The organism is Pseudomonas sp. CC11G, from assembly GCF_056174845.1.
Genome location: NZ_JBWBZC010000003.1, coordinates 228277 through 283169, shown reverse-complemented (window position 1 = coordinate 283169; position 54893 = coordinate 228277). Strand labels below are relative to the sequence as shown.

The 54893-nt window shown below is 61.6% G+C and carries 51 protein-coding genes, 1 other RNA gene and 3 pseudogenes (2 of these 55 only partly in view); 29 read left to right on the top strand and 26 right to left on the bottom strand.

The genetic code is table 11. The annotated features are described in order from the left end of the window. On the top strand, window positions 1–201 hold the 3' end of the coding sequence (locus tag AC0V2S_RS05915; protein WP_475508918.1) for a lipase family protein. It extends 600 nt beyond the left edge of the window; only the last 201 of its 801 coding nucleotides appear in the window; its start codon lies beyond the left edge, outside the window; it ends in the stop codon at window positions 199–201. A 3-nt stretch (window positions 202–204) separates the two neighbouring features. On the opposite strand, the gene AC0V2S_RS05910 is transcribed toward AC0V2S_RS05915, so the two are convergent. From AC0V2S_RS05910 to AC0V2S_RS05895, 4 genes are all read right to left on the bottom strand, one after another. Beyond that, a complete protein-coding gene (locus AC0V2S_RS05910; RefSeq protein WP_475508917.1) occupies window positions 205–3057 on the bottom strand; it encodes a class I adenylate cyclase in 2853 nt (950 codons plus the stop codon). Between the two features lie 155 nt (window positions 3058–3212). After that, window positions 3213–3458, bottom strand: a complete 246-nt coding sequence (locus tag AC0V2S_RS05905; protein WP_122449656.1) for a TIGR02647 family protein — start codon at window positions 3456–3458, stop codon at window positions 3213–3215. A gap of 103 nt (window positions 3459–3561) precedes the next feature. Then, the gene (locus tag AC0V2S_RS05900) at window positions 3562–4182 is read right to left on the bottom strand and encodes a substrate-binding periplasmic protein (RefSeq protein ID WP_475508916.1); all 621 of its coding nucleotides are present in this window, start codon (window positions 4180–4182) and stop codon (window positions 3562–3564) included. Window positions 4183–4445: 263 nt separating this feature from the next. Continuing rightward, window positions 4446–4730 (bottom strand): hypothetical protein, encoded by a 285-nt coding sequence (locus AC0V2S_RS05895; RefSeq protein WP_475508915.1) that lies wholly within the window; start codon window positions 4728–4730, stop codon window positions 4446–4448. A gap of 144 nt (window positions 4731–4874) precedes the next feature. Here AC0V2S_RS05895 and AC0V2S_RS05890 point away from each other — a divergent pair, with 144 nt between their 5' ends. Further along, window positions 4875–5537: a glutathione S-transferase family protein gene (locus tag AC0V2S_RS05890; RefSeq protein ID WP_475508914.1), complete on the top strand. Its 663-nt coding sequence runs from the start codon at window positions 4875–4877 to the stop codon at window positions 5535–5537. A 53-nt stretch (window positions 5538–5590) separates the two neighbouring features. Here AC0V2S_RS05890 and argH read toward each other — a convergent pair whose 3' ends face one another. Then, on the bottom strand, window positions 5591–6985 hold the full coding sequence (argH, locus tag AC0V2S_RS05885; RefSeq protein ID WP_475508913.1) for an argininosuccinate lyase: 1395 nt from the start codon (window positions 6983–6985) through the stop codon (window positions 5591–5593). 261 nt (window positions 6986–7246) lie between these two features. On the opposite strand from argH, the gene AC0V2S_RS05880 reads away from it, so the two are divergent. From AC0V2S_RS05880 to rsd, 8 genes are all read left to right on the top strand, one after another. Then, a complete protein-coding gene (locus tag AC0V2S_RS05880) occupies window positions 7247–8323 on the top strand; it encodes a sensor histidine kinase (RefSeq protein ID WP_475508912.1) in 1077 nt (358 codons plus the stop codon). Next, window positions 8320–9066, top strand: coding sequence for a LytR/AlgR family response regulator transcription factor (locus tag AC0V2S_RS05875; RefSeq protein WP_108097982.1), 747 nt, complete (start codon window positions 8320–8322; stop codon window positions 9064–9066). The genes AC0V2S_RS05880 and AC0V2S_RS05875 overlap by 4 nt, the downstream gene beginning before the upstream one ends. A gap of 115 nt (window positions 9067–9181) precedes the next feature. Beyond that, on the top strand, window positions 9182–10123 hold the full coding sequence (hemC, locus tag AC0V2S_RS05870; RefSeq protein ID WP_475508911.1) for a hydroxymethylbilane synthase: 942 nt from the start codon (window positions 9182–9184) through the stop codon (window positions 10121–10123). Further along, the gene (locus AC0V2S_RS05865) at window positions 10120–10893 is read left to right on the top strand and encodes a uroporphyrinogen-III synthase (protein ID WP_475508910.1); all 774 of its coding nucleotides are present in this window, start codon (window positions 10120–10122) and stop codon (window positions 10891–10893) included. Before hemC ends, AC0V2S_RS05865 begins: the two co-directional genes overlap by 4 nt. 16 nt (window positions 10894–10909) lie before the next feature. Then, complete coding sequence (locus AC0V2S_RS05860; protein WP_475508909.1) at window positions 10910–12064, top strand: uroporphyrinogen-III C-methyltransferase; 1155 nt, start codon at window positions 10910–10912, stop codon at window positions 12062–12064. Then, window positions 12061–13302 (top strand): heme biosynthesis HemY N-terminal domain-containing protein, encoded by a 1242-nt coding sequence (locus AC0V2S_RS05855; RefSeq protein ID WP_475508908.1) that lies wholly within the window; start codon window positions 12061–12063, stop codon window positions 13300–13302. The genes AC0V2S_RS05860 and AC0V2S_RS05855 overlap by 4 nt, the downstream gene beginning before the upstream one ends. 187 nt (window positions 13303–13489) lie before the next feature. Further along, on the top strand, window positions 13490–13984 hold the full coding sequence (locus tag AC0V2S_RS05850) for a disulfide bond formation protein B (RefSeq protein WP_475508907.1): 495 nt from the start codon (window positions 13490–13492) through the stop codon (window positions 13982–13984). Window positions 13985–14236: 252 nt separating this feature from the next. Then, window positions 14237–14710: a sigma D regulator gene (gene rsd, locus AC0V2S_RS05845; protein ID WP_475508905.1), complete on the top strand. Its 474-nt coding sequence runs from the start codon at window positions 14237–14239 to the stop codon at window positions 14708–14710. Between the two features lie 33 nt (window positions 14711–14743). Here rsd and AC0V2S_RS05840 read toward each other — a convergent pair. Then, window positions 14744–15386, bottom strand: a pseudogene (locus tag AC0V2S_RS05840) (FKBP-type peptidyl-prolyl cis-trans isomerase). A gap of 114 nt (window positions 15387–15500) precedes the next feature. Here AC0V2S_RS05840 and AC0V2S_RS05835 point away from each other — a divergent pair. After that, window positions 15501–16673 (top strand): AlgP family protein, encoded by a 1173-nt coding sequence (locus AC0V2S_RS05835; RefSeq protein WP_475508904.1) that lies wholly within the window; start codon window positions 15501–15503, stop codon window positions 16671–16673. On the opposite strand, the gene AC0V2S_RS05830 is transcribed toward AC0V2S_RS05835, so the two are convergent. Next, the gene (locus tag AC0V2S_RS05830; RefSeq protein WP_475508903.1) at window positions 16670–17119 is read right to left on the bottom strand and encodes a TIGR02444 family protein; all 450 of its coding nucleotides are present in this window, start codon (window positions 17117–17119) and stop codon (window positions 16670–16672) included. The genes AC0V2S_RS05835 and AC0V2S_RS05830 overlap by 4 nt on opposite strands. Before the next feature lie 50 nt (window positions 17120–17169). Between AC0V2S_RS05830 and AC0V2S_RS05825 the strand changes: the two are divergent. From AC0V2S_RS05825 to AC0V2S_RS05805, 5 genes and pseudogenes are all read left to right on the top strand, one after another. After that, window positions 17170–19079, top strand: a pseudogene (locus AC0V2S_RS05825) (ATP-binding cassette domain-containing protein). Window positions 19080–19125: 46 nt separating this feature from the next. Further along, a complete protein-coding gene (locus AC0V2S_RS05820; protein ID WP_475508902.1) occupies window positions 19126–19893 on the top strand; it encodes a TerC family protein in 768 nt (255 codons plus the stop codon). A 99-nt stretch (window positions 19894–19992) separates the two neighbouring features. Further along, window positions 19993–20625: a homoserine/homoserine lactone efflux protein gene (gene rhtB, locus AC0V2S_RS05815; RefSeq protein WP_475508901.1), complete on the top strand. Its 633-nt coding sequence runs from the start codon at window positions 19993–19995 to the stop codon at window positions 20623–20625. A gap of 184 nt (window positions 20626–20809) precedes the next feature. Further along, window positions 20810–22734 (top strand): annotated as a pseudogene (locus AC0V2S_RS05810) (FTR1 family protein). A 78-nt stretch (window positions 22735–22812) separates the two neighbouring features. Then, entirely contained in the window at window positions 22813–23274 is a 462-nt protein-coding gene (locus AC0V2S_RS05805; RefSeq protein ID WP_475508900.1) for a YaiI/YqxD family protein, read from the top strand. Here AC0V2S_RS05805 and AC0V2S_RS05800 read toward each other — a convergent pair. From AC0V2S_RS05800 to elbB, 9 genes are all read right to left on the bottom strand, one after another. Then, entirely contained in the window at window positions 23259–25403 is a 2145-nt protein-coding gene (locus AC0V2S_RS05800) for a putative bifunctional diguanylate cyclase/phosphodiesterase (RefSeq protein WP_475508899.1), read from the bottom strand. The two genes, AC0V2S_RS05805 and AC0V2S_RS05800, sit on opposite strands and share 16 nt — an antisense overlap. A gap of 144 nt (window positions 25404–25547) precedes the next feature. Continuing rightward, window positions 25548–26018, bottom strand: a complete 471-nt coding sequence (locus AC0V2S_RS05795) for a thioesterase family protein (RefSeq protein ID WP_475508898.1) — start codon at window positions 26016–26018, stop codon at window positions 25548–25550. 84 nt (window positions 26019–26102) lie between these two features. Continuing rightward, complete coding sequence (locus AC0V2S_RS05790; protein ID WP_475508897.1) at window positions 26103–26540, bottom strand: type IV pilin protein; 438 nt, start codon at window positions 26538–26540, stop codon at window positions 26103–26105. Beyond that, on the bottom strand, window positions 26527–28539 hold the full coding sequence (locus AC0V2S_RS05785) for a pilus assembly protein (protein WP_475508896.1): 2013 nt from the start codon (window positions 28537–28539) through the stop codon (window positions 26527–26529). The genes AC0V2S_RS05790 and AC0V2S_RS05785 overlap by 14 nt, the downstream gene beginning before the upstream one ends. Then, window positions 28536–29078, bottom strand: a complete 543-nt coding sequence (locus AC0V2S_RS05780) for a pilus assembly PilX family protein (RefSeq protein ID WP_475508895.1) — start codon at window positions 29076–29078, stop codon at window positions 28536–28538. Before AC0V2S_RS05780 ends, AC0V2S_RS05785 begins: the two co-directional genes overlap by 4 nt. Further along, window positions 29075–29854, bottom strand: a complete 780-nt coding sequence (locus AC0V2S_RS05775; protein ID WP_475508894.1) for a PilW family protein — start codon at window positions 29852–29854, stop codon at window positions 29075–29077. Before AC0V2S_RS05775 ends, AC0V2S_RS05780 begins: the two co-directional genes overlap by 4 nt. A gap of 12 nt (window positions 29855–29866) precedes the next feature. Continuing rightward, entirely contained in the window at window positions 29867–30424 is a 558-nt protein-coding gene (pilV, locus tag AC0V2S_RS05770; protein WP_475508893.1) for a type IV pilus modification protein PilV, read from the bottom strand. Between the two features lie 147 nt (window positions 30425–30571). Beyond that, window positions 30572–31090 (bottom strand): GspH/FimT family pseudopilin, encoded by a 519-nt coding sequence (locus AC0V2S_RS05765; protein ID WP_475508892.1) that lies wholly within the window; start codon window positions 31088–31090, stop codon window positions 30572–30574. Between the two features lie 66 nt (window positions 31091–31156). Beyond that, entirely contained in the window at window positions 31157–31822 is a 666-nt protein-coding gene (gene elbB, locus AC0V2S_RS05760) for an isoprenoid biosynthesis glyoxalase ElbB (RefSeq protein WP_475508891.1), read from the bottom strand. Between the two features lie 307 nt (window positions 31823–32129). On the opposite strand from elbB, the gene AC0V2S_RS05755 reads away from it, so the two are divergent. Further along, entirely contained in the window at window positions 32130–33368 is a 1239-nt protein-coding gene (locus AC0V2S_RS05755; protein ID WP_475508890.1) for a sterol desaturase family protein, read from the top strand. Here AC0V2S_RS05755 and AC0V2S_RS05750 read toward each other — a convergent pair whose 3' ends face one another. Beyond that, window positions 33369–33923, bottom strand: a complete 555-nt coding sequence (locus tag AC0V2S_RS05750) for a DedA family protein (RefSeq protein WP_475508889.1) — start codon at window positions 33921–33923, stop codon at window positions 33369–33371. Between the two features lie 210 nt (window positions 33924–34133). Here AC0V2S_RS05750 and hemB point away from each other — a divergent pair, with 210 nt between their 5' ends. Both hemB and ppk1 read left to right on the top strand, forming a co-directional pair. Then, complete coding sequence (hemB, locus tag AC0V2S_RS05745; protein WP_475508888.1) at window positions 34134–35147, top strand: porphobilinogen synthase; 1014 nt, start codon at window positions 34134–34136, stop codon at window positions 35145–35147. A 19-nt stretch (window positions 35148–35166) separates the two neighbouring features. Beyond that, window positions 35167–37509 (top strand): polyphosphate kinase 1, encoded by a 2343-nt coding sequence (gene ppk1, locus AC0V2S_RS05740; RefSeq protein ID WP_475508887.1) that lies wholly within the window; start codon window positions 35167–35169, stop codon window positions 37507–37509. A 115-nt stretch (window positions 37510–37624) separates the two neighbouring features. Here the strand turns inward: ppk1 and AC0V2S_RS05735 are convergent. Then, window positions 37625–38847, bottom strand: a protein-coding gene (locus AC0V2S_RS05735; protein WP_475508031.1) for an IS3 family transposase whose coding sequence is annotated in 2 segments (ribosomal slippage) — window positions 37625–38496 and window positions 38496–38847 — 1224 coding nt in all. Because the reading frame shifts where the segments join, the coding sequence is not laid out codon by codon here. 101 nt (window positions 38848–38948) lie between these two features. Beyond that, entirely contained in the window at window positions 38949–40445 is a 1497-nt protein-coding gene (ppx, locus tag AC0V2S_RS05730) for an exopolyphosphatase (protein WP_475508886.1), read from the bottom strand. A 347-nt stretch (window positions 40446–40792) separates the two neighbouring features. Between ppx and trxA the strand changes: the two genes are divergently transcribed. The 4 genes from trxA (at window position 40793) to AC0V2S_RS05710 (ending at window position 45196) form a co-directional block, all read left to right on the top strand. Beyond that, complete coding sequence (trxA, locus tag AC0V2S_RS05725) at window positions 40793–41119, top strand: thioredoxin TrxA (protein WP_457440514.1); 327 nt, start codon at window positions 40793–40795, stop codon at window positions 41117–41119. A gap of 262 nt (window positions 41120–41381) precedes the next feature. Further along, window positions 41382–42641, top strand: a complete 1260-nt coding sequence (rho, locus tag AC0V2S_RS05720; protein WP_475508885.1) for a transcription termination factor Rho — start codon at window positions 41382–41384, stop codon at window positions 42639–42641. 123 nt (window positions 42642–42764) lie between these two features. Further along, window positions 42765–44231 (top strand): 4-hydroxy-3-polyprenylbenzoate decarboxylase, encoded by a 1467-nt coding sequence (gene ubiD / locus AC0V2S_RS05715; RefSeq protein WP_475508884.1) that lies wholly within the window; start codon window positions 42765–42767, stop codon window positions 44229–44231. Next, the gene (locus AC0V2S_RS05710) at window positions 44231–45196 is read left to right on the top strand and encodes a CDP-6-deoxy-delta-3,4-glucoseen reductase (protein ID WP_475508883.1); all 966 of its coding nucleotides are present in this window, start codon (window positions 44231–44233) and stop codon (window positions 45194–45196) included. Before ubiD ends, AC0V2S_RS05710 begins: the two co-directional genes overlap by 1 nt. A gap of 95 nt (window positions 45197–45291) precedes the next feature. Here AC0V2S_RS05710 and AC0V2S_RS05705 read toward each other — a convergent pair whose 3' ends face one another. Further along, window positions 45292–46269, bottom strand: coding sequence for an NADPH:quinone oxidoreductase family protein (locus tag AC0V2S_RS05705; RefSeq protein ID WP_475508882.1), 978 nt, complete (start codon window positions 46267–46269; stop codon window positions 45292–45294). A 133-nt stretch (window positions 46270–46402) separates the two neighbouring features. On the opposite strand from AC0V2S_RS05705, the gene AC0V2S_RS05700 reads away from it, so the two are divergent. Further along, a complete protein-coding gene (locus AC0V2S_RS05700; protein ID WP_475508881.1) occupies window positions 46403–46831 on the top strand; it encodes a flagellar basal body-associated protein FliL in 429 nt (142 codons plus the stop codon). A gap of 12 nt (window positions 46832–46843) precedes the next feature. Here the strand turns inward: AC0V2S_RS05700 and AC0V2S_RS05695 are convergent, their stop codons facing one another. Both AC0V2S_RS05695 and AC0V2S_RS05690 read right to left on the bottom strand, forming a co-directional pair. Next, complete coding sequence (locus AC0V2S_RS05695; RefSeq protein ID WP_475508880.1) at window positions 46844–48718, bottom strand: sensor domain-containing diguanylate cyclase; 1875 nt, start codon at window positions 48716–48718, stop codon at window positions 46844–46846. Window positions 48719–48754: 36 nt separating this feature from the next. Then, window positions 48755–49201 carry an EVE domain-containing protein gene (locus AC0V2S_RS05690; RefSeq protein ID WP_475508879.1) on the bottom strand — a complete coding sequence of 149 codons (447 nt, stop codon included), beginning with the start codon at window positions 49199–49201 and terminating at the stop codon, window positions 48755–48757. A 200-nt stretch (window positions 49202–49401) separates the two neighbouring features. Here AC0V2S_RS05690 and AC0V2S_RS05685 point away from each other — a divergent pair, with 200 nt between their 5' ends. Beyond that, on the top strand, window positions 49402–49536 hold the full coding sequence (locus AC0V2S_RS05685) for a hypothetical protein (RefSeq protein ID WP_108097943.1): 135 nt from the start codon (window positions 49402–49404) through the stop codon (window positions 49534–49536). Here AC0V2S_RS05685 and AC0V2S_RS05680 read toward each other — a convergent pair. From AC0V2S_RS05680 to AC0V2S_RS05665, 4 genes are all read right to left on the bottom strand, one after another. After that, on the bottom strand, window positions 49533–50183 hold the full coding sequence (locus AC0V2S_RS05680; protein WP_475508878.1) for a 5-formyltetrahydrofolate cyclo-ligase: 651 nt from the start codon (window positions 50181–50183) through the stop codon (window positions 49533–49535). The two genes, AC0V2S_RS05685 and AC0V2S_RS05680, sit on opposite strands and share 4 nt — an antisense overlap. 76 nt (window positions 50184–50259) lie before the next feature. Beyond that, window positions 50260–50438, bottom strand: a non-coding RNA gene (gene ssrS / locus AC0V2S_RS05675) — 6S RNA. 33 nt (window positions 50439–50471) lie between these two features. Next, window positions 50472–50783 (bottom strand): cell division protein ZapA, encoded by a 312-nt coding sequence (locus AC0V2S_RS05670; RefSeq protein ID WP_108097941.1) that lies wholly within the window; start codon window positions 50781–50783, stop codon window positions 50472–50474. Next, window positions 50783–50989, bottom strand: coding sequence for a TIGR02449 family protein (locus tag AC0V2S_RS05665; protein ID WP_475508877.1), 207 nt, complete (start codon window positions 50987–50989; stop codon window positions 50783–50785). Before AC0V2S_RS05665 ends, AC0V2S_RS05670 begins: the two co-directional genes overlap by 1 nt. Window positions 50990–51146: 157 nt before the next feature. Here AC0V2S_RS05665 and AC0V2S_RS05660 point away from each other — a divergent pair, with 157 nt between their 5' ends. The 4 genes in view from AC0V2S_RS05660 to AC0V2S_RS05645 are tightly spaced (at most 52 nt apart) and all read left to right on the top strand, a layout consistent with a single transcriptional unit that may run on beyond the window. Next, window positions 51147–51704, top strand: a complete 558-nt coding sequence (locus AC0V2S_RS05660) for a YecA/YgfB family protein (protein WP_475508876.1) — start codon at window positions 51147–51149, stop codon at window positions 51702–51704. 23 nt (window positions 51705–51727) lie between these two features. Further along, on the top strand, window positions 51728–53062 hold the full coding sequence (gene pepP, locus AC0V2S_RS05655; RefSeq protein ID WP_475508995.1) for a Xaa-Pro aminopeptidase: 1335 nt from the start codon (window positions 51728–51730) through the stop codon (window positions 53060–53062). 8 nt (window positions 53063–53070) lie between these two features. Then, complete coding sequence (ubiH, locus tag AC0V2S_RS05650; RefSeq protein WP_475508994.1) at window positions 53071–54264, top strand: 2-octaprenyl-6-methoxyphenyl hydroxylase; 1194 nt, start codon at window positions 53071–53073, stop codon at window positions 54262–54264. A 52-nt stretch (window positions 54265–54316) separates the two neighbouring features. Further along, window positions 54317–54893 carry the beginning of a 2-octaprenyl-3-methyl-6-methoxy-1,4-benzoquinol hydroxylase gene (locus tag AC0V2S_RS05645; protein ID WP_475508993.1) on the top strand. 644 nt of this gene lie beyond the right edge of the window, so 577 of the gene's 1221 nt are visible here — the first part of the coding sequence; the start codon lies at window positions 54317–54319; its stop codon lies off the right edge, out of view.

The window sequence follows — 54893 nt, the reverse complement described above, 5'->3', positions numbered from 1 at the left end:
AATGTGCCGACCTTCCGGGTCGTCAACGACAGCGACGTGGTGCCGGATATACCGCCTGGCGTCGTAGATACCTGGCTCTATCAGCATCTAGGGCAGGCCGTCACCTTTACCGCCAGCTATGCCAGCCTGGCCGGGGTGCACAGCCTGGCGGACTGCTACCTGTATGCCTTGAACCACCCGCAGGCGCCTATGAACGCTTAGCCGTCAGGCGCGCTGCAAGGCGTTATTGAGCGCCGCTTCCAGGCGGGTTTTGTAGCGCAGGTAATGGATGGTTTGCGTCTGGCTTTCGCCTAGCACGCGGGAGAGATCGAGGTCGGTGATGTAGCAGGGGTAACGTTCGTGCCCGCTACGTTGCGAAAGAATATGGCGGGCCACGGCGCTGAACAGTTCGTTGCCATATTCCAGCTCGGAAAACTCCCGGTGGTTACAAAACAGGCTGACATGCACGCGGCCCTGTTCCGCCGGCTCGACAATCGCCTGCACGTCATAGAACGGATGGCTCACCGCCGACTGCGGCGGCGCCCGGCGCTCGAGGAACTGCGCGCGCGATGGCGCTGGTGGCAGCACTTCGTAGTAGAGAATTTCCAGTGCCTCGGTCTGCGTCAGGTCGGCATCCAGTGGCAGCTGCGCATTGCGCCGGTAAAACACTGACTGCAGAAAACGCTGCAGCGGCGTCAGCAAACTTTGTTCATCGCGGTACGGCAGGCGCTGGCGCCACAGGGCGTTGCGCTCATCCAGCAGCGTGAGCTCGGCCACCTCCTCATGCACGCGGTAGAACACCTGAATGCAGTTGGGCCGGCCAAGCGGCAGAATCAGCGCCAGGTCTTCGCCTTCCAACGCATGGCGGTCCAGGTGCAATGGGCTGTAGCTGCTTAGCTCACTACCCAACTGTTCCAGCAAGGCCGGCAGGTTGTTCAACGCCACATGGTCGACGTGCCCGGGAGTGAGTTGCAGCACGTGGTACTGCTGCTGAATTTGCACCAGGTAGCGTTGGCCGCGCTCGCCGACAAAGTGGGAAAGAATGTCGCGGAACAGCTCCTCCACCCGTTCGGCAATCGCCTGTGCGCGGTTGCGGCAGAAGCAGCGCACTTTCAGGGTCGGCAATTTACCGCCGGCCGGCAGGCTGTTGAGAAAATCGCGCAGGCAGTCGAGCAGGGCGTGGGGACCGTCGTAGCGGCTGACCGACAGCTCGTTCCAACTGTTCAAACTCACCTGGTCGAGGGTCAGCACCAGGTTCTCGCGCACGCCGGAATAGCCCAGCGAGTCGGTGCGGCCGGTGGTCATGTGCACATTGAGTTGGCTGTGCTGCTTGAGCGGGTCAATGCCGACGTTGACCAGCAACAACACCTCGCTCGGCGCGCTGCTGTGCAGCAGGGCATCTTCACTCACCGACGGCAGTGGCAGCGGCACGGCCTGCTGCAGGCTGCTGAGCAGGTTGGCCAGTTCGAAGTCGGTGAGGTCACTTTCGCCAGGGTGCAGGGCGATGCGCGTGCTGCTGTCTATCACGCCGTTGCGGTGACACCAGGCCAGCAACTCAATCAGCTCGCGTGCCCGTTTCAGTGGGGCGAAGTCGCGCCATTCCTGGCCTCCGATGCTGCCGTTGTACAGCGCCCACTGGCTGTCGTCTTTGCCATCGGTATTGGCGTTGAACACCAGGGTCAGGTTGTCTTCGGCCAGGTCCGGGGCAATGCCCGGGTTGATAAATTCGATCTTGCCGGCCTTGCGCTCGAACGCCGCGTACAGGCGGCGGCCCAGCACACCGAGGTCGCGGCTATTAAGTGAGCTGGCGGCTTGCTGGGTGCGGGCGAACTGCGAGAGAAAGCGGTAGCTGTACGTCAGCTCGTTCACCAGCACCCGACGCTCGGCGCTCACCTGGCGCACTTTCCACTGGCTGCGGCTGTCGAGCATGGCCAGCTGCCGTTGCTGCCAGCCCCAGCCGGCGGTGAGTTTTTCCAGCAGCAGGCGCTGCCAACTCTTGCGTCGGTTGCGCGGCGGGTTGCTGATTTTCTTGTTCACCTTGAGGTACAGGCAGCGGCGAATCAGCTCCAGCCGCTCGGTTTCGCCGCGGCCGCTCAAGTACTCCTCCAGACGGCGATACACCACCACGTAAGGGTCCAGCTCATCGAGGTCCAGCTGGTTGCTGAACACCGCCTGCTTGAAGCGCAAGCTCAGGCATTCGACGTTAGGGTGCTCGCTGGCATACACCTCGGTGAGCAGCAGTTTGAGCGCCGACTTGTACGGCGACTCGATGCCCTTGAACAGCTGCCACATGCCGGCGCCGATAAATTCGCCGGGCGGAATGGTGGCCAGGTGGCCGAGGTCGAGCACTTCTTCGGCGCGAATAAAGCGTTTACTGAGCAACTGATGGGTGTACTCGGCGTAGCGTTTTTCTTCATATACCGGCACCAGCCACCACAGCGGCGTGCGCCCGGCCAGCCAGATGGCGGTGCGGTAGAACTCGTCCAGCAGCAGGTAGTGCTGGGTAGTGCCGCAATCATCGGAAGTCAGCTGGGCTTCGCGATCGCCGACGGTAAAGCGTGCCGGGTCGATCAGAAAGAAGTGTGCCTCGGCGCCCTGGGTCGCGGCCCAGGCCTCCAACAGCGCGCATTTGCGCGTCAGCTCCTGGACGTCCTGCGCGCTGAGGTCGGGTGCATGGCACACCCACATGTCCATATCGCTCTGCTCGGCCTGCGCCACCGTGCCCAGGCTGCCCATCAGAAACAGGCCATGGATCGGCATGGGCGGGTTCCCGCGCCGCGGTTTATAGACGAACGAGCGGGTCAGCCGCTGGGCTTCGCTGAGCAGTTCGTCGTCGGGCTCGTAGCCGGAGAGGCCCGCCGGGGTCTGCCCCGACACATAGCCCGGCAACAGCGGGTGGTTAACGTGAAACAGCAAGGGCAGCAGCTTGAGCACCAGCTGCTGGCGCGTGGAAAGACCCTGCATGGCCCGGTCCAGACGCCCGGCATTGACCGTGAGAAAGCGCGCGCGCAGCTGCGTCAGAACCTTGCGGTCGATCCCCTCGTCGATATCGGGACGAATTTCCTGGGTGCGCGTCATAGCTAACTCTTGCCGGTTGGTGGGGCTAGATTAGCAGCCGCGAAACGCCGGTGGCAGAGCCAGATTGGCAAAGGTGTGGAGGCCAGGCAAAAACAGCCGGGGTAGACCTGCAAAGTCCGACCGGGGCCGCTTTCGCCTGCGGGATCAGCGTGAAATTACGCCGCTTCTTCGACGGTGAGAATGGTCAGCAAATCTTGGGCGTGTTGCGCGGCGTCGAGGCCCAGGCTAGTCAGGTAACCGCCGTCCGGCAGCGTCACCAAGCCTTTTTCATGCAGGCGCTGGGTGGCGGCGATGGCCGTGGGCGAGGCGATATGGTGAACCTTGAGGCCTTCCTTGGTGTTGGAAAGGTTGTACAGGGCAAGAATTTCCAGCTCAGCAATCAGTTCAGGGGTAAATGACATGTTGGCTCCAGATTCTTGTAAATGTGCCCCGCCGCATACCGCGCGCCGGTGACACCGTTGTGACCCCAGAAAGCGGGCAGGGGGTATCGGTGAGGGTGGCCAATCAATGGGTGGCGTTCTGTTTATTCCTCCAGGTGTCGATGATCTGTTGATAGCGGCCGTCGCTTTCGATCAGGCGCATGCCTTGGTCGAATCGCTCCAGCAGCTCAGCAGCTTTGGCATGTTGACGGGAAAAGGATAGATAAAGATCGGGCCGGTGCACGGTCATTACCGGGATAAATTGCCCGCGCAACTCCGGGTGCTCCTCGAACAGCTGCAGGGCCGTGCCGCGAAACGCCAGCATGTAATCGACCCGCGAGCGTTGCAGCATCAGAAAGCCATTGAGGTCTTTGCGCACCATGACGCGGCTGAGGCGCGTGTCATTGTCAAAATCGGCGCCGTATTCGTAGCCATTGGTGACGGCCACGGTCTTGCCCACCAATTGGTCGAGGCTATTGAGTGGCTTGGCGTTGTCGTTGCGTGCCCACAACAAGATGGCGTCGGTAAACAGCGGGTGCTTGGGCAGCAGGTATTCTTCGGCAATTTTGGTGTTGGGCGAGGTGTTGAAGCAGGCGATGATCTGCCCGCGCAGCGCCAGCTGCATGCAGCGCGAGTAAGGAAAGGATTCCAGCTGGATGTCGGTGCCGGTGGCCGCAAAGGCGGCTTTGACGATGTCCACCGACATGCCCTGGATTTCCCGTCACGCAGTGCCGTGTAGGGGTACCAATCGTCCTCGGCGCCTATCTGAAAGGTTTCGGCGTGGGCGCGAGCTAAACCCAGCGCGGCAAACAGCAGGGCCGCGCACAGGATTGTCCAACTGCTGAAATAGACACGATGGGTCATCAGTACGGGCTCAGAGGCCACCCTCGTCCTGGGCAGGTCACAGCAGACTGCTACACCTGCGAGGCTAATCCGCTGAGTTGCGTCAAGGCAAGTGCTGCTTAAGTGCTATTCGGACGCTTCGGTGTCATCCGGCAAATCTGGCAGAGCGCGCAAGGCTTGTTCATACCATTGCGTGTCGAACGGGCGGTCTTCATCGAGCATGGCGTCGATTTCATGGGCCAGCACCAACGCCATCAACTGCAGAATCTCTTCACGCGGGTAACCCACCAGCGTCAGCTTGTTGAACGCGGCCTTGGCGGCAGGCGGATTCTCGGTTTCGATCTGGTTTTCGATGGCCTGGGTCAGGGTCGCTTCGGCGAAGGCTTCTTCGCTCTCGTCAAATTCGCTCATGGCGAGCTCCTTGGGAAACAAGGCCGCAGTGTGCCACGGTCTGTGCGCTAAGGCGTACGCATTCATGGGGTCTATACGGCTGGGCGAGAAGCGTGGCGGGGTTTATAAGGTGCAACGCCCACTCCACCTGGAGCGGAGATAGTCATGCTCAAACTGCACGGTTTTTCGGTCAGCAATTACTACAACATGGTCAAACTGGCACTGCTGGAAAAGGGCATCGCCTTTGAGGCTGTGGATGTTCATGGCGGCCAGCGCGAAGACTTTCTGCGCATCAGCCCGCGCGGCAAGGTGCCGGTGCTGCAAACCGAGCAAGGTTTTATCAACGAAACCAGCGTGATCCTCGAATACCTCGAAGAAACCCAGAGCGGCAAAGCGCTGCTGCCGAGCGATCCGCAGGCGCGTTCTTACGTGCGTTCGCTGATGCGTGAAATCGAGCTGTACATCGAATTGCCGGCGCGCGCCTGCTACATGGAAGCGTTTTTTGGCGGCAAGGTGGACCCGGCCATCAAGGCCAAGAGCAAGGAAGACCTGGACTTGGGCATCGCCAGCCTGAAACGCCACGGCAAGTTCGCCCCCTACCTGGCGGGTGAAGAGTTGAGTTTGGCGGACCTGTACTTTCTCTACAGCCTGGACTTGGCGTGCGTGGTGATGGGCAAGCTGTTCGCTACGGACGTGCTGGCCGATTTCCCGCAGGCCAAATCGTTGTTCCAGCTGCTGGGGCAGAACCCCAATGTGCAGAAAGTGGCGGCCGACAAGGACGCCGAGATGGAGAAGTTTCTGGAGATGGCGCGCGGCGCGAAAAAATAAACGGACCGTAGGATGGGTAGAGGCATAGCCGAAACCCATCCTACGGTTGTGACTTAGCGGCTAGCCAGGAGTGCCTTACCGCGCACCACCGCAGCCCGCACCTGATTCGGCGCTGTGCCGCCGATATGGTCGCGGGCATTCACCGAGCCTTCCAGGGTCAGCACGGCGAACACGTCCTGATCGATCTGGTCGCTGAATTTACGCAGCTCTTCCAGGCTCATTTCCGCCAGGTCTTTGCCGGTTTCCACGCCGTACTTCACCGCATGCCCAACGATTTCGTGGCAGTCACGGAAAGGCAGGCCTTTGCGCACCAGGTAGTCGGCCAGGTCGGTCGCGGTGGAGAAACCACGCAGGGCGGCTTCGCGCATGATCGCGGTTTTTGGCTTGATCGCCGGCACCATGTCGGCAAAGGCGCGCAGGCTGTCACGCAGCGTGTCGGCGGCGTCGAACAGCGGCTCTTTGTCTTCCTGGTTGTCTTTGTTGTAGGCCAGCGGTTGGCCCTTCATCAACGTCAGCAAGCCCATCAGCGCGCCAAACACCCGGCCGGACTTGCCACGCACCAGTTCGGGTACGTCGGGGTTTTTCTTTTGCGGCATGATCGAGCTGCCGGTGCAGAAGCGGTCTGGCAGGTCGATGAATTGGAACTGCGCGCTGGTCCACAGCACCAGCTCTTCGGAGAAGCGCGACAGGTGCATCATCGCCAGCGAGGCAGCGGCGCAGAATTCGATGGCGAAGTCGCGGTCCGACACGCCGTCCAGCGAGTTGCCGCCCACGGCGTCAAAACCCAGCAACTGGGCGGTGACTTCACGCTGAATCGGGTAGGTGGTGCCGGCCAGCGCGGCCGAGCCTAGCGGCATGCGGTTGGTGCGCTTGCGGCAGTCAACCAGGCGCTCGTAGTCACGCGAGAGCATTTCGAACCAAGCCAGCAAGTGGTGGCCGAAGGTGACCGGCTGAGCGGTTTGCAGGTGGGTGAAGCCCGGCATGATGGTGCCGGCTTCGCGCTCGGCCTGCTCCAGCAAGCCCTGTTGCAGACGGGTGATTTCGCTGAGGATCAGGTCGATTTCGTCGCGCAGCCACAGGCGGATATCGGTGGCCACCTGATCGTTACGCGAGCGGCCGGTGTGCAGCTTTTTGCCGGTCACGCCGATGCGGTCGGTCAGACGCGCTTCGATGTTCATGTGCACGTCTTCCAGGTCCACACGCCAGTCGAAGGTGCCGGCTTCGATTTCGCCCTGAATCTGCTTCAGGCCGGTTTCGATTGCATCGCGCTCTTCATTGGTCAGTACGCCGACTTTGGCCAGCATGGTGGCGTGGGCGATGGAGCCCATGATGTCGTGGCGGTACAGGCGCTGGTCGAAGTTGACCGAGGCCGTGAAGCGGGCAACAAAGGCGTCGACAGGTTCGCTGAAGCGGCCGCCCCAGGATTGGTTGGTCTTTTCGGTGCTCATGGCAATGACTCGGCTGGTGCGCAAAACGGGCCGGCCACGGTGGGCGGCTGGCGTGGAAAATTGTGCCGATAATAGCAGGGTAAACAGCAAAATCGCCGTGACGCTTTGTCGAGCCGTTGCCCGCAATGCAGTCAGGACCGCGCCCGCGGCAATGTAGGACTGGTCACAGTTTTCGCTACGAGATGGCCATTTGCTGCTTTATTTAGTCCGTGCAGCGCCCGCCCGCTTGCTGCCGCGCATGCCGCCCCGGAAACTGTGCCGATGCGAATCGACTGGCTAAAACCGAAAAAAACCGCACCCGGCGAATTCTTTCTGCCTGAGCTGTGCCTGCCCGAAGCCTTGCTGGTGCTGGTGTTGCTCGCCGAGCTGCTGGTGCTGGTGCTGGTATTGGCCGAGCCCATGCAACCGGGTTTCAACTGGATCCGTCTGGCCCTCACCTCGCTGTTCGTGCAGTGGATCGTGCTGCTCTCGGCCGCCCTCATGTGCCGCTTTCGTCCCATGCTCGCGCGTTTGCCTGCGGCGCTGGCCGGGCTACTCTGTTGCCTGCTGGTGGTGGGGCTGACCCTGGGTTGCACGGCGATTGCCGACTACTACGATCTGGGCGGGCCCTTGCCGCGTATGGGTGAGGTGAATCTTTACCTGCGCCATGCACTGATAAGCCTGATCATGTCGGCGCTGCTGCTACGCTACTTCTATCTGCAGAGCCAATGGCGTCGGCAGCAGCAGGCGGAGTTGTCGGCCCGGATCGAATCGTTGCAGGCGCGGATCCGCCCGCACTTTCTGTTCAATAGCCTGAACAGCATTGCCAGCCTGGTGGTGATCGACCCGTACAAAGCCGAGCAGGCCGTACTGGATTTGTCCGACCTGTTTCGCGCCAGTCTGGCCAAGCCCGGCAGCCTGGTGCCGTGGAGCGAAGAGCTGGAGTTGAGCAAGCGCTATCTTTCGATCGAACAATATCGCCTTGGCGAGCGTCTACAGTTGGAGTGGCAGATCGATAACGTTCCGGCGGATCTGCCGATTCCGCAGCTGACATTGCAGCCATTGTTGGAGAACGCCTTGATCTACGGTATTCAGCCGCGCATCGAAGGGGGCGTGGTACGCATAGAAGCAGAGTATGAAAACGGGGTGTTCCAGCTGTGTGTCAGCAACCCCTATGAGGAGGGCAGTGAGCACAAACCCTCTCGTGGTACACATCAAGCGTTGGTGAATATAGATGCGCGTCTTGCGGCACTTTTTGGCCCAAGAGCGAGTCTCAGCGTGGATCGCCGTGACGGGCGCCACTTCACCTGTCTACGCTATCCTTGTGCGAGACTCACGCAGGAAGCCCGAGCAATATGAATGTCCTGATCGTCGACGATGAACCCCTAGCCCGCGAGCGCCTCAGCCGTATGGTCGGTGAGCTCGATGGTTACCGAGTGTTGGAGCCCAGTGCCAGCAATGGCGAAGAGGCGTTGACCCTGATCGATAGTCTTAAACCCGATGTGGTGTTGCTCGACATTCGCATGCCGGGTCTGGACGGCTTGCAGGTCGCCGCCAAACTCTGCGAGCGTGAAGCACCGCCAGCGGTGATTTTCTGCACCGCGCACGATGAATTTGCCATCGATGCGTTTCAGGTGAGCGCCGTGGGGTATCTGGTCAAACCGGTGCGCCCGGAAAGCCTGATCGAAGCCCTGAAAAAAGCCGAGCGGCCCAACCGCGTGCAGCTTGTCGCGTTGACGCGCCCGGCCGCCGAAAGCGGCAACGGCCCACGCACCCATATCAGCGCCCGTACCCGTAAAGGCATTGAACTGATTCCGCTGGATCAGGTGATCTATTTCATTGCCGACCACAAGTACGTGACCCTGCGCCACGAAGGCGGCGAAGTGTTGCTGGATGAACCGCTCAAGGCGCTGGAAGACGAATTCGGCGATCGCTTTGTGCGTATTCACCGCAACGCCCTGGTAGCCCGCGAGCGTATCGAGCGTTTGCAACGCACGCCGCTTGGGCATTTCCAGCTGTACCTCAAAGGCTTGAATGGCGATGCCCTGATCGTCAGCCGCCGCCATGTGGCCGGCGTGCGCAAGCTGATGAACAACCTCTGACGCCACCCGCCTAGCCGGTTGCCGCCTTGCTGCGGCAGCCGGTCACCCTGACGGCGGGTGCACCACCCGCGCGGCTGCCTTACTATGCGCGGGTTAATTCCGTTCGAGAGCCGTCATGTCGTCCCGCGAAATCCGCATCGCCACCCGCAAAAGTGCCCTGGCCCTCTGGCAGGCTGAATACGTCAAAGCCAGCTTGGAAGCGGCTCACCCTGGGCTGATCGTCAGTCTGGTGCCCATGGTCAGTCGCGGCGACAAACTGCTCGACTCGCCATTGTCGAAAATCGGCGGCAAAGGTCTGTTTGTTAAAGAACTGGAAACCGCGCTGCTGGAAAACGAAGCCGATATCGCCGTGCATTCGATGAAAGACGTGCCCATGGACTTCCCCGAAGGCCTGGGCCTGTTCTGCATCTGCGAGCGCGAAGACCCGCGCGACGCCTTCGTTTCCAACACCTACGAAAGCCTTGAAGCGCTGCCGCAAGGCGCGGTGGTCGGCACCTCCAGCCTGCGTCGCCAGACCCAGTTGCTGGCGCTGCGCCCCGACCTGCAAATCAACTTTCTGCGTGGCAACGTCAACACCCGCCTGGCCAAGCTGGATGCCGGCGAATACGACGCCATCATCCTCGCTGCCGCCGGTTTGATCCGCCTGGGTTTTGCCGAGCGCATTCGCTCGAGCATCAGTGTCATCGACAGCCTGCCGGCCGGTGGCCAGGGCGCGGTGGGCATTGAGTGCCGCAGCGCCGACCGTGAAATTCATGCGTTGCTTGAACCGCTGCATCACCACGAAACCGCCCTGCGGGTGATCGCCGAGCGCGCGTTGAACAAGCACCTCAACGGCGGCTGCCAAGTGCCCATCGCCTGCTACGCCGAGCTGCAAGGCGACCAACTCTGGCTGCGCGGCCTGGTAGGCCAGCCCGATGGCGGCCTGCTGCTGCGTGCCGAAGCCACCGGCTCGGTGAAAGATCCGCAAGCCCTTGGCGTGGGCGTTGCCGAAGACCTGTTGCGTCAAGGCGCGGCGGCCATTCTGCAAGCCGTTTACGGTGAGGCGAAGCCCGAGTGACGGGCTGGCGGTTGCTGCTGACGCGCCCGGCTGAAGAGTGTGCGGCGCTGGCCGCCACACTCGCCGAACAAGGCGTGTTCAGCAGCAGCCTGCCGCTGCTGGACATCCAGCCTCTTGGGGACTCCCCCGAACAGCACGACACCTTTCAGCACCTGAATCGTTACTGTGCGGTCATCGTGGTCAGCAAGCCAGCGGCCCGCCTCGGCGTGGCCTTGCTGCAACGCTACTGGCCGCAACTGCCGGCCAATCAACCTTGGTTCAGCGTGGGCGCGGCCACTGGGCAAATCCTGGCTGAACATGGCCTGCCGGTTAGTTACCCCGCTCAGGGCGACGACAGCGAAGCCTTACTCGCCTTGCCCGAGTTGCAGCAGGTTTTGCGCGCGAGCAACTCTCCCCGTGTTTTGATCCTGCGCGGCGAGGGTGGCCGCGAAGCCCTGGCGGACTGCTTGCGCGGCCAAGGTGCGGCGGTCGATTATCTGCCACTGTATCGCCGCCTGTTGCCGCAGTATGCGGTGGCGGCCTTGCCCGAGCGTGTTTACGCTGAACGCTTGAATGGTCTGGTGGTCAGCAGTGGGCAGGGTTTGCAACACCTGCTGGCGCTGGCCGGCAGCGAATGGCCGACATTGGCGCGGCTACCCTTGTTTGTACCGAGCCCGCGGGTTGCCCAATTGGCAGCTGCCGCCGGAGCTCTTGCGGTTGTGGACTGTCGTGGTGCGAGTGCCGCGGCGTTGCTGGCAGCGTTGCGGGACCATGCCCCCGCTGCCCTCTGATGCACAGGACGGATACGTGAGCGAAGCAACCTCCCCGAAAGATGACACGCAACCTGCGCTGACGGCGCCCCTTTCTCCCGAACCCAAACCGGTGCCTGCCAAGCGTGGTAACGGTCTGGCGGCGCTGGCGCTGCTGATCGGTGCTGCGGGTGTGGCCGTCGGTGGCTGGAGTGTGTGGCAGGTGCGCCTGTTGCAAGGTCAGGATCAACAACAACTGTCGGCACTTGAGCAAGCGCGCAGCCAAACCCAGTTACTGACCCAGCGCGAGCAGGGCCTGACGGATCGCGTGGCCGCGTTGCCCGACCCGCAGGAACTGGAAAGCCGCCGCCGCTTGCTGGCGCAGTTGCAGGGTGATCAACAACACCTCAGCGAGCGCGTGGAAAGCGTGCTGGGCGCCAGCCGCCAGGATTGGCGTCTGGCCGAAGCCGAGCACTTGTTGCGCCTGGCCGCGCTGCGTCTTTCCGCACTGCAGGATGTAGCCAGTGCTGCGGTGCTGGTGCAGGGCGCCGATGAAATTCTGCGCGACCAGGACGACTCTGCGTCCTATGCCGCCCGTGAACAACTAGCCAAAACCCTGGTGGCCCTGCGCAGCATTACCGCGCTGGATCGCACCGGCCTGTTTCTGCAATTGGGCGCCATGCGCGAACAAGCCGCCCAGCTCAGCACGCTGGTGCCGGCGTTCGGCAGCAAAGGCGAGCAATTCAATTTTGCCGCCGAGGGTGACGGGCAAGGTTGGTGGGCCGAGTGGCTGGAAAAACTCTCGCGTTATATCCGCATCGATTTCCATGCCGACCAGAACGTGAAGCCGCTGCTGGCTGGCCAAAGTCTGACGCAAGTTCGCCTCGCGCTGACCCTGGCCCTTGAGCAAGCGCAGTGGGCCGCGCTTAACGGCAAGCCCGAGGTGTACCGCCAGGCGATGAGCCAGGCGCGCAATGTGCTGGAAAGCTACTTCAACCCGGAGAACCCGGACAGCCGCGCCTTGCTCGCGCGTATCGACGAGTTGATTGGCCAGCCGGTGGCGGTCGCCATGCCGGATCTGACTCCGGCGACCGACGCTGTGCGCGCCTATGTACAGCGCCGGCAGAACGCTAGCCAGAAGCTGCAAGACGAAAAGAAAGCGCAGAGCGACCAGCCCGCGGCTGACGATGAGCTGGAGGAAGTCAGCCCATGAGACGTGTGCTGCTGGTTCTCCTGCTTCTAATTGCGCTCGCGGTGCTGATCGGCCTGGCAGTGGTCGAAGACCCTGGCTATGTGCTGATCGCCTATAAAAACTTCCGCTATGAATCGAGCCTGTGGGCGGCCCTGACGGTCATCGCAGTCGTGGCCTTGGCGGTGTATCTGGTGCGCTTGCTGCTGAGCCTGGTGTTCGTGTCCGGCGGGGTGGTCAACCCGTGGTCGCGTCGCAACCGCCAGCGCCGTGTGCAACTGTCCAGCGAGCAGGGTTTGCTCGATCTCGCCGAAGGACGCTGGGCGCGCGCCGTGCGCCATCTGCAGCGTGCCGCCGATGGTGACAAACAACCGCTGATTTATTACCTCGGTGCTGCTCGCGCCGCCAACGAACTGGGCGACTACGAGCAGAGCGACGGCTTTCTGGAAAAAGCCCTGGAGCGTCAGCCCCACGCCGAGCTGGCGATTGCCTTGGCCCATGCCGAATTGCAGCAAGCGCGCGGGCAAACCGAGGCCGCCCTGGAAACCTTGCAGGTGATGCGCGACCGCCATCCGCACCATCGCCAGGTGCTCAAGCATTTGCAGCAGGTGCATCAACAACGCGGTGATTGGCCAGCCGTGATCGCACTATTGCCGGACCTGCGCAAAGACAAAGTGCTAGGCGATGCGGAGCTCAGTACGCTCGAACAGCAAGCCTGGAGTGCACGCCTGGCAAGCGCCGCCAGCGATGGCCTGAACAACGGCGAGATCGCCTTGCAGCCACTGACGCAGGCCTGGCAACACCTGTCCAAAAGTCAGCGCAGCGAGCCGCAGTTGGTGGCCGTTTATGCCGAGCAATTGCGTGTGCTGGGTGCGCCGGAAGAAGCCGAAGAGGTGCTGCGTGCGGCCATTGCGCGGCAGTACGACAGCCGTCTGGTGGAGCTGTATGGCGTGGTGCGCGGGCGTGATGCGGCCAAGCAATTGCAAACCGCCGAAGGCTGGTTGAAGGCCAACCCGACAGACCCTGTGCTCCTGCTCTGCCTGGGCCGTCTGTGCTTGCAGAATCATCTGTGGGGCAAAGCGCGTGAGTACTTCGAAAGCAGCCTGAGCTTTGCCCGTCATCCGCAAGCGTGCGCTGAACTGGCGCGCTTGCTGGCGCAACAGGGCGAGGTGAAGCGCAGCAATGAGTTGTTCCAGGAAGGCTTGAGTTTGCTGGATCAGCGCTTGCCCGAGTTGCCATTGCCTGAAAACGCCGGCGCCTGAGCGCGCGGCGTTTTGTCCCGTTTGTAACCTGCCCGATCTCCTCCAGCTGCCGTGCGTTCTGCGTTGCGGCGGGTGGGGAGCGGATACGCGGTAGCAAAAGGCCGATGGCCACTGCCTGGCGCTGGCTTGTAAGCGGCAGGAGCTTTGCTCTAACGTACCGCCTTTCTTTGCCTCCTCCGGAGTTGTCATGTCGCTGGCCAGCCCGCGTTCATTGTTCTTCCTAGCCTTCCTTGCCTGCGTCGCCATGATGGGCGGCGCGTTGTACCTCGAGCACGTGGTCGGCCTGGAGCCTTGCCCGCTGTGCATCGTGCAGCGCTTGTGTGTAATTGCCTTTGGTGTGTTCTCGCTGCTGGCGGCACTGCACAACCCCGCGCGCGGTGGTCGTAGGGTGTACTCGGCGCTTACCTTCCTGTCGGCTGCTGCCGGCGGTGCCGCGGCGGTGCGGCAGATCTGGTTGCAGAACACCCCGCCTGATCCGATGGCCTCCTGCATGCCGACCAATTTCGATTACATGCTGCAAGCGCTGCCCTTCGAAAAGTTCGTGGCGTGGGTGCTCCACGGCACCGCCGATTGCGCCGAAGTTACCTGGACACTGTTCGGCATGAGCCTGGCCGAATGGTGCCTGCTGGCCTTTATCGGCATGGTCATTTTCTCGATCTACCAGTTCCTGCGTCGCGCCTGAGCCTTCCTCTGCGGCGGCTCAAGGCCGCCGTATTCCCCGGCCCGGGCAATTGCTCAGGCCAAGCCGCATGCGGCATTCAGATCAAACGCTCGTATGAAACTTTCTCTCGGGGCGCCTTGTGGGCGTCGACGGGCGGGCATAATCTGGCCATCACAAAGCGTCGGTAAAATGCCGTTGTGAAGCACCGGATGACAAAAAACCGTCTCGGAGCAGACGTATAACAGCATTACGATCAAGGGGAGTGAAGTCATCATGCTCGAGAGCTGTCAGAACGCCCAAGAACGCTGGGGTGGGGTGCATCTGTTAATCGACCGTTGGCTGAAAGAACGCCACGAACTGGTGCTCAGTTTCGATGTACTGCATGACCAGGACGCTGCGCTGGCCGCCAATGAGCAGGCCCTGCAACGCTTCTGCGAAGTGCTGGTGGATTACGTATCCGCTGGCCACTTCGAGGTCTACGAACAACTCACCAATGAAGCCAAAGCGTTCGGTGACGAGCGTGGGCTGGAGTTGGCCAAGCAGATCTACCCACGCATTGAAGCCATCACCGAAGTGGCGCTGGCATTCAATGATCGTTGCGACAAAGGTGATTGCAGTGACGCCGCCGCCGTGGCTGCCGAATTGAAACGTCTGGGGCAGATGCTCCATGAACGTTTCGAGTTGGAAGACTGCCTGATCGAAGTGCTGCACAACGCCCATCAGCAGCAGACCGCGCCCGCCGTCTGAGTCGTACTGCTAACACCACGAATTGGCCGCTGCTCAGTCGGCGGCCTCAAGCAATTCCAATTCAAATACCAAGGGTGAGTAGGGCGGAATCAAGTCGCCGGCGCCCTCGCTGCCATACGCCTGAGCCGATGGAATCACCAGTCGCCATTTGCTGCCCACCGGCATTTCCTGCAACGCAATTCGCCAACCGGCAATCACGCTATCGAGCTTGAACCACACCGGTTGAGTGCTCTCGTCGAACACGCCGCCATCGGCAAAACGCCCCACGTATTCACTCGTACCCGGCCCTTGGCAGTCGGCTTTTGCCTTGGCCATGCACCAGTTCGCTGTACAGCACGCCACCGGGTAGTTGGTGAACGCCGGCCTTGGCTTTTTCGTTGACCATAAAACGCGTCTCGGCTTGCACGGCTTGTTGGTCCTCAACAGGGGCGGCGGCGAGCTTGGCTTCGTGGTCTGCCAGCAGTTGTTCCATGCGCTTGGCATCAAGCTGCAAGGGCTCGCCGCGATAGGCTTGGCGTAGACCATCGAGCAGTGCTTGCAGTTGCAGATCGGGCACTTCTTCACGCAGGCGCTGGCCCAGTTTTACCCCAAGGCTGTAGGCCAGGTCGTGCTGATTTTCTTCCGCGTGGACGGGAGCAATAAGCAGGAAAAAAACCAAAAAAAGACAGCGCGACATGGACGTTCTCCGAACGATAAGTGCGGCGATTATGCCAGCCTTGATTGCAGAACTGGCGAGCGGCGAAACACCCGGCTAGTATGGGCCGCACCAACGTTCGCCAGGAGGCGCGTCATGTCGGCCAATAAGAAATCGGTAACTACTCCTTTGCATCTGCTGCAGCAGCTTTCCCAAAGCCTGCTGGATCATCTTGAAAGTGCTTGTTCCCAGGCTTTGGTCGACGCTGAAAAGCTGCTCGCCAAACTGGAAAAACAACGCGGTAAAGCCCAGGAAAAACTGCACGACGCACGCAGCTTGCTGCAGGCGGCCGCCACTGCTGGCAAGAACAAGGCACAAGCCAAAGCCAAGAAGGCTGTAGGCGAATTGGAAACCTTGCTCGACACCCTCAAAGCCAGCCAGGCCGAGACCCGCAACTACATCGTGCAACTCAAGCGCGACGCCCAGGAAAGCCTGAAATTGGCCCAGGGTGTTGGCAAGGTAAAAGAGTCGGTCGTGAAGACGCTGGCCGCTCGCACCGCTGCACCGAAACCGGTTGCCGCCAAACCAGCTGCCAAAGCGCCGGCGAAAGCTGCTGCTAAGCCAGCGGCTAAACCAGCTGCCAAGGCACCGGCAAAAGCCGCTGCAAAACCAGCCGCCAAACCCGCTGCAAAACCAGCCGCCAAACCCGCTGCAAAAGCACCCGCCAAAGCGGCAGCCAAGCCAGCCGCTAAGCCGGCAGTCAAACCAGCTGCTGCCAAAGCACCGGCAAAAGTTGTCGCCAAGCCAGCGGCTAAAACCGCTGCCAAAGCACCAGTAAAAGCCGCCGCCAAACCCGTTGCTAAAGCACCGGCGAAAGTCGCTGCAAAACCAGCGGCCAAGGCCCCTGCAAAACCGGCCGCCAAGCCTGCAGCAAAACCCGCTGCAAAAGCTGCCGCCAAGCCAGCCGCTAAACCAGCAGCCAAACCTGCTGCTGCCAAAGCGCCAGCAAAAGTCGCGGCCAAGCCCGCGGCTAAACCTGTTGCCAAGCCAGCGGCAAAACCAGCGGTGAAAGCAGCTGCCAAGCCTGCCGCTAAACCCGCAGTGAAAGCACCGGCCAAACCGGCTGCAGCGAAACCTGCTGGCGCTGCGAAACCCGCGGCTAAACCTGTCGCCAAGCCGGCCGCCAAACCTGCTGCTAAACCAGCAGTCGCTGCCAAGCCTGCTGTGCCAGCAAAACCGGCCGCCGCCCCGGCTCCGGTAGCTGCGCCTGCAGCACCGGCCGCAGCAGCACCTGTCACCAATGGCAGCGGCGTACCTAGCGCTTCCTAAGTGTGAGTGATCGCGGCGCGCAGCACTTGCAGCGCGTCGGGGTCATGCTGGCCCGCCACGGCGGTCAACCAGTCCCCTTCTGCTTCACCCTTCAGCCAATTGGCCGCCTCCCTCTGCATGCGCGCCAGCAGCTGTTGCTCCGCTTGTAACTCCAACGCCTTGATCTCTTCGCGCAATCTGCGCAGCGCTTCGTCGTGGCCGGCTGCTTCACGCCAGCTCTGACGCAATTGGCGCAGCGGCGTTATCACCTCGCGCTGCCAAGGCTCGGCCAGCTCGCCAAGCGCCGCGACCCGTGCCGGCGTACACGCCACCCCGCGCTGTTGCAGCCAGACGCCGGCCAATAACAGGCATACATCCGCGCCTTGCTGCTGCAAATGCAGGCAGGCGGCCTCGATGCCGGGTTGGGCATACAAGGTCTTGGCGAAACTCCACAGGTCAGAGGGCATGGTGCTTTCCAGGCGATGTGCGAACGAAGCTGGTAGACTCCGCCGCCATTATGATTCGACTACAAAACCTCACTCTACAGCGTGGCCCGCAGCGTTTGTTGGAAGACGCCGAGCTCACCCTGCACGCCGGTCACAAAGCCGGCCTTATCGGTGCCAACGGCGCCGGCAAATCCAGCCTGTTCGCCTTGCTGCGCGGTGAGCTGACGCCCGACTCCGGCGACTGCTTCCTGCCTGCCGATTGGCGAATCGCCCATATGCGCCAGGAGGTCGACGAGGTCGACCGAATCGCCGTGGACTACGTGCTCGATGGTGATGTGCGCCTGCGCCAGGTGCAACACGACCTGGCCGCTGCCGAAGCGGCCCATGACGGCGCCGCCCAAGCGCGCCTGCATGCCGAACTGGATTCCGCCGACGGTTACACCGCCGATGCCCGTGCACGCAAATTGCTCGCCGGTCTGGGCTTTAGCAACGAACAGATGGACCGTTCGGTCGGCAGCTTTTCCGGTGGCTGGCGCATGCGTTTGAACCTCGCGCAGGCGCTGATGTGCCCGTCCGATTTGCTGCTGCTCGACGAACCCACCAACCACCTGGATCTCGATGCGATCCTGTGGCTTGAAGAGTGGCTGAAAAACTACCCCGGCACCATGCTACTGATTTCCCACGACCGCGATTTTCTCGATGCCGTGGTCGACCACGTGGCCCACGTCGATCAGCGCAAGCTGGTGCTGTATCGCGGCGGCTACACCGCGTTCGAGCGCGCCCGTGCCGAGCGCCTGGCGCAGCAGCAACAGGCCTACGAGAAGCAGCAAGCGCAGCGCGCGCACATGGAAAAATACATCGCCCGCTTTAAAGCGCAGGCGACCAAGGCGCGTCAGGCGCAAAGCCGAATCAAGGCCCTGGAGCGGATGGAAGAGTTGTCCGCCGCTCACGTCGATTCGCCCTTCGACTTCACCTTCCGCGAAGCCGACAAGATTTCCAGCCCGCTGCTAAACCTTTCCGATGGCCGTCTCGGCTATGGCGAAAAAGTGATTCTGGAAAAGGCCAAGCTCGGCCTGGTGCCGGGTGCGCGTATCGGTTTACTCGGCCCCAACGGCGCGGGTAAGTCCACCTTGATCAAAACCCTGGTGGGCGAATTGCCGGTGATTGGTGGCCGGCTGGTGCGCGGCGAAAACCTGGTGGTGGGCTACTTCGCTCAGCATCAGCTCGACTCGCTGGATAACAAAGCCAGCCCGTTGCTGCACTTTCAACGTATTGCGCCGGGCGAGCGCGAACAAACCCTGCGGGATTTTCTCGGCGGTTTCGACTTCCGTGGCCCGCGCTGCGACGAGCCGGTGCTGAATTTTTCCGGCGGCGAAAAAGCGCGTCTGGCCCTGGCGCTGATCGCCTGGGAAAAACCTAACCTGCTGCTGCTCGACGAACCGACCAACCACCTCGACCTGGAAATGCGCCTGGCGCTGACCATGGCGTTGCAGGAATTCGAAGGCGCCGTGGTGGTGGTTTCCCACGATCGCCACTTGCTCAAAAGCACGACCGACGAATTTCTGTTGGTGGCTGAAGGGCGCATTCAGGAATTCGACGGCGATCTGGACGACTATGCTCGTTGGTTAGTCGACTACCGCGCACGCCAAGCTCCAGTTAGCAGCAGTGCGCCGGCCGCCGACAAAACCGACAAGCGTGCCCAGCGCCAGGCCGCCGCGGCTTTGCGCCAACAGTTGGCACCGCATAAGCGCGAAGCGGAAAAGCTGGAAAAGGAATTGGGTCAGCTGCACGAAAAGCTGGCGAAGGTGCAAGAGCGACTCGGCGATGCGGCGATTTATGAAACATCACGTAAAGACGAATTACGCGATCTTCTTGCCGAACAAGCCAAATGAAGGCCCGCGAAGGCGAGCTGGAAGAGGCCTGGATGCTGGCGCTGGAACACCTGGAAAGCCTCGAGCAACAACTGGCCCAGGTCGACTAAGGCAAAGAACCTCGCGGGTTCTACTTATCCCTTTTGAGGCAACACTATGGAATGGCTAATGAGTCCAGAGATCTGGATCGCATTTGCGACCCTGACCGCTTTGGAAATCGTCCTTGGCATCGACAACATCATCTTCATCTCGATTCTGGTCAGCCGTCTGCCCATCGAGCAGCAACCCAAAGCGCGTTTCTTCGGCCTGGCCCTGGCCATGGGCACGCGGATTCTGCTGTTGCTGTCGATCACCTGGGTGATGCGCCTGACGGCGGATCTGTTCACCGTGTTCGACCAAGGCATCTCCGGGCGTGACCTGATCCTGTTTTTCGGTGGCCTGTTCCTGCTGTTCAAGAGCACCGCCGAGATCTACCACGGCCTGGAAGGCGCGGAAGAGGAAGCCAAGGCCGGCGGCAAGGTGTATGGCTTTATGGGGATCATCACGCAGATCGCCATTATCGACATCATCTTCTCCCTCGACTCGGTGATTACCGCCGTGGGCCTGGTGCAACACGTGCCGGTGATGATCGCGGCCATCGTGATTTCGGTCGGCGTAATGATGCTGGCGGCCAGCACCATCAGCGAATACATCGACAAGCACCCGTCGCTGAAGATGCTCGCCCTGTCGTTCCTGATCGTGGTCGGTACCGTGCTGATCGCCGAAGCCTTCGAAGTGCATGTGCCTAAGGGCTATGTCTACTTCGCCATGGCGTTCTCGCTGGCGGTGGAAGCCATCAACATCAAGATGCGCACCTCCCGAGCTCGGGCGGCGAACAAGGATCTCGATCCGGTGCATTTGCGCAAAAACAGCCCGGACGCCTAAGCGGCTTCTGTGCTCCTTAACTGTGTGGTGACTGTGCTAGTCAGTCGCCACACAGCGCGTTAACGTAAGCGCCTTCCCACATTTCTGAGGTTCGCAGCCATGCTGCTGGAAACTTGGCTGGCGTTTTTCGTTGCCTGTTGGCTTATCAGTCTTTCTCCCGGTGCAGGCGCCATCGCCTCGATGTCGGCTGGGCTGCAATACGGGTTCTGGCGCGGTTACTGGAATGCCCTGGGCTTGCAACTCGGGCTGGCATTGCAGATCGCCATTGTCGCCGCCGGCGTCGGCGCGATTCTCTCGGCTTCCGAATTGGCCTTCAGCCTGATCAAGTGGTTCGGTGTGTTCTACCTGGTGTTTCTGGGCATCAAGCAATGGCGCGCGTTGCCTAGTGACTTGGCCGATGACGCCGCTGTGCGTCCGATCGGTCGGCCGCTAAGCCTGGTGTTTCGCGGCTTTCTGGTGAACGTCAGCAACCCCAAGGCCGTGGTCTTTATGCTCGCGGTGCTGCCGCAGTTTATTGACCCGAAAGCGCCGCAGTTGATGCAGTACCTGACCATGGGCGTCACCATGATCACCGTCGATTTGATCGTGATGGCGGGCTATACCGGGCTGGCATCCAAGGTGCTGCGACTGCTGCGTACCCCGCGTCAGCAGCGGATCATGAACCGCACCTTCGGCGGTCTATTTATCGGCGCGGCTGGTTTGCTGGCCAGCGTCCGCCGGGCGGTTAGCTGATTCAATTAGTCGCACTTCGTGATTTATAACGGCGTGATCGGCTCTGATCGCGCCGTTTTCTTTTCCGTTTCTCGCCATTTTTTCACTCTTCCCGGGCTTGGCTTTGGGAAAAGCTTTGTTACAAGGCTTGAGTGAGAACGTTAGGAAGGTAACAATGTCTTCCATTCTTATTTGGGATGGAATCATGTTTGCCTCTCCCCGCCTGTTGTTGTGCCTCCTTTCGCTGTTGTCCGTTTTAAGCCTCAACGCATTCGCTGACCCGGTGGAAGGAACCGCCCAAGCCATTCATTTGCTCGACTACATCGGCGCCGATTACGCCGATTCGGTAAATGCAGGCCAGGTGATTGATGGCGACCGCTATCAGAAACAACTCGATGCCCTGACCACCCTGCAAGGCCTGATTGTGGCGCTGCCGGCCCGTGCCCAGCGCGGCGATATCGAGCAGGGCGTAAGTGGGCTGCACGATGCCATCGCTCAACGCCAGGACGCTGCCGTCGTTGCCCGCCAGGCGCGGCAGGTCAGCGCGCAAGTGGCCGCTGCCTATGAAGTCAGCCAAGCCCCGGTGATTACCCCGGACCCTACCCGCGGCGCCCCGATTTACGCGCAGCAATGTGCGGTCTGCCACGGTGATGCCGGCCTCGGCGATGGCCCTGCGGGTATCGGCCTGGAGCCCGCGCCGTCTAACCTGACGGACGCCAAACGCCTCGGCCGCCTGAGCCTGTACGACCTGTACAGCACCACCACCCTGGGCGTGGAAGGCACCGATATGCCGGCCTTCGCCGACCAGCTGGACGAGCGTCAGCGTTGGGACCTGGCCGTGTATATCGCCGGCCTCAGCGCTCCAGCGGCTGCCGCCGCACCGGCGCCGGCCGATGGCGCCAAGCCCAAGGTGTTCGACCTCGCCGAACTGGCGCGCCAGACCCCGACGAAATCGCCGTCAGCCAAGGGGAGCCGGCCGCTACGCTGTTCCGCAGCCAGCGCGCCCAGCCGCCGGTAGTGCAGCGCGGTCCGCAACAGCTGCTCGACTACACCAGCGTCACCCTGGACAAGAGCCTCGCGGCTTACGGCAGTGGCGACCACGACCAGGCCTACGACCTGTCGGTAGCCGCTTACCTCGAAGGCTTCGAGCTGGTGGAAAGCTCGCTGGACAACGTCGACGCGCAAGTGCGTAAAGACACCGAAAAAGCCCTGATGGCCTACCGCCAATCGCTGCAGGACGGTCTGCCGCTTGCGCAAGCCAAGGAGAAGCTGGACTTCGCCAAAGGCAAATTGGCCGAGTCCGCCAAGCTGCTGGGTAGTGACGGCCTGAGCCAGTCGCTGAGCTTTATTTCGGCGCTGTTGATTCTGCTGCGTGAAGGTCTGGAAGCGATTCTGGTACTGGCCGCGATTCTGGCGTTCCTGCGCAATACCGGCCAACAGTCGGCCGAGCGCAGCGTGCACATCGGCTGGGGCCTGGCCATGCTCGCCGGCGGTTTCACGTGGGCCGCGGCGGCGTATCTTTTCGACGTCAGCGGTGCTCAGCGCGAATTGCTCGAAGGCTGCACCGCCCTGTTCGCTGCCGTGATGGTGCTGTGGCTTGGGGTGTGGATGCACGACCGCCGCCACGCAGCTGCCTGGCAGGACTACATCAAAAGCAGTCTGGTGGGCGGCGGTGGCCGTTTCGGTTTCGCGATGCTGGCGTTCTTCTCGGTATACCGCGAACTGTTCGAAGTCATCCTGTTCTACGAAACCCTCTGGCTGCAGGCTGGCCCGGCGGGTCACAGCGCAGTACTGGCTGGTGGCGCCACCGCCTGCGTACTGTTGGTGGGCCTGGCCTGGGTAATTCTGCGCGGTTCTGCCAAGTTGCCGCTGGGCATCTTCTTCGGCATCAACGCCGCGCTGCTCTGCGCCCTGTCGGTGGTATTCGCCGGTCACGGCGTCAAGGCGCTGCAAGAGGCGGGCGTGTTCGGTACTCACCCGGTGCCGTTCATTGAGTTCGAGTGGCTGGGCGTGCATGCCGACCTCTACTCGTTGTCAGCACAGGCCGTGGCGCTTATCGCTATCGCGATTCTGTATGGCCGCAGTGCCGTGACGGCACGCGCGCGTCAGCAGGCACCAAGCGCCCAGTAACAGCCGGCGCTAGGCAAACGGGCGAGCAGTGTCACACTGCTCGCCCGTTTTTGTTTTCACGTATGGAGGAGTGCGCCGATGCGCGTATGGATTGATGCCGACGCCTGCCCCAAAGCGGCCAAGGATCAGGTGGTGAAGTTCGCCTTGAAGCGTCAGTTCGAGGTGCTGCTGGTGGCCGGGCAAAGCCAGACCAAGCCGGCCTTCGCCTGCGTGCGCCTGATCGTGGTGCCCAGTGGCCCGGATGCTGCCGATGATTACCTGGTGGAACACGCCGTGCCCGGCGAACTGGTTATTTGCAGCGACGTGCCGCTAGCCGATCGCCTGGTGAAAAAAGGCGTGGCGGCGCTGGACCCACGCGGCCGTGAGTTCGATGCGGGCAACATGGGCGAGCGTCTGGCGGTGCGTAATCTGTTTACCGACTTGCGTGAGCAAGGCCAGGTCGGCGGCGGCCAGGGGCCTTATGGCGAGCGGGACAAGCAGGCGTTTGCCAATGCGCTGGACCGCATTCTCACCCGCCTGGCCCGTCAGGCGGTGAGCTGAGGCGAGGCTTCCACCGGCGACGCCAGCCAGGCCAGCAAGGCGTCCAGCGCCAGCGGGCGGCTGAACAAGTAGCCCTGAATCAGATCGCAGTCGTTGGCGCGCAAAAACTCCAGCTGCTCGACGGACTCAACCCCTTCGGCCATCACCATCAGTTGCAGCTTGTGCGCCATGGCGATGATCGCCGAGGTGATCGCCATGTCGTTGGGTTCGGCGGGAATGTCGCGGATAAACGAGCGGTCAACCTTCAGGCTGTTGACCGGCAACTTGCGCAGGTAGGCCAGCGACGAATAACCGCTGCCGAAGTCGTCGATGGAAATCCGCACGCCCAGGCGGCGAATCTCTTCGAGAATTTCCACCGCCGTATTGAGGTTGTTCATCAGCGCGTTCTCGGTGACTTCCATCACCAGCCCCGCCGAATCCATGCCAGTGCGCAGCAGAATCTGTTCGATGGCCGCAGGCAACGCACGGTTGGAGAGGTTCAGCGCCGAGCAGTTGAACGCCACGCGCAGCTCCGGGTAGCCGGCCTTGCGCAGGGTCATCAGGTCGCGGCAGGCGCGCTCGGCCACCCACAAATCCAGCTCAACGATAAACCCATGTTGCTCGGCCAGCGGTGCAAACACTTCCGGGCTCACGGCGCCGCGTTGCGGGTGGTTCCAGCGCGCCAGTGCCTCCAGGCTGATGATCTGGCCCGTCTGGCAGGACACGATGGGCTGGTAATGCACATGCAGCCCTTCCTCGTTGAGCGCGCGGCGCAGGTCCTGCTCCAGCGTCAGGTCCATATGGGCGCGGTGTTCCAGGTCCGGGCTGAAGCGCAGGCTGCGGTTGCGGCCATTTTGCTTGCAGTAACCCACCGCCAGACCGGCGTGTTTGAAGAGGGCGTCGTAGTCGCTGCTGTCTTGCGGGAAGACGGCGAGGCCGATGCTGGCGGTTTGCGTGATCTGGCCACAGGACAAATTGAACGGCGTTTGCAGCTGATCGACGATGCGGCTGGCCAGTTGTTCGGCCTGGTAGCTGTGTTCGACCTTGGCCAGCACACAAAACTCGTCGCCAGAGAAACGCGCCAATACGTCCTCGCCACCGAGTGCTGAGCGTATGCGCTGGGCCACCAGTTGCAGCAGGTGGTCACCGCTGGCGTGGCCGAGGCTGTCGTTGATGCGCTTGAAGTTGTCCAGGTCGATAAACAGCAAGGCCCAGCGCTGCTGCGGGTCGACGGCGCTCAGCGCTCGTGTGGCCAGTTGGGTGAAGGCGCGGCCGTTGAAGAGGTTGGTCAGCGGGTCGTACTGGGTCATCACGTTCAGTTGTTGCGCAACCCGGCGCAACTTGGCGTGCTGCTCGCGCAGGCGCTGGTCGGCCCAGCTGGCGCCAATGCCGGCGACGATGATGATCAGCGCGATCAGGCCAATCGAGATGGCCAGCACGCCTTGTTCGCTGCTTTCTGCGACTGGCTGCAGCACTTGCGCGTAAAGGTCGGTCGGCACGGCCAGGGTCATGGCGGCCATGCCAGTGAAGTGCATGGAGGCAATCGCCCCGCCCATCACCAGGCTGGCCAGCACGCGCAGCCAGTGCGCGCGCTCGCCGGTTTTGCCGCGGAAGTAGAACGCCAGCACCACGGCGGCCAATGAGGCGCCGATGGCGATCAGTACCGAAACGGTGAAAAGCGTGGGGTCGTAATATTGCGTGGCGGCCGACTCGATGGCGGCCATGCCGCTGTAATGCATGGTGGCGATGCCGACTCCGGCCGTCACGGCGGCGGCCAGGTACTGCCAGGCCACCAGGCGCTTGCGACTGATCACCCACATCACGGCATACGACACGCTGATGGCGATCAGCAGGGAAAGCAGGGTGATCTTGAAGTTGTAGCCAATAGGCAGCGGCGCGCTGAACGACAGCATCGCAATAAAATGCATCGACCAGATGCCACCACCCAGGGCAAAGGCGCCAATCCATCGCCACAGCTCACGGCCGCCGACGGTGTGGCTGCTGCTGACGCGGTTGGCCATGGCCAGCGCGGTAAAACCGGCGGCACTGGCGACCAGGTAGGCGAGAAACACCAGACTGGGATCATGCCGGCAATCGAGGATTACCGTCTGGTTGGCCGGCATGTCAGCCATGAAGTGCAGCAGTGACATCACGAACTCCAACCCCAAAAACGACGCTTAACAGTCAACAATGATGGCTCTTTGCCATTTCCGGCATCTTAAAGGGCGCCGCTGGCCAAGGCTATGCTTTTGGTCGCCTTACGCCAAACCCGTTCTTGAGCGTTGGCTTAACCTTTAACCGCACAGGTAGGTGCCTGTGCCGACGGCCACCAGTGTGCCGTCATCGGCATGCAGCTCCGAGCGTACCACTGCCACTTTATTGCCAGAGCGTAGCAAAACCGCCTTGGCGACGAAGTGCTGGCCGCGCCCTGGGCGCAGATAGTCCACGCGCAGGTCGATGGTGCCGAGCTTCGAAAGCCGCGCCATGCGCTCGCCGCTGCTCAGGTTCTGGTGCCGTTCAAATGCGCCGATCAGAGCCATGGCGCCGCCGGTGACGTCCAGTAACGCCGAAATCACCCCGCCATGCAGGATGCCGTGCACGAAATTACCCACCAGCCCCGGTTGCATCGGCAGCGACATCAGCACTTGCTCGGTGGATAACTCGTCGATGCGGATCCCCAGCATCTGATTGAACGGGATGCGCTCAAAGAAACCCTGTACCGCCTGTTTCAGCTCGGGGGTGAGTTCGAAGGTGGGCTCGGACATGGGTGAAGTCGCTCCAAAGGAAGGACTCTAGCCTGCCGCAAGGTGGACACCGGCGCCATACCTGCGCGGCATGGGCATAAGTGACTATTTCCAGCATTCCAGCGCACTGACGGTGCCGGTGGTGCCCGTTCTGCCAACGCCATCCAGCCACAGCGTGGCGCACGCCGTATCCGAGCGCTGCGGCCCCAGCGGTTCGGCGCGCAACCGGTAGCCACCGTCGCCCGGTTCGCTGGTGAGGCGGTACAGGCCGTTGTTACTGCGTACCTCACCGTTTTCTCCAGAGGGCAGTTGCAGCTCGCCCAGTGCGCTGGTGGCGGTGATGTGGTGCTGATGCTGCGCGTAGTGGCGTGCCTGGCGCGCGGCGGCATCCACCAGCAGGGCCTGTCCTTCGGTACGACTGCTGCGCAGCACGTGCTGGCGGTACTGCGGCATCACCATGGCATACAGCACACCGATGATCGCTAGCACGGCCAGCAGCTCCAGCAGGCTGAAGCCGCCGGCATGGGGTTTACGGTGTGCCATCGCTGATGACCCTCCAACTTTGCCGGCCATTGGCCCTCGGGCCCAACGACAGGGGAGCGCATCCGGCTTCGCCCAGCACACAGGGCTTGCCGCTGGCCGGGTCTTGCGTGATGTGCGTGTCTGGCGCCGCGGCAATGCCCGCCGGGGCCAGCCCTTCGTTGCCATCCTGGCTGTCGACCTGACCGTCACCGTTGAGATCAAACACTGGAAACGGTGCGCTGCCACCCAGAGCAGGGTCGATCACATACAGGCGCGTTTGAATATCGAGCTCGCAAGGCGCAAGACTGGGAATGCGGGTGCTGAACGACAGCAGTTCGCCGAGGCGTTTCGCGGTGTCCACCAGGCGCTCGCTGGCGGCATTCCCGGTGGACGGCTGCCAGTCGATGTACCAGCCCAGCTTGCCCTGTGCGTCGTGCTCGCGCTGACGCCAGTCAACTGGGTGGCGGCTCAGGTTGAACGCCAGGCCGTTGCTGCCGGGCACCGGGTGCAGGTGCTGTTGCTGCAGATCGGCGACGCTCACGGTGGCGCGGTCCTGGGTATCTTCCCCGCGGGTATGGCGGTCCCAGATGCCGTACAGGCTTTGCCCTTCGCGGTCGGCCTGCAGGTGGTTCTGCCCGGTGCCGACAATGATCAGGTAACCGGTCTCCGAAGGATGGCTCACGATGGCCGGGGCCAGGCTGATCGGCTGCGCCAGCGGGTTGCTTGGCTTGGTCGGCGCGCGGAATAGCGGTTGGCCGTTGAAGGACAGGCGAAACGCGCTCGCGTTGACCGGCCGCTCAGGCGGTGGTTTTTGCAAGTTGCCCTGGCTGGAGTCATACAGGTCGAAGCGCCACAGGTTGCCGAGGTCGTCGCCGGCATAGGCGTAATCGGCGTAACCATCGGCATTGGTGTCCGTCACCAGAGGCATCGCCAGGCCGGCGGTCGGCAGCGGGGTATCCAGGCGGCGGATAAGGGCGCCGCTTTGTATATCCAGCAACAGCAGGCTGGCGCGGTTGCCGGGTGCATCCATGCCATTGCCCAGCAAGGCGGCCCATTGGCCAGTGTGCAAGCGGGCGATGGTGGGCGCGGTCAGCAGGTGGCCGAGGGTGGCATCGTGGCGAGCGTCGAACTCCCACAGCAGCGTAATTCGGTCGGGGTCGGTTACATCCAGGGCGAACAGACCTCGCCCGCCGGCACCCAGGCTGACAAGCAGCACGGTGTGCCAGGCGTTGGCGAAAAACACGTCCTGGGCCACCAGCGGGCCATCGACGTAGTAGCGGTGCGCAGCGCCATTGGCGTAGCCGGGAGACGTAAGCGCCGAGAGTTTGGCCGTGACTGCCGCCGGAATGATCGCCAAACGTTCCGCTCCAGTGGTCCCGTCAAAAGCATGCAACATCCCGTCGTTGGCGCCGACATACACCTGGGTGCGTCGCGGCGTGCTCTTGAAGGCGGCGTAGGCTCCTGGCGGCCCGTCGTAGCGTTCCATGGTGGCCGTGTCGCGATCGGGCGGGCCGACGGCTAGCGGCCGGGCAGTGACGCTATCGCCTAGGCGGGGCAACTGCTGGCGCAGGGTCTCGCAGCCTTCCAGCCCGGCGCAGGGTTCGCCGCGCAACAGCTGCACGCGGGCCGCCCCGTAACCGTCGAGCACGCCTTGCGGGCTGCTGTTGAGCAGGGTCTGCTGCGCGGCATCCAGGCTGGCCCAGGTGAAGTCGACCAGGCCTGCGTGGTCGCTACCGGCGGTGATCTTGATCTGTCGCTGGAACGGAAACTGCTCGCTGGCCCGCCACAGCTCAACCGCTTTTCCCATTGTCGTCAGCCGCTCTTTGCTGAGTTCACCGGACCAGTGGCGCGGGTCAAAGCGGGTGCGCAGGCGGGTATTGGGCTGCTCGGCGGCTACCGAGCGGGCGGGGGCTGCCGGGCGATGGCAGAGCAGCGCAGGAAAGTACTCGTCGCCGCTGGGCGTCGCGGCCCAGAGCTGCGCGCAAACCATCAGCAGCACCGGGATAAAAAGCCATTTCATGGCTGGTCCTCCAAGTACGTACGGGCCACCACCGCGCGCAGGCAAACCACCGCCACCGCACAGTTGACGTTGAGGTTGGACGGCGCCAGATGGGGGAAAAACGCCTGGCTGCTGACTTCGTAGTAAAGGGTGCCTTCGGTTCTGGCTGCTTCGCCGTAGGCGGCCTCTACCGGTTGTTGCGCCGCAGGGGGGATCTGACGCACATACCAACGCACGCTGGCGCCGGTCGGCGCGGGCCCGAAGGTGCCGGGATAGACGGTGGCGAGGGCAAAATCCACCGCGTGGTTAGTGGCCAGGCCCAGCAGGCACGGCGGCGCGCCGCAGGAGGGCAACGGGGACGCAGCCTGGGCGATTTGCCGTTCGGCGTCGCGCAAGCCCGCCTCGGCGGCGTTGAACAAACGCTGCTGTTCCAGATGCCGGGCCATTACCTGGGTTTCCAAGGCACTGTCGCGCGCGCTGGACACCGCCAGCGCGGTCACGATCAGCAACAGAATCAGGGTCACAATCAGCACGCTGCCGCGTTGTGGGTTGAGTGTCATGGCAAGAGGTTCCTGAGTGCAGTGGTGCCTTTGATCACTTGATAGAGCCGGTCCGGCGCGGAGTTCGGGGTGGCCGTGCCGTGCCAGTAGCGCCAGGCGGCGGCGTGTCTGCTCGTCGCGCGGGCAGGCGCAGCGGTGCTTAGCAGCGCTGCGTAGCGAACACTGCGCACCGGATCGTTGCTGGCCGGAGTGGCCGTGTAGGTGGTGGCATCGGCGATGCCGTAAAGGCCCACGCCATAATCAAAACGCACATCGGCGATGCCTTCGATCAGGGTGGCGGAGCCGTCTTTGCTGGTGCAGACCAGTTGCTGGCTTGTGTTGACCGCCAGTTTCTCGATATAGGCCTCGGCAGGTTCGGCATAGGGCTGCGCCAGGCTGCTGGCATTGGCGGGGCGGCCGTTGCCCAGGCAGTCGACTTCGAGGCGGTCGCTGGGTTGATAGCGAATGCACAGGGCTTTCTGGCTCACTGGTTTGATCACCTGCCCGGCAGCGAAGGCGCAGCCCGCCACGCCAGACTGAGCTTCGCTGAGGGCGGGGAAGGCCGCTTGCAGGGATTGGTCCGGCCTGCGCTTGAAACCGGTGCGGGCCAGCTGCCGGTCCAGCCATAGCAGGGTAAAGCGCGCGTTGCTCTGGTTATCGGCCTGTGCGCGCTGAAACAGCACGCTGTTGGTGTTGTCGACCACCAGTTGCGCCGCTGCCAGCGCCAGGAAGGAGGCGATCGAGAGTGCCACCAGCAGTTCGATGAGCGACAGGCCATGTTGGGTGAATTTGATCATGACGACTGCCCCCTAGATTTCGCTGCGCAGGCGCACGTGGCAGTACGCATTGGCCGTCGGGCAGGCGCCTTGGCTGCCCGTCCAGGCCACCTGGATTTCGATGGCCTCGCCTTGCGCGGAGCACACACCGGCAGCGGGCGAACGGCATACATAGGTGGTGCCGGCCGGCAGGTCGCTTGAGCCGGGAAGTAACCTGGCGACCTCGGCTCGCCAGCAGGCCAATTGAGCGGCGGGTGTCGCCGGGGTAGCGGCGCAGGAGGTGGCGTTGGAGTTGGCCGAGGCGCCGTTTTGCAAATACAGCGCCCAACTGGAGGGTGTCGCGCGGATCAATTCCAACAGGTCACCGGCCAACATCGCTGCCGTGATTCGTTGCGTTGCCTCGGTGGTGTAGGCGATGACCCGGCCTTGCAGGGTGATCATGCCGAGCAGGCCGACCCCAATAAGCAAGGCGGTGACCAATACCTCCACCAGGCTGAAGCCGGCGGCCTTGAAGTGCGCAGGTATACGCGAGGGAAAACGTGGGGTGGGTGATGCAAAAGCAGGTGATGAAGGTGTCCGTGTGCTGTTCATGCTGGCGCTCCCTGTGCCATAGCCAATCGAGTGGTACTCCTTGCCCCGTAAGGCACCTCGATTGTTCTGCTAAAGCACGGTGGGATGAAGCAGGCGCGTTGCCGTTGCCCGTAGGAAAGCTCACAGCGCTACTTCAGCGATGAGGAATCAGCGGCACAGTTCGCCGTCGCTCTGCCCTGTTTCCAGCCCGACAGTCTGGCGCACGCGCCCCTGGCGGTTGATGACCAGTTGCCAGAGCACGCGGCCTTCGGCGGTGCAGAGAATAAAGCGGCCGTTGCTCGAGGCCATGTTGCCGTTGGCCTGAAACACGATGGTCTGATTGGCCTGGCCGGCGCCGGTCCACCGCAGACGGTCTCGCCCGGTTTGCGCGGAAAAACGCAGAGCGGTTTGGGTGAGCGGGTCGCGCATCAGCCAGCCGTCGTTCCAGCGATGGTCGCACTGCACGCCGTCACTGGAGCCGCAGAGCTCGACGCGCTGGTTGCCGGAGACGGCATCGCTGCGGGTGGCCTTGAGATGGCTGAGCAGGCTGTGCCGCAAGTTTTCCTGACGGTTTTTGTGCAGCTGCTGATTCAGCGAGGGCATGCCGATGCTGACGACAATCGCCAGCAGGCACAGGGTTATCAGCAGTTCGGGCAGCGTAAGCCCGTGGGAGAGGCGTGGTTGCATGGCGAAACATCCTTGTTGTCGTGGGCCATCCTGGCCGGTGGTAGCGGTGGTAGAGGTGTTGCGGCGTCAGTTGGGGGAAGTGGCCAGCTCAAGCACCCGGTCCACCAGCTTGTTGATGCCGGCGGCGGCCTCGCTGATGGAGGTGGCGAGCATATAGGCCGGCGTGGTGACCAGCTTGTGCGTTGGGTCTTCGACGATATCGTCCACCGTGCACGCCTGGTGTTCGGCACCCATCTGGGTGAGGGCGGCGGCCGTGTCGGCGTCGTTGCCAATGGTGCAGACGACGCCGGGGCCGAAAATTTTCGCGGCCATGGACGGGGCAATGCAGATCAGGCCGACGGGTTTTTTCGCTGCCGCGAACGCCTTGGCCAAAGCCAGCACTTCGGGTTGCACGGTCAGGTCTGCGCCATTCACGGCGAAGTCTGAGAGGTTTTTCGCCGCGCCAAAACCGCCGGGCACAATCAGCGCATCGAAGTCGTCGGCATTGGCTTCGCGGATGTCCTTGATGGCGCCGCGGGCGATACGCGCCGCTTCCACCAGCACATTGCGCGTTTCCGGCATTTCTTCACTGGTCAGATGGTTGACCACATGGTGCTGGGCAATATTGGGGGCGAAACACTGTACGTCGACGCCGCGTTGGTCCAGGCGCAGCAGCGTGATAACGCTTTCGTAGATTTCTGCGCCGTCATAAACGCCGCAGCCGGAGAGAATTACAGCGACTTTCTTATGCATGGCGATTCTCCGTTTCTCGTGGGTTGGCCGACTACTCGGCCTATTCACTCTGCTTGGCGCTTTCCAGGCCGCCCAGCGCCCTCGACCAACTGTGTGCTGTCAGGTTGATATGAGTTTGGACCGCAGTTTGCCGCAAACGGTGTCATGAAAATGTCGTTTGTCGGCGTAACGGCCTGTTTCAGAGGCGTCTGTCGCTAAATGCCGCTTTGGTTGTCACCTGATGTCGCGGTGTACCACGCCAGAGGGAGATAGCATCACGGCCTATAGTCCAAGCGAGTGGCCGGACAATAACAATGATGGGTGAGCCATGAATTACGTCCTCTACGCCGTACCTTTTTTCTTCCTGCTGATTGCTCTGGAACTGGTCGCCGACCGCTGGCGCGGCATGCGCACCTATCGCCTGGCGGACGCCGTCAACAGCCTGAGTGCCGGCGTGTTGTCGACCACCGTGGGGTTGCTGACCAAAGTGGTAGGCCTGCTCACTTACACCTTCGCCTGGCAGCACTGGGGCCTGCTGGACTTGTCGGCGCAGAACCTGTGGGTCTGGGTGTTCGCGTTTGTGTTCTATGACTTCTGCTACTACTGGAACCACCGCCTGGGCCATGAGCGCAATGTGCTATGGGCGGCGCATTCGGTGCATCACCAGAGCGAGGAATACAACCTGTCCACGGCGCTGCGCCAGACCAGCACCGGTTGGATTTTCGGTTGGATCTTCTACCTGCCCATGGCCCTGCTGGGCATTCCGCCGCTGGTGTTTCTGACGGTGGCGGCGCTGAACCTGCTGTACCAATTCTGGGTACACACCCGCCATATTCCGAAGCTCGGCTGGTTTGAATGGGTGTTTATCTCGCCCTCCAACCACCGCGTGCACCATGCGCAGAACGCGGTGTATATGGACCGCAACTACGGCGGCGTTTTCATCATTTGGGATCGGCTGTTCGGCACCTTCCAGGAGGAGTTGGACGAAGAACCGGTGGTGTTCGGCGTAACCACGCCGCTGGCCAGTTGGAACCCGCTGTGGGCCAACCTGCAGTTTTATGCAGTGCTCTGGCAGGACGCGGCGCGCGCCGGCTCTGTCTGGGACAAGCTGCGTATCTGGTTTATGCGCACCGGCTGGCGTCCGGCCGATGTGGCAGCCCAGTACCCGCAGGCGAAGGCTGATCTCGCCCAGTTCGAGAAATTCCACGTGCCGCTGCGGCCGGTTCAGCAGTTGTATGCCGCGGTGCAATTCGTGCTGTACGTGGCGGCCGGCAGTTACCTGCTGGCCAATGGCGCGACGCAAAGTGTGGCTGTGCTGCTGGGTAGCTGTGCGTGGATGGCGTTTGGTTTGTATGTGTTGGGCGCGTGGCTGGAGAACCGCCCGCATGCGCTTGGGCTGGAGGCACTGCGTTTGCTGTTGAACGCGCCGGCGTTGTGGCTGGCCGAGCAGGTCGGGCTGTTGCCGATCAGTGGCCTGGGCTGGAGTTTGCTGGTGGGCTACAGCCTGATCAGTGGCGCGGCGTTGCTGGTGATGACGCGTCGAGGCGCCAGCGCCGTGCCGGCCTGATCAGTCCTTTTGCGATTTGAGGTAGCGGCGTAGCCACAAGGCTGCGCCGATCAGTACCAGAGCGCCCAGTACCCACAGCTCGTACTTCTTGATGTTGCCCAGAATGCTTTCCATCACCGAGCCGAAGTGGAACGAGGCATAGCCCAGCACGGAGGCCCAGACGATGGCACCGATCCCGTTGAGGATCAGGTAACGCAGCGGCGGATAACCCGACAAGCCGATGGCCACCGGCATCACGGTGCGCATGCCGTACACGAAGCGGAAGCTCAGCACCCACAAGTCGGGGTGGCGCTGTATATAGCCCAAGGCTTTGTCGCCCATCTTCTGCAGGCGCGGTTTGCGCGCCAGCAGGCGGCGGCCATGTTTGCGGCCCATGTAGTACCAGAGCTGGTCGCCGGCATAACTGCCGAAGAAGGCCGTGACCACCACCAGATTGATGTCCATGTAGCCACGGAACGCGAGGAAACCGGCCAATACCAGAATGGTCTCGCCTTCGAAAAAGGTGCCGAGAAACAAGGCGAGGTAACCGAAGTCCTGCAGAAATTGTTGGAGCATCGTCAGCGTGCACAGCGAAATGAACGCGCAGCCTAACCTGCCAGCGCGTCAGGGGAAAGCGTGACGCATCAGCCCTTAGTCTATTCAAAGGAAGAACGGCCGTTGGCTGCGGCGCGCCGTCGCATAGGTGCCAGCTTTTGTCATTCTTTGGTCATAATGGCCGCCTATAACTGTCACACTCGCCCGTTTGTGCGGGCCCAGGAGTCTGCCGTGAGCTTTACCCCCGCCAATCGTCTGTTTCCCGCTACCCGCCTGCGCCGTAACCGCCGCGATGATTTTTCCCGTCGCCTGGTGCGCGAGAACGTGCTGACGGTCGACGACCTGATCCTGCCGGTGTTTGTGCTCGACGGTGAAAACGCCCGCGAAGAAGTGGCCTCGATGCCCGGCGTGGCGCGTCTGTCGATCGACCTGCTGCTTAAAGAAGCCGAAACCTGGGTGGCCCTGGGTATTCCGGCCCTGGCCCTGTTCCCGGTGACCCCGGCCGAGAAGAAAACCCTCGACGGTCGCGAAGCCTGGAACCCGGACGGCATCGCCCAGCGTGCTATCCGCGCGCTGCGCGAGAAATTTCCTGAGCTGGGCGTGATCAGCGACGTCGCGCTCGACCCCTTCACCACCCACGGCCAAGACGGCATTCTCGACGAGCACGGCTACGTGCAGAACGACATCACCGTCGATGCCCTGGTACGCCAAGCGCTGTCGCATGCCGACGCCGGTGCCCAAGTGGTCGCGCCGTCCGACATGATGGACGGCCGCATTCAAGCCATCCGTGAAGCGCTGGAATTAGCCGATCACACCAATGTGCGAATCATGGCCTATTCCGCCAAGTACGCGAGCGCCTACTATGGTCCGTTCCGCGACGCGGTCGGCTCGTCGCTGAACCTGGGCAAGGCTAACAAGGCTTCCTACCAGATGGACCCGGCCAACAGCGACGAAGCCTTGCACGAAGTGGCGGCGGACCTCGCCGAAGGCGCGGACATGGTGATGGTCAAACCCGGCATGCCGTACCTGGATATTCTTTACCGGGTGAAAGAGGAATTCCGTGTACCGACCTTTGTCTATCAAGTCAGTGGCGAGTACGCGATGCACATGGCGGCTATCCAGAATGGCTGGCTCAGTGAGGCGGTGATCCTCGAATCGCTCACCGCCTTCAAGCGCGCGGGTGCCGATGGCATCCTCACTTATTTCGCCGTGCGTGCGGCACAACTATTAAAGCAAGGGCAGTAAGCCCGTTCGGGAATACGTAATGAACAGCGAAGGACTCAGCAAAACGGATGAGCTGAACGACTCAGCCGTCGTGGAAAAAGCAGTGGTGGAAAAGGCAGTGACCGGCAAGGCGGCAGCGGAAAAAGCGACCGTCGAAAAACCGGCTGCTGAAAAAGCCGCCGCTGAAAAGGCTCCGGTCGACAAGGCCGCTGCGGAGAAAACCGCAGCTGAGCCCGCGCCGGAACCGGCCGTTGAAGAGCCGGTCGCCGCTGCACCTGAGCCCGTCGCTGTACCGGCACCCATTCCTGGTCTGGACGACAGCAGCCTGTATATCCACCGTGAGCTGTCGCAACTGCAATTCAACATTCGCGTGTTGGAGCAGGCGCTGGATGAGTCCTACCCGCTGCTTGAACGCCTGAAGTTTCTGCTGATCTTTTCCAGCAACCTGGATGAGTTCTTCGAAATTCGTGTGGCCGGGCTGAAGAAGCAAATCACTTTCGCCCGCGAACAAGCCGGCGCTGACGGCTTGCAACCGCATCAGGTGCTCGCGCAGATCAGCACCTTGGTGCACGAGCAGGTGCACCGCCAGTACGCCATCCTCAATGACGTGCTGTTCCCATTGCTGGCCAAGCACAACATCACGTTTATTCGTCGCCGTTACTGGACCACCAAGATCAAAGCCTGGGTGCGCCGTTACTTCCGCGACGAAATCGCGCCGATCATTACGCCGATCGGTCTCGACCCGACGCACCCGTTCCCGTTGCTGGTGAACAAGAGCCTGAACTTTATCGTCGAGCTCGAAGGCATTGACGCCTTTGGCCGCGACTCCGGTCTGGCGATTATTCCCGCGCCGCGTCTGCTACCGCGGGTGATCAAGGTGCCGGAAGAAGTCGGCGGCCCTGGCGACAACCACGTGTTTCTGTCGTCGATGATTCACGCCCACGCCGATGACCTGTTCCAAGGCATGAAGGTAAAAGGCTGCTATCAATTCCGACTGACCCGAAACGCCGACTTGTCGCTGGATTCCGAAGACGTGGAAGACCTGGCGCGCGCACTGCGCGGCGAGCTGTTTTCGCGTCGTTACGGCGATGCCGTGCGTTTGGAAGTTGCCGATACCTGCCCGGCGCACCTGGCCGATTACCTGCTCAAGCAATTCAACCTGAGCGAGAGCGAGCTGTATCGCGTCAACGGCCCGGTCAACCTGACTCGCCTGTTCAGCATCACCGGCCTGGATAGCCACCCGGAGCTGCAGTACGCGCCGTTCACCCCGGTTATCCCCAAGCTGCTGCAGAACAGCGACAACCTGTTCAACGTGGTGAGCAAGCAGGACATCCTGCTGCTGCATCCCTTTGAGTCGTTTACGCCGGTAGTCGACGTGCTGCGTCAGGCAGCAAAAGACCCGCATGTACTGGCGATCAAGCAGACGCTGTACCGCAGCGGCGCCAACTCCGAAATCGTCGACGCGCTGGTGGACGCTGCGCGCAACGGCAAGGAAGTGACGGCGGTTATCGAGCTGCGTGCGCGCTTTGACGAAGAGTCCAACCTGCAACTGGCCAGCCGTCTGCAAGCGGCCGGTGCGGTGGTCATCTACGGTGTGGTGGGCTTTAAAACCCACGCCAAGATGATGCTGATTCTGCGCCGTGAGGCCGGCGAAATCGTGCGTTACGCCCACCTGGGCACCGGTAACTACCACGCCGGCAACGCGCGGCTGTACACCGACTACAGCTTGATCACCTCCGACGATGCGCTGTGCGAAGACGTGTCCAAGTTGTTCAGTCAGCTGATTGGCATGGGTAAAACCCTGCGCATGAAAAAGCTGCTGCACGCGCCGTTCACGCTGAAGAAAACTCTGCTCGACATGATCGCCCGCGAGACCGCGCTGGCCGCCGAAGGCAAGCCGGCGCATATCATCGCCAAGTTCAACTCGCTGACCGATCCGAAGATCATCCGTGCGTTGTACAAAGCCAGCCAGACCGGTGTGCGCATCGACCTGGTGGTGCGCGGCATGTGCTGCCTGCGGCCGGGTATCGCCGGTGTGTCGCACAATATCCATGTGCGCTCGATCATCGGTCGCTTCCTGGAGCACACGCGGGTCTTCTATTTCCTCAATGACTTCGACGAGAAGATTTACCTGTCGAGCGCTGACTGGATGGAGCGCAACCTGGATAAGCGCGTGGAAACCTGCTTCCCGGTGGAAGGCAAGAAACTGATCACGCGGGTGAAGAAGGAACTGGAGTCTTACCTCAGCGACAACACTCACAGCTGGGTGCTGCAATCGGATGGCCGCTATGTGCGTTCCAGCCCGACCGGCAACCAGAACGCGCGCAGCGCCCAGGCGACCTTGCTGGAAAAGCTCACCAATCCGCCGCTTAGCGTGCGTTGATGGTGTTGGGCTTCGCTGCGCTCAACCCAACCTACTCGCGATGTAAGTTGGGTTGAGCGCAGCGAAGCCCAACCAAGGTGTCTAGTCCTGAAATAGGTTTACACCTGTTTCACTCTCAAAACGCCCGATGCACCGCATCGGGCGTTTTGTATTCCAAGGCCAGATGTGGCCGCTCTTCGTTATAAATCCCCACTGACTCGTCCACCATCTTCCGTGCGTGCGCGAGGTTTTTGGGGCGATGCAGCAGGAACTCCATCTTCAAAATCCCGTTCACCCGCTCGGCCATCGCGTTCTGGTAACAGTCGTAGCCATCGGTCATGGAGCAAGTGATGCCGTGCTTGATGTGCAGACGTTGGTAAAGGTCCGAGCAGTACTGCGCGCCACGGTCTGAGTGATGGACCAACTGCTGATCAGTTTTTCGCTCGCCCACGGCTTTTTTCAAAGCCTTGAGTACCGACTCTGTGTGTAACGTCTCATGCACGTGGTGTCCCACAATTTTTCGCGAGAAGGCATCTGTCACCAGGCTTAGATACGCCACGTTTTCTTGGGTCGGCAGGTAGGTTATGTCGGCCACCCAAACTTGCTCAGGCCCCGTAGCAACGATTTGTGCAGGCCCTTCTTTTAGCAGGTTGGGATGGCGCCGGAACCGATGATGGCTGTGGGTGGTTTTGTGGTAGGCACGCTTGCGAGGCACCAGTTCTCGGGCCTCTCGCAAGATCGTGAACAAGCGATCCCGACCAACTTGTAGGCCCGCTTCAGCGTCGATATGCAGCAAGTGATGCAGCTTGCGCGTCCCCAGTCTTGGCTGGCGACGGCGCTTCTCCAAGACAAACTCCAGCACGTTCTGATCATGCTGGTCGCGGGCTTCGGCGGCCCAGATTCGCTTGTAGTAAGCCTGGCGCGAAATCCCCATGAACAGGCAAGCCCTGGTAACACTCAGGCCTTCGATTTGCCCTTGCGAGAGGACTTGCCGGGTCGCTTTTTTACGATGGAAACGCCGTAGTCGTTCTTTAGAACATTCACGACAGCTTCAAAAAATTGAGCCTTCTGGTTGCTCAAGGCGAGCTGCTCTTCAAGCTCTTTGATCCGCTGTTCTGGCGTCAGCGGTGCAGATGGCTCGTTCACGGCACGGGTCCTCTGAACTCGAATGGAGGCGCCTTGGCTCCAGTCCTGCCGACCATGCTTGCGTAACCACACCAACACTGTCGACCTGCCCTGGATGCCATAGCGGGTTTGAGCGTCTTTATAACTCAACTCGCCTTTTTCGACTTGATCAACGACCGCCAGTTTAAAAGCCAAGGTGTAATCGCGCTGGCTGCGCCTTTTCCCCGAATCCATTGAGTCCTCCTGAAAATAGGTCAGAAGGTGTAAACCTTATTCAGGACGGGACAAGGCGCATAAAAAAGCCGCTCAATCGAGCGGCTTTTTGTTGGCGGCGATTACGCCACGCTGAGGGTTAGTCCGATGCGCTTCAGCCACTCGGCCTCGGCTTCAAAATCCGCCTGCGTCAGCGGGTTAGCCGCCAACCAGCCTTCGGGGAACACCACGTCCAAGCTGTCGTCACTGGCCCGCAGTTTTACCTTGGGCATTTCCTGCGTGCCACGAATGTGGTGGAACAAAATGGCAAAGCGCAGCAGCACGCACAGACGCACCAGCTTGATGCCTTCGTCGCCGAACTCGGCGAATTTGTCCTTGGGAATATTGCGCCGGTGCCCACGCACTAGCAGGGCGAGCATCTGTTGGTCCTGGCGGGAAAAACCGCCGAGGTCCGAGTGCTCCACAAGGTAGGCGCCGTGCTTGTGGTAGGAGTAGTGGGCGATATCCAGGCCCACTTCATGCACCTTGCTGGCCCAGCTCAAAATCTCGCGGTGCCATTCTTCATCCAGGCCCCAAGAGGCAGCGACATCGTCCAATGCTTCGAGGGCTTTGGCTTCAACGCGTTGCGCCTGCTCCGGGTCGACGTGGTAACGCTCCATCAGCGCGCTCAGGGTGCGCTCACGCACGTCTTCGTGGTGATGACGGCCCAGCAGGTCATACAGCACACCTTCGCGCAGAGCGCCTTCGGAGTGGGTCATGGTGTGCAGGTCCATGGCATCGAAGACGGCTTCGATAATCGCCAGGCCCGCCGGGAAAATTGCACGGCGGTCCGGCTTGATGCCGTCCATGTCGAGCTTGTCGACTTCTCCCAGTTTGAGCACCCGGCGCTTGAGCCAGGCCAGGCCTTCAGCCGTCACTTCACCATTGCCATGGCCGCCGGCTTTGATTGCCAGGCCGACTGCGCGGATGGTGCCCGAAGCGCCAACAGCTTCATCCCAGCCCAGGCGGCGCAGGGCGTGTTCAATACCCATCAGCTCCAGGCGCGCGGCGGTGTAGGCCTGTGCGTAGCGCGCCGGGGTGATTTTGCCGTCGCGGAAATAACGCTGGGTGAAACTCACGCAACCCATTTGCAGGCTTTCGCGCAGCAGCGGTTCGAAGCGTTGGCCGATGATGAATTCGGTACTGCCACCGCCGATATCGGCTACCAGGCGTTTACCGGGGGTATCGGCCAGGGTGTGGGATACACCGAGATAAATGAGGCGTGCTTCTTCACGTCCGGAAATCACTTCCACCGGATGGCCGAGAATTTCCTCGGCGCGGCGGATAAACACCGAGCGGTTACGCGCCTCGCGCGCAGTGCCCACTACGCGAACGGCGCCCGGCGGCAGGCTGTTGGTCAGTTGCGCGAAGCGGCGCAGACAGTCGAGGCCGCGTTGCATGGCTTCTTCATTGAGTTCGCGGTTCTCATCGATACCGGCGGCCAGCTGCACCTTTTCGCCCATGCGCTCCAGAATACGGATCTCGCCGTGGTCGGCTTTGGCCAGAACGATATGGAAGCTGTTCGAGCCGAGGTCGATGGCGGCGATCATGGAGAAATGCTTGGCGGGGCTTTGCGGCATGGTGTGAGGGTCTCAGAGCTGTAGCGCGACATCCTGCCATGATCGGGCGCCTGCGCCAACGCGAGAGGGCCAGACGTGATGTCGATGCTGGAGTTGTTCTTTATAGCCGCAGGTCGGGCGGTGACAAGGTTTGGCCGCGCAGTATGCCGATGCTGTACGTCGTAATTATGACCAGCATCAGCGCGGGCCCTACAGAAACGGAGCGACCACGGCAGTTTTTAGTTCAATGCATGATCAGCATTTGCGCGCTGCACCATAGCGAAGCTCAATCGGTAGCCGCTTTCGGTGAGGACAAAGCCGGGCTATGATGGCGCCACTTTACATCCTTGCGACCCTGGAGAGTTTCCATGAGCGAATTCATTACCCACGTCAGCGACGCCAGCTTTGATTCGGATGTGCTCCAGGCTGATGGCCCGGTGCTGGTCGATTACTGGGCTGAATGGTGCGGTCCGTGCAAAATGATTGCCCCTGTTCTGGACGAAATTGCCCAGACTTACCAAGGCAAACTGAAAGTCTGCAAACTGAACATCGACGAAAACCAGGACACCCCGCCGAAATACAACGTGCGTGGTATTCCGACCCTGATGCTGTTCAAGAACGGCGCCGTCGAAGCCACCAAGGTTGGCGCACTGTCCAAGTCGCAACTCGCAGCATTTCTCGACAGCAACATCTAAGTCGTAAGGGTTTTCTCCTTTGCGCCTGAAAGCCCCGTCCTGTGCGGGGCTTTTTCATTGGTTCGGCACTAGACGCTCCGCAAAGCCGATGGTACATTCGGCCTCGCAACGGTTCCTCCGTTGCTCATCGTAAGCCGTCGCCGACGCATTCCTACTCGATACCCATCGATAAACAAGCAGGCGATCATGCTGCCTCTGCGCAGCCCGGCCTCATAAGCTAAACGCTTATTTTCCCCCTCCTTCATGATTACGTCATTCCTATATGAATCTGACTGAACTCAAGCAAAAGCCGATTACCGACCTGCTAGAAATGGCCGAACAGATGGGCATAGAAAATATGGCCCGTTCGCGCAAGCAGGACGTGATTTTCTCCCTGTTGAAAAAGCACGCGAAAAGCGGTGAGGAAATCTCCGGTGATGGCGTGCTGGAGATCCTCCAGGACGGCTTCGGCTTCCTGCGTTCCGCCGACGCCTCGTACCTGGCCGGCCCGGACGACATCTACGTTTCGCCTAGCCAGATCCGCCGCTTCAACTTGCGCACTGGCGACACCATTGTTGGCAAGATCCGCCCGCCGAAAGAAGGCGAGCGTTACTTCGCTCTGCTCAAGGTCGACACCATCAACTTCGACCGCCCAGAGAACGCCAAGAACAAGATCCTGTTCGAAAACCTGACGCCGCTGTTCCCTACCAAGCGGCTGATGATGGAAGCCGGCAACGGCTCCACCGAAGACTTGACCGGCCGTGTTATCGACCTCTGTGCCCCTATCGGCAAGGGTCAACGCGGTCTGATCGTGGCACCGCCAAAAGCCGGTAAAACGATCATGCTGCAGAACATCGCGGCAAACATCACCCGCAATAACCCCGAGTGCCATCTGATCGTTCTGCTGATCGACGAGCGCCCGGAAGAAGTAACCGAAATGCAGCGCACCGTGCGCGGCGAAGTGGTTGCTTCCACGTTCGACGAGCCACCAACCCGCCACGTGCAGGTTGCCGAAATGGTGATCGAGAAGGCCAAGCGCCTGGTCGAGCACAAGAAGGACGTGGTCATTCTGCTCGATTCCATCACCCGTCTGGCGCGTGCCTACAACACCGTGATCCCGAGCTCCGGCAAGGTACTCACCGGTGGTGTCGACGCCCACGCCCTGGAGAAGCCAAAACGCTTCTTCGGCGCCGCGCGCAATATCGAAGAAGGCGGCTCGCTGACCATCATCGCCACCGCGCTGGTTGAAACCGGCTCGAAGATGGATGAAGTGATCTACGAAGAGTTCAAGGGTACCGGCAACATGGAATTGCCCCTGGACCGTCGCATCGCTGAAAAGCGCGTATTCCCGGCCATCAACATCAACCGTTCCGGCACCCGCCGCGAAGAGTTGCTGACGGCCGAAGACGAGCTGCAGCGCATGTGGATCCTGCGTAAATTGCTGCACCCGATGGACGAGATCGCGGCTATCGAGTTCCTGCTCGATCGCCTCAAAGCGACCAAGACCAACGACGAGTTCTTCCAGTCGATGAAGCGCAAGTAACATCGCGAAGACAGGCAAAAGCCGGGGAAACCCGGCTTTTTGCTACCTGCGCAGCGCCCATTGCGTCGCCCCGGCAGGCTAAACTTCGCACTTCCCTTCGAGCGCCCTACACGAGGCTCAAGCATGCAGTATCGCGATCTGCGCGACTTTATCCGTGGCCTGGAACAACGCGGCGAGCTGAAACGCATCAGCCTGCCGGTGTCGCCGGTGCTGGAAATGACCGAAATCTGCGACCGCACCCTGCGCCGTAAGGGCCCGGCCCTATTGTTTGAAAACCCCACGGGCTTCGACATGCCGGTGCTCGGCAATCTGTTCGGTACGCCCGAGCGTGTGGCCCTGGGCATGGGCGCCGAAGCGGTGAGCGAATTGCGCGAAATCGGCAAGCTGCTGGCCTTTCTCAAGGAGCCGGAGCCGCCGAAAGGCTTGAAAGACGCCTGGTCGAAACTCCCGATCTTCAAAAAGATCATTTCCATGGCGCCGAAGGTGGTTAAAGACGCGCCGTGCCAGGAAGTGATCGAAGAGGGCGACGACGTCGACCTCGGCAAACTGCCGGTGCAAACCTGCTGGCCGGGCGATGTCGGGCCGCTGATCACCTGGGGCCTCACCGTAACCAAGGGGCCGAACAAAGACCGGCAAAACCTCGGTATCTACCGTCAGCAAGTGATCGGCCGCAACAAGGTGATCATGCGCTGGCTCAGCCATCGCGGCGGTGCGCTGGATTTTAAAGAGTGGTGCGAGAAACACCCCGGCCAACCGTTCCCGGTGGCTGTTGCCCTGGGCGCCGACCCTGCGACCATTCTCGGCGCCGTAACGCCAGTGCCGGACAGCCTTTCCGAATACGCGTTCGCCGGCTTGCTACGGGGCAACCGTACCGAGCTGATCAAGTGCCGCGGAAGTGAACTGCAAGTTCCAGCCAGCGCCGAAATCGTGTTGGAAGGCGTGATTCACCCCGGCGAGATGGCCGATGAAGGCCCCTACGGCGACCACACCGGCTACTACAACGAAGTGGACTCTTTCCCGGTGTTCACCGTCGAACGAATTACCCGGCGGCAAAAACCGATTTACCACAGCACCTACACCGGCCGCCCGCCGGATGAGCCGGCAATTCTCGGCGTGGCGTTGAACGAAGTGTTCGTGCCAATTCTGCAAAAGCAGTTCCCGGAAATCACCGACTTCTACCTGCCGCCCGAAGGCTGTTCCTACCGCATGGCGGTGGTGACCATGAAGAAGCAGTATCCGGGGCATGCCAAGCGCGTAATGCTCGGTGTGTGGTCGTTTTTGCGCCAGTTCATGTACACCAAGTTCGTTATCGTGACCGACGACGACATCAATGCGCGGGACTGGAACGACGTGATCTGGGCCATTACTACGCGCATGGACCCCAAGCGCGACACGGTGTTGATCGACAACACGCCGATCGACTACCTCGACTTCGCCTCGCCGGTTTCCGGCCTCGGCTCGAAGATGGGCCTGGACGCCACCCACAAGTGGCCGGGCGAAACCACGCGCGAATGGGGCCGGGTGATCGTCAAGGATGAAGCCGTAAGCCTGCGGGTCGATGCGATGTGGAAGGACCTTGGAATAGAGTGATGAAAGTAACCCTGCAACCCTCCGGCGCGGTGCTGGATGTAAACCCCGGCGAGCGTATTCTGGATGCTGCGCGCCGCCTCGGTTATCAATGCCCGCAAGCCTGCCGCAATGGCAACTGCCATATCTGCGCGGCCTTGCTGGTCGAGGGCTCCGTGCAGCAGAACGGCGAGGCCCGCGACCACGGTGAATTGTTCACGTGCCTGGCCGAACCGCTGGAGGATTGCGTGTTGCATTGGGATGGCGTGTTGGCTCCCGGCGAGTTGCCGTTGCGCACCCTGCGTTGTCAGGTCGTGGCGTGCACAGCAGTGGGCGGCGATGTGTGGCGCGTTACCCTGCGTGCACCGGCCGGCAAGCCACCGCGTTATCACGCCGGGCAGTACGTGCTGATTCGCCGTGACGATGGCGAGCAATCGGCGTTCTCGCTTGCTTCGGCGCCGTCCCAAGGCCGCGAGCTGGAGCTGCATATCCTCGGCCGCGAAGACAGCGCGCTAAACCTGCTCGCCCAGTTGCAGCGCGAGCCGTTGGTGGAAGTGCAGATGCCGTTTGGGGATGCGCACCTGGCAGAGCTGCCCGATGGGCCGTTGATTCTGATTGCCGCCGGTACCGGTATGGCGCAGATGCACAGCCTGATCGAACACTGCCGGGCTGCTGGCTTTAAACACCCCGTGCACCTGTATTGGGGCGCGCGTCGGCCGGATGATTTCTATCAGTTGCCGCATTGGGCTGACTGGCAGCAGATGCCGAATCTGACCCTGCACCAGGTGGTCAGCGATGTCTGTGGCTGGCAAGGCCGTTGCGGTTTGCTGCACGAAGCCGTGCGTGAAGATTTCCCCGATCTCAAGCCGCTGCATGTTTACGCCAGTGGCTCGCCGATGATGGTGTACGCGACCTTGGATGCCTTGGTGGACGCCGGTATGGATGCCCACCAGATGCGCGCAGATGTGTTCGCGTACGCCCCGCGCTAAAAGCATCGAGGCTAAAGCCTCTCCCGCCTGTAGACGAGATCCTCCAAACAAAAAAACCGCCAGAAGGCGGTTTTTTATTGGCAGTTAGCGAGCGCTTAGCGCACCTGCACGACCACTTTACCCACTGCTTTACGTTGGCCCAGCGCATTGATCGCACCGGCGGCATCGGTCAGCGGGAAGGTCTGCGAAACCAACGGTTTGACCTTGCCTTCGGCGAACCACTTGAACAGCTGGTCGAAGTTGGCGGCGTTGTCGCCCGGCTGACGCTGCGCAAACGCGCCCCAGAACACACCAACCAGCGAAGCGCCTTTGAGCAGGGTGAGGTTGGCGGGCAGGGACGGAATGGTGCCGCTGGCGAAACCGACAACCAGGAAGCGACCGTTCCAAGCGATGGAGCGGAAGGCTTCTTCGAAAAGATCGCCGCCGACCGGATCGTAGATCACGTCCACGCCTTGGCCACCGGTCAGCTCTTTGAGTTTCTCTTTCAGGCTGCCTTCGCTGTAGTTGATCAGCTCGTCGGCACCAGCGGCCTTGGCCACTTCCAGTTTTTCAGCGCTGCTGGCGGCAGCGATTACGCGGGCGCCCATGGCTTTGCCGATTTCCACGGCGGCCAGGCCGACACCACCGGAAGCGCCGAGTACCAACAGGGTTTCGCCCGGTTGCAGATTGGCGCGCTGCTTGAGGGCGTGAATCGAGGTGCCGTAGGTCATGCCGAACGCGGCAGCGCTGGCGAAGTCCATGCCTGCCGGAATCGGCATCACGCTGTAGCCCGGCACGGCAACCTGCTCGGCAAAGCTGCCCCAGCCGGTCAGGGCCATCACCCGGTCGCCCGGTTTTACGTGGGTGACTTTCTCGCCCACAGCGGCCACGACACCGGCGGCTTCGCCACCTGGCGAGAACGGGAACGGCGGCTTGAACTGGTACTTGCCTTCAATGATCAGGGTGTCTGGGAAGTTCACGCCGGCGGCGTGTACGTCGAGCAGCACTTCGTTCTTTTTCGGTTCTGGGCTGGCGACTTCTTCCAGTACCAGGGTTTCGGCAGGGCCGAAGGCTTTGCACAACACGGCTTTCATTGGAGTGTTCCTCGCAGAGTTATGGCTTGGCAGTGTAGGTGCGTGGCCGCGAGGGTCAACGAGCATGGCCTGGCCTGATAAAGGTGTATAAGCGCCGGGCTATCGCTATGCTAGAGCAGATACCCAGTCGAGGATGCGCACTGTGAAAGCTTGGTTTGTTCTGTTGATGGCCCTCTCTCTACCGTTCGCGGCCCTGGCCAACGAAGAGGGTGGCGGTGAGGGGGAAAAGGAAGGCAAGACGCCGACAGTGGCCTATATCAGCCTGGTGCCTGCGCTGGTGGGTAATTACGGCACCGGTCCAAAGCTGAAAGTGTTCAAGGCCGACATCGCCTTGCAGGTGACCGGCAGCGATGCCGAAGCCAAGGTCGAGCACCACGAGCCGCTGATCCGCAATCAGCTGGTGATGCTGTTTTCCCAGCAGACTGACGAGGCGATGGGCAACGTCGAGTCCAAGGAAAAGCTGCGCCAGGAAGCGTTGAAGCAGGTGCAGGATGTGCTGACCCAGGAAGAGGGCAAGCCACTGGTGGAAGACCTGCTTTTCAACAACCTCATCGTTCAATAAGCGCGCCGGCGCTCAGCTGGTGAGCCACACACACGTGCAGTTACGGCCCTGATGCTTGGCCTGGTACAGCGCCTGATCACTATGGGCCACCAGGCTGTCGGGGTGGCTGTCGCGACTCGGCGTCACCGTACTCAAGCCGATGCTCGCGGTCAGGCGTGACAGCGGGCTGCCAGGATGGGGCAGGTGCAGCTCGGCCAGCGCCTTGTGAATGCGCGTAGCAATCAGCTCGGCGCCGGCCTGGTCGGTGTTGGCCAGAATCAGCGCAAACTCCTCGCCGCCATAGCGGCACACCGCATCGCCATCGCGCAGCAGGCAATCTTGCAGGGCGGTCGCCACTTTGCGCAGAGCATCGTCGCCGGCCAGATGGCCGAGCTGGTCGTTGTAGGCTTTGAAGTGATCCACATCCAGCATCAGCAAACTCATCGGCGCGCCAATACGCTGCAGGCGCCGCCATTCGCTATGTAGCTGGTGGTCGAAGAAGCGCCGGTTGTACAAACCGGTCAGGCCATCGCGCTGCGACAGGTGCTGAAGTTGCGCTTCGAGTTGCAGGCGCTCGTTGTTATCGCGCGACACCCCAATCAAGTATTCGTGGCCGTTCACCTGCACCAGTTGCGCGCTGATTTCCGCTGGCTGAATGCTGCCGTTACGCCGGCGCATTTCCCGTTGGAAAATCTTCCCCTGGTTGTCGTGCTGGGCCTGGCGCACCAACTCCACCCAGGCGTGAAAGCCCAGCAGCAGGCTTTCCGGCTGCTCGCGCAATTGCTGGCGGAATTCGTCGGCGCTGTAGCCCAGGCTGCTGTAGGTGGCCTTGTTCATATGCAGGATATTGCGGTTTTGCGGGTCGATGATAAACAGCCCATCGCGGCTGGAGTCGGTGAGGTCGACCACCAGTTGCAAGCGCTCGCGGCTGTCGCGCAGTACTTGCTCAATCAATTCCCGGTTGCCCACTTCCTCATTGAGCCGGCTGTTGCTGGCTTGCAGGGCGCCGGCCCGGCGGGCGTTTTCCAGCGCCAACGCCAATGCCGCTATTAAAAGCAGCGTGGTGGTCAGTCCTGCGCCCAGCACCACCATCGGCAACGGGCTGGACAGTTGTTGCGCCAGCTTGCGGGTGGGGTTGAGTTGCAGGGTGAAGTTGCGGTTGTTGAGCAGGTGCAGCGGCAGCTCCTGCTGCAGGCCGGCGCTGAAGTCGGCCTGTTCGCGGCTGTACAGCGGGCGACCAAACTCCAGCAGGCGCACGTTGAAGTCGGCGCTGTCGACGGTGTCGAGCAGTTCGTCCATCAACGTTTGAACGCGGAAGATGCCTTGCACGAAGCCATCGAAGGTGCGGTCGCCGTGGTCGTTCTGCACATACAACGGCGTGTACAGGGCAAAACCACGGCCGCCTTGCACCAGTTCGAAGCTATTGGAAAAGACTGCCTTGCCCTGGGTCTTGGCCTGCATGGCCAACAGGTAATTGGGGTGGGCTGGGGTGAGTTGGAAATTGATCGCCGCTTCGTTACCGGCTAGCGGCAGAATCCAGCGCAGGTGCAGGTCGGCGTCGGCCCATTGAATGGCCTGATAGCCGCGGAAATTCTGCAGCGAAAAGCGCGCTTCGAGTTCCCATTCTTCGCGGGTCAGGCGGCCGTGGTGCTGCCACAAACTGGCCACGCGGTAGAGGTCTTGCGCCTGGGTGGTGAGGCTGCCTTCGAGTTGCCGGGTCAGCAGGCGCGCCTGGGCGGCCACGCGCTCATTGGCGTGGGCGCGCTCGATGGTCACCATCTTCTGCCACAGCAGCAGACTGGCGCCGAGCAATAGCAGCGCCAGCAGCACCAGTGCCAGGCGGGCGCGCCAGGCCGGGCGTGCGATGGGTAGTGACGATGTGGTGTCGTGCAAGCTCTCTAATTCCATGCACAGTGTCCGTGTTGCTTAATGCAGAGCGCAGCCTTAAATCGCTAAAACCGCCGCCCATTCGCTAGCACTGACTGGCATCACCGAAAGCCGGCTGCCTTTTTTAACCAAGGGTAGTTCGCTTAAATCCGCCAGCTCGCGCAACGTTGATAAAGCGATGACCCTGGGGAACGCCTCGACGAATTCCACGTCCAAGGCGCTCCACGGATTCTTCTCCACACTGGCCTTGGCATCGTAGTAATGGCTGTGCGGGTCGAGCGCCGTGGGGTCCGGGTAGGCCGAAGCAATAATCCGGCCGATTCCGGCAATGCCCGGCTCCGGGCAACTGGAGTGGTAAAAGAAGAACAGGTCGCCCACGGCCATGCTGCGCACGAAGTTACGTGCCTGGTAATTGCGCACGCCGTCCCAGCGCGCGTGGCCGAGGCGTTGCAGGTCGTGGATGGAAAGTTCTTCGGGTTCGGATTTCATAAGCCAGTGAGGCATGAACTTTGCTCTTCGCTCGTGGGGTTAAGTCTTTGTGGGCCGTTGCTCACATTTAGACGACAGCCGGTGGGCGTCAGAATTGCACAGGCAGGCACCATGCTGGAGAATGCCGCGCAGTTGAATCTAACGCCGCCGGACGGTCCAAAAACAAAAAACGTCGCGGGTTTAGTGCGAAATTTGCCTGGAGGGGGAGGCAATCGATGAAGAAACGTAAACCAGATTTGTTGTGGGTTTTGGTAATTCTGTTTGGTCTGGGTGTCGTAACCACCGGTTACACCCAGAGCCTGTGGGACCGTCAGAACGACGCTCCAGTCACATTGTCGCAACAGCCTTAAGGCTGACTGCTGACGCCGGTGAGTGCCGCACTTGTTGCGGCCCTGCTGCCGCGGTACCAGGCCTGGTCCGTTACCGTCGCGTGCAACACCACATCCCAGTTGGCCAGCGCCAGGCGATCCACTTTCTGACATTCATGGGCCACGCCCAATAACGTCGGCTTGTGCCAATTATGGCGCCTCTGCAAATACGCCAGGCTGCGATCATAGAAACCGCCGCCCATCCCCAGGCGTCCGCCCTCGGGGTCGAAACCTACTAATGGCAACATGATCAAATCCAGCGCCCAGACTTTGCGTTGGCGTTGAGCGTTGGCCGTAGGTTCGGCGATTCGAAAACGGTTGGGTCGCAGGCGCTCATTCGGGCGCACCCGCTGAAACACCATTTTGGTTCGTGGCCATGCACTGAGAACGGGCAGGTACGTTGCCTTGCCGCGCCGTTGTGCAGCGCGCATCAGTGGGCGCGGATCGATCTCGCCGTCGGTGGGCAGATACAGTGCAATATGCCGTGCACGACGAAAAAGTGGGTGTTGGGAAAGTTGCCGATAAAGCTGTTCGCCGGCCTGGCGTTGGGCGCTCGCACCGAGTGCGCGCCGTGCTTTACGAAGCAGGCGACGCAGTTGCGGGCGGGAGAGATCGGCGGCGGTCAGCATGCTGTGACGGCCAGGGCTCGCAGGCGCGAACCGGTGAAAAACTCAACGCCAAAGGCTGGCAATGAGTGAAGAAGTAAGACCCCCCGGCGTGCCGCTGTCGGCTTAGCCCTTGAACCCGAAAGTTCAAGGTGGAGGTTGCAGGGAGCGTTAAGGCTTTCCGTCAGGCGGACATGCACACCGGCTCCAACTTGCAACCCCCGGGTTTGTGCGTATCGGCTCAGGGACATCACCAACTGGCGCACACTCCAGGGAGCGGCGGCCAGTATACCCGAATAAACCGCTCTGCAATCAGCTATGGCTGCTGTCCTGATCGGTGGCCAGGGCACCGTCGACTCGCTCCAGCAGATCGCGCACGTGGGCGCGGGTGGAGCTGACGTCCTGATCCAGGCGCTGCTGTTTGTGCAACAGGTCGTGCGTAATGTTGAGTGCCGCCATGACCGCCACGCGGTCGGCGCCGATCACTTTGCCGCCGCTGCGGATCTCACGCATCTTGCCGTCCAGGTAGCGCGCAGCGCTTTCCAGGTTGGCGCGTTCGTCCGCCGGGCAGGCGATGCAATAGTCTTTATCAAGGATGTGAACGGTAACGGTGTTCGAGGTCATTAGTCCTGCTCCAGGGCTTTGAGGCGCGAAATCATCGATTCGACCTTATGCCGGGCCATTTCGTTCTTTTCGATCAGATGGGCGCGCTCTTCGCGCCAAGACTGCTCGCTCGCACGTAAGGCGCGGTTGTCGGCTTTCAGCTGCTCGACGCGCGAAATCAGCAGTTCCAGCTTGAGGGTGAGCGCGTGCAGATCGGCGTCTTCCATGGGCTCTCACTAGGAAATTGATGTGGCGAAACTATATAGGAAGGCACGGGCAGCGGGGGAAACCCGTTGACGTCCGCCAATGGTCTTGGCGCGCTTGCCGGTGCTAGGATACTAGGCCTCCATTCTAGTCATTGCGCCCTCTGGCGCCTAGTTGCCAATGCCCACTCAAAATTCCCCGTATAGCGCTTTCGCCACCCTGCTTGCCAGCAGCGGTCAACCCGTCTCACCTGCCGAGCTGCACGGCCTGTTGCTCGGCCGCAGCTGCGCCGGCGCCGGCTTTGAAGCCGACGCCTGGCTGGTGGACGCCGCCGACCTGTTCACCGCCGAGCCTGCCGACAACATCCGCGCCGCCCTTATCGGCCTGCAGGAAATGGTCAAAGCCGAACTGACCGGCGATGACGTCACCGTCGTTCTGCTTTTGCCATCCGACGATGCGCCGCTGGCCGACCGCGCCGCCGCCATGGGTCAGTGGTGCCAAGGCTTTCTCGCCGGTTTTGGTTTGACCGCCCGCGACGCCGCCTTGAGCAGCGAAGCCATGGAAGTGCTGCAAGACCTTGCCGCGATTGCCCAGGTGCAAGAAGCCCTGGAGGAATCCGAAGACGGCGAAAACGACTATATGGAAGTGATGGAATACCTGCGTGTAGCGCCGCTGCTGCTGTTCACCGAATGCGTGAAGCCCTCCGCATCGGCCGCTCCAAAACCATCCCTGCACTGATTTTCGAACAGATGAGCTCGCCCATGATCAGCATCCCCAAGTCGGAATACGCTCGTCGGCGCAAGGCGCTGATGGCGCAGATGGAACCCAACAGCATCGCCATCCTGCCGGCGGCGCCGGTGTACATCCGCAACCGCGACGTTGAGCATATCTACCGTCAGGACAGCGATTTCCAATACCTCAGCGGCTTCCCAGAGCCCGAGGCGGTTATCGCGCTGATCCCCGGCCGTGAGCATGGCGAGTACGTGTTGTTTTGCCGCGAGCGTGATCCGGAGCGCGAACTCTGGGACGGCCTGCGTGCCGGTCAGGACGGCGCCATCTCCCAGTTCGGCGCCGACGATGCGTTCCCGATTGGCGATATCGACGAAATCCTGCCCGGCCTGATCGAAGGCCGTGACCGCGTGTACTACGCCATGGGCACCAACCAGGAATTCGACCGGCACCTGATGGAGTGGATCAACGTTATCCGTTCCAAAGCCCGTCAGGGCGCACAGCCGCCAAACGAGTTCGTCGCCCTTACGCATTTGCTACACGACATGCGTCTGTACAAGTCGGCTAACGAAGTGAAGGTGATGCGCGAAGCGGCGCAGATTTCCTCGCGCGCCCATATCCGCGCCATGCAAGCCAGCCGCGCCGGTCTGAGCGAATACCACCTGGAAGCCGAACTGGATTACGAATTCCGCAAGGGCGGGGCGAAGATGCCGGCGTACGGTTCTATCGTCGCCGCCGGCCGCAATGCCTGCATCCTGCACTACCGCGAAAACGATGCGCCGCTCAAAGACGGCGACCTGGTGCTGATCGACGCCGGTTGTGAAATCGACTGCTACGCCAGCGATATCACCCGCACCTTCCCGGTCAGCGGTAAGTTCTCGCCGGAGCAGAAAGCCATCTACGAGTTGGTGCTCAAATCCCAGGAAGCCGCGTTCGCCGCCATCGGCCCGGACAAGCACTGGAACGAAGCCCACGAAGCCACCGTGCAAGTCATCACCGCCGGCCTGGTGGAACTCGGTTTGCTCGAAGGTGATGTGGACGAGCTGATCGCCAGCGAAGCCTACAAACCGTTCTATATGCACCGCGCCGGCCACTGGCTGGGCATGGACGTGCACGATGTCGGCGACTACAAGGTCGGCGGCGAATGGCGAGTTCTGGAGGTCGGCATGGCGCTGACGGTCGAGCCCGGCATCTATATCGCTGTGGATAACCAGAACGTCGCGAAAAAATGGCGCGGCATCGGCGTGCGTATTGAAGACGACGTGGTGGTCACCAAGACCGGCTGCGAAATCATCACCAAAGACGCGCCGAAAACCGTCGCGGAAATCGAGGCCCTGATGGCCGCTGCTCGCACTCAGGCTGCCTGACGGTGACCGTGGACAAAAGCCGCGCGCAACTCGCCATCATCGGTGGCGGCCTGGTCGGCGCCAGCCTGGCGCTGGCGCTGCAAGCCGGGGCCAAGGCACGCGGTTGGTCGATTGTGCTGATCGAGCCGTTCGCCCCTGGCGACAGCTACCAGCCCAGCTACGACGCACGCTCCACCGCGCTTTCTTACGGCACGCAGCAGATTTATCAGCGTCTCGGCATCTGGCCCAAAGTGGCTGAGCGGGCTGAAGCCATTCTGCATATTCATGTCTCGGACCGTGGCCGCTTTGCAGCGGCGCGTTTGAGTGCGCAAGAAGAGGGCGTGCCGGCTCTGGGTTATGTCGCCGAGAACGCCTGGCTGGGGCATTGCCTGTGGCAAGCGCTGGACCCTGAAGTCGTAAGCTGGCGTTGCCCCGCCGAAGTGGTTTCCATGCAAACCATCGGCGACGGTTATCGCCTGACCCTCAATGACGAAACCCAACTCGACTGCGACCTCGCCGTACTGGCCGATGGCGGCCGCTCCGGCTTGCGCGAACAGCTCGGCATCACGGTAAAAAGCACTGCCTACAAACAAAGCGCGCTGATCGCCAATATCAGCATCAGCCAGCCCCATGGCGGCCTGGCGTTTGAACGCTTTACCGACGAAGGCCCGTTGGCCTTGTTGCCGCTTTCGGATAACCGCAGTGCCCTGATCTGGACGCGTCCTGGCGACGACGCCCAACGCCTGCTGGCGCTGGACGACCGCGCGTTTCTCGCCGAGCTGCAAAGCCTGTTTGGCTACCGCTTGGGCGCTTTACGTCAGGTCGGCGCGCGGCATGTGTACCCGCTGTCGCTGATTGAAGCGCAGGAGCAGGTGCGCGCCAATCTGGTGGTGCTCGGCAACGCCGCCCACAGCCTGCACCCCATCGCCGGCCAGGGTTACAACCTGGCCCTGCGCGACGTTCAGGCCCTGGCCGAAGCGCTACTGGCTGGCCCCGCTATTCCTGGCGACTTCGCCACCCTGCAGCAGTACTACGCCGCCCAACAGCTGGACCAGACCCTGACCGTCGGCTTTTCCGACCGCGTCACCCGCCTGTTCAGCAATGCCGAGCCGCTGTTGGCCACCGGTCGCAACCTCGGGTTGTTGGGCCTGGATATGCTGCCGCCGGCCAAGCGCTGGTTTGCCCGGCAGGCCATGGGTATCGGTACCCGCAGCGAACACTAATCAATTTTCCGGCAGCCCGATGGCTGCCCGTGAACAGGCTGAAAGCATGGAAATGCGAGCGGATTTGGTAGTAGTGGGTGCCGGCATGGTCGGCAGCGCGCTGGCCCTGGCCTTGCGCGAAAGTGGTCTGGATATTTTGCTGATCGACGGCAGCCCGTTGAGCGTCAAACCCTTTGACCAGAGCGCGGCGTTCGAGCCTCGCGTCAGCGCCTTGTCGATGGCCAGCCAACGGATTCTCGAGCGCGTGGGTGCCTGGTCCGGCATCGAAGCGCGGCGCACCAGCCCCTATGGCGACATGCAGGTTTGGGACGGTTCCGGCACCGGACAGATCCATTTCTCCGCCGCCAGCGTGCATGCCGACGTGCTCGGTCATATCGTCGAAAACAGGGTGATTCAGGACGCGCTGCTCGAGCAGTTGCACGCGACCGACCTGGGCCTGCTGGCCAACGCCCGCCTCGAACAACTGCGCCACTCCGGCGATGACTGGCTGCTAACCCTCGCCGATGGCCGCACCGTGCGCGCGCCGCTGGTGATTGCCGCTGACGGCGCCAATTCTGCCGTACGCCGCCTGGCCGGTTGCGCCACCCGCGAGTGGGATTACCTGCACCACGCCATCGTTACCAGCGTGC

What these genes read in the sequence shown, in the direction of transcription:
- AC0V2S_RS05910 (WP_475508917.1), bottom strand. Translation starts at nt 3,057, where the DNA reads ATGACGCGCACCCAGGAAATTCGTCCCGATATCGACGAGGGGATCGAC.
- AC0V2S_RS05905 (WP_122449656.1), bottom strand. Translation starts at nt 3,458, where the DNA reads ATGTCATTTACCCCTGAACTGATTGCTGAGCTGGAAATTCTTGCCCTG.
- AC0V2S_RS05900 (WP_475508916.1), bottom strand. Translation starts at nt 4,182, where the DNA reads ATGTCGGTGGACATCGTCAAAGCCGCCTTTGCGGCCACCGGCACCGAC.
- AC0V2S_RS05895 (WP_475508915.1), bottom strand. Translation starts at nt 4,730, where the DNA reads ATGAGCGAATTTGACGAGAGCGAAGAAGCCTTCGCCGAAGCGACCCTG.
- AC0V2S_RS05890 (WP_475508914.1), top strand. Translation starts at nt 4,875, where the DNA reads ATGCTCAAACTGCACGGTTTTTCGGTCAGCAATTACTACAACATGGTC.
- argH (WP_475508913.1), bottom strand. Translation starts at nt 6,985, where the DNA reads ATGAGCACCGAAAAGACCAACCAATCCTGGGGCGGCCGCTTCAGCGAA.
- AC0V2S_RS05880 (WP_475508912.1), top strand. Translation starts at nt 7,247, where the DNA reads ATGCGAATCGACTGGCTAAAACCGAAAAAAACCGCACCCGGCGAATTC.
- AC0V2S_RS05875 (WP_108097982.1), top strand. Translation starts at nt 8,320, where the DNA reads ATGAATGTCCTGATCGTCGACGATGAACCCCTAGCCCGCGAGCGCCTC.
- hemC (WP_475508911.1), top strand. Translation starts at nt 9,182, where the DNA reads ATGTCGTCCCGCGAAATCCGCATCGCCACCCGCAAAAGTGCCCTGGCC.
- AC0V2S_RS05855 (WP_475508908.1), top strand. Translation starts at nt 12,061, where the DNA reads ATGAGACGTGTGCTGCTGGTTCTCCTGCTTCTAATTGCGCTCGCGGTG.
- AC0V2S_RS05850 (WP_475508907.1), top strand. Translation starts at nt 13,490, where the DNA reads ATGTCGCTGGCCAGCCCGCGTTCATTGTTCTTCCTAGCCTTCCTTGCC.
- rsd (WP_475508905.1), top strand. Translation starts at nt 14,237, where the DNA reads ATGCTCGAGAGCTGTCAGAACGCCCAAGAACGCTGGGGTGGGGTGCAT.
- AC0V2S_RS05835 (WP_475508904.1), top strand. Translation starts at nt 15,501, where the DNA reads ATGTCGGCCAATAAGAAATCGGTAACTACTCCTTTGCATCTGCTGCAG.
- AC0V2S_RS05830 (WP_475508903.1), bottom strand. Translation starts at nt 17,119, where the DNA reads ATGCCCTCTGACCTGTGGAGTTTCGCCAAGACCTTGTATGCCCAACCC.
- AC0V2S_RS05820 (WP_475508902.1), top strand. Translation starts at nt 19,126, where the DNA reads ATGGAATGGCTAATGAGTCCAGAGATCTGGATCGCATTTGCGACCCTG.
- rhtB (WP_475508901.1), top strand. Translation starts at nt 19,993, where the DNA reads ATGCTGCTGGAAACTTGGCTGGCGTTTTTCGTTGCCTGTTGGCTTATC.
- AC0V2S_RS05805 (WP_475508900.1), top strand. Translation starts at nt 22,813, where the DNA reads ATGCGCGTATGGATTGATGCCGACGCCTGCCCCAAAGCGGCCAAGGAT.
- AC0V2S_RS05800 (WP_475508899.1), bottom strand. Translation starts at nt 25,403, where the DNA reads ATGTCACTGCTGCACTTCATGGCTGACATGCCGGCCAACCAGACGGTA.
- AC0V2S_RS05795 (WP_475508898.1), bottom strand. Translation starts at nt 26,018, where the DNA reads ATGTCCGAGCCCACCTTCGAACTCACCCCCGAGCTGAAACAGGCGGTA.
- AC0V2S_RS05790 (WP_475508897.1), bottom strand. Translation starts at nt 26,540, where the DNA reads ATGGCACACCGTAAACCCCATGCCGGCGGCTTCAGCCTGCTGGAGCTG.
- AC0V2S_RS05785 (WP_475508896.1), bottom strand. Translation starts at nt 28,539, where the DNA reads ATGAAATGGCTTTTTATCCCGGTGCTGCTGATGGTTTGCGCGCAGCTC.
- AC0V2S_RS05780 (WP_475508895.1), bottom strand. Translation starts at nt 29,078, where the DNA reads ATGACACTCAACCCACAACGCGGCAGCGTGCTGATTGTGACCCTGATT.
- AC0V2S_RS05775 (WP_475508894.1), bottom strand. Translation starts at nt 29,854, where the DNA reads ATGATCAAATTCACCCAACATGGCCTGTCGCTCATCGAACTGCTGGTG.
- pilV (WP_475508893.1), bottom strand. Translation starts at nt 30,424, where the DNA reads ATGAACAGCACACGGACACCTTCATCACCTGCTTTTGCATCACCCACC.
- AC0V2S_RS05765 (WP_475508892.1), bottom strand. Translation starts at nt 31,090, where the DNA reads ATGCAACCACGCCTCTCCCACGGGCTTACGCTGCCCGAACTGCTGATA.
- elbB (WP_475508891.1), bottom strand. Translation starts at nt 31,822, where the DNA reads ATGCATAAGAAAGTCGCTGTAATTCTCTCCGGCTGCGGCGTTTATGAC.
- AC0V2S_RS05755 (WP_475508890.1), top strand. Translation starts at nt 32,130, where the DNA reads ATGAATTACGTCCTCTACGCCGTACCTTTTTTCTTCCTGCTGATTGCT.
- AC0V2S_RS05750 (WP_475508889.1), bottom strand. Translation starts at nt 33,923, where the DNA reads ATGCTCCAACAATTTCTGCAGGACTTCGGTTACCTCGCCTTGTTTCTC.
- ppk1 (WP_475508887.1), top strand. Translation starts at nt 35,167, where the DNA reads ATGAACAGCGAAGGACTCAGCAAAACGGATGAGCTGAACGACTCAGCC.
- ppx (WP_475508886.1), bottom strand. Translation starts at nt 40,445, where the DNA reads ATGCCGCAAAGCCCCGCCAAGCATTTCTCCATGATCGCCGCCATCGAC.
- trxA (WP_457440514.1), top strand. Translation starts at nt 40,793, where the DNA reads ATGAGCGAATTCATTACCCACGTCAGCGACGCCAGCTTTGATTCGGAT.
- rho (WP_475508885.1), top strand. Translation starts at nt 41,382, where the DNA reads ATGAATCTGACTGAACTCAAGCAAAAGCCGATTACCGACCTGCTAGAA.
- ubiD (WP_475508884.1), top strand. Translation starts at nt 42,765, where the DNA reads ATGCAGTATCGCGATCTGCGCGACTTTATCCGTGGCCTGGAACAACGC.
- AC0V2S_RS05710 (WP_475508883.1), top strand. Translation starts at nt 44,231, where the DNA reads ATGAAAGTAACCCTGCAACCCTCCGGCGCGGTGCTGGATGTAAACCCC.
- AC0V2S_RS05705 (WP_475508882.1), bottom strand. Translation starts at nt 46,269, where the DNA reads ATGAAAGCCGTGTTGTGCAAAGCCTTCGGCCCTGCCGAAACCCTGGTA.
- AC0V2S_RS05700 (WP_475508881.1), top strand. Translation starts at nt 46,403, where the DNA reads ATGCGCACTGTGAAAGCTTGGTTTGTTCTGTTGATGGCCCTCTCTCTA.
- AC0V2S_RS05695 (WP_475508880.1), bottom strand. Translation starts at nt 48,718, where the DNA reads ATGGAATTAGAGAGCTTGCACGACACCACATCGTCACTACCCATCGCA.
- AC0V2S_RS05690 (WP_475508879.1), bottom strand. Translation starts at nt 49,201, where the DNA reads ATGCCTCACTGGCTTATGAAATCCGAACCCGAAGAACTTTCCATCCAC.
- AC0V2S_RS05685 (WP_108097943.1), top strand. Translation starts at nt 49,402, where the DNA reads ATGAAGAAACGTAAACCAGATTTGTTGTGGGTTTTGGTAATTCTGTTT.
- AC0V2S_RS05680 (WP_475508878.1), bottom strand. Translation starts at nt 50,183, where the DNA reads ATGCTGACCGCCGCCGATCTCTCCCGCCCGCAACTGCGTCGCCTGCTT.
- AC0V2S_RS05670 (WP_108097941.1), bottom strand. Translation starts at nt 50,783, where the DNA reads ATGACCTCGAACACCGTTACCGTTCACATCCTTGATAAAGACTATTGC.
- AC0V2S_RS05665 (WP_475508877.1), bottom strand. Translation starts at nt 50,989, where the DNA reads ATGGAAGACGCCGATCTGCACGCGCTCACCCTCAAGCTGGAACTGCTG.
- AC0V2S_RS05660 (WP_475508876.1), top strand. Translation starts at nt 51,147, where the DNA reads ATGCCCACTCAAAATTCCCCGTATAGCGCTTTCGCCACCCTGCTTGCC.
- pepP (WP_475508995.1), top strand. Translation starts at nt 51,728, where the DNA reads ATGATCAGCATCCCCAAGTCGGAATACGCTCGTCGGCGCAAGGCGCTG.